General features: G+C 44.0%; 55 protein-coding genes (2 of these 55 cut by a window edge). 4 read left to right on the top strand and 51 right to left on the bottom strand.

Translation table 11 applies throughout. The features are described from left to right. The 6 genes from M3M37_RS02390 to parE form a co-directional block, all read right to left on the bottom strand. On the bottom strand, nucleotides 1–565 hold the start of the coding sequence (locus tag M3M37_RS02390; RefSeq protein WP_252795566.1) for an ABC transporter substrate-binding protein/permease. It extends 890 nt beyond the left edge of the window; the window shows 565 of its 1,455 coding nt (coding positions 1–565); the start codon lies at nucleotides 563–565; its stop codon lies beyond the left edge, outside the window. Nucleotides 566–1,039: 474 nt separating this feature from the next. Continuing rightward, nucleotides 1,040–1,561, bottom strand: coding sequence for a peptide-methionine (S)-S-oxide reductase MsrA (gene msrA / locus M3M37_RS02385; protein ID WP_252795565.1), 522 nt, complete (start codon nucleotides 1,559–1,561; stop codon nucleotides 1,040–1,042). After that, nucleotides 1,558–2,007: a peptide-methionine (R)-S-oxide reductase MsrB gene (gene msrB / locus M3M37_RS02380; protein ID WP_252767187.1), complete on the bottom strand. Its 450-nt coding sequence runs from the start codon at nucleotides 2,005–2,007 to the stop codon at nucleotides 1,558–1,560. The genes msrA and msrB overlap by 4 nt, the downstream gene beginning before the upstream one ends. A gap of 118 nt (nucleotides 2,008–2,125) precedes the next feature. Beyond that, nucleotides 2,126–3,067: a manganese-dependent inorganic pyrophosphatase gene (locus M3M37_RS02375; protein ID WP_252795564.1), complete on the bottom strand. Its 942-nt coding sequence runs from the start codon at nucleotides 3,065–3,067 to the stop codon at nucleotides 2,126–2,128. A gap of 73 nt (nucleotides 3,068–3,140) precedes the next feature. Further along, nucleotides 3,141–5,591, bottom strand: coding sequence for a DNA topoisomerase IV subunit A (gene parC / locus M3M37_RS02370; RefSeq protein ID WP_252795563.1), 2,451 nt, complete (start codon nucleotides 5,589–5,591; stop codon nucleotides 3,141–3,143). Nucleotides 5,592–5,602: 11 nt separating this feature from the next. Continuing rightward, nucleotides 5,603–7,564: a DNA topoisomerase IV subunit B gene (parE, locus tag M3M37_RS02365; protein ID WP_252795562.1), complete on the bottom strand. Its 1,962-nt coding sequence runs from the start codon at nucleotides 7,562–7,564 to the stop codon at nucleotides 5,603–5,605. A gap of 150 nt (nucleotides 7,565–7,714) precedes the next feature. Between parE and plsY the strand changes: the two genes are divergently transcribed. Beyond that, complete coding sequence (gene plsY / locus M3M37_RS02360) at nucleotides 7,715–8,350, top strand: glycerol-3-phosphate 1-O-acyltransferase PlsY (RefSeq protein WP_252795561.1); 636 nt, start codon at nucleotides 7,715–7,717, stop codon at nucleotides 8,348–8,350. Between the two features lie 90 nt (nucleotides 8,351–8,440). On the opposite strand, the gene M3M37_RS02355 is transcribed toward plsY, so the two are convergent. The 4 genes from M3M37_RS02355 to M3M37_RS02340 all read right to left on the bottom strand — a co-directional run bounded on the left by M3M37_RS02355 (nucleotide 8,441) and on the right by M3M37_RS02340 (nucleotide 13,006). Next, nucleotides 8,441–9,313: an aldose 1-epimerase family protein gene (locus M3M37_RS02355; RefSeq protein ID WP_252795560.1), complete on the bottom strand. Its 873-nt coding sequence runs from the start codon at nucleotides 9,311–9,313 to the stop codon at nucleotides 8,441–8,443. Between the two features lie 107 nt (nucleotides 9,314–9,420). Beyond that, nucleotides 9,421–10,341, bottom strand: coding sequence for a tyrosine recombinase XerC (locus M3M37_RS02350; protein ID WP_252795559.1), 921 nt, complete (start codon nucleotides 10,339–10,341; stop codon nucleotides 9,421–9,423). 53 nt (nucleotides 10,342–10,394) lie between these two features. Beyond that, nucleotides 10,395–12,512 (bottom strand): type I DNA topoisomerase, encoded by a 2,118-nt coding sequence (gene topA / locus M3M37_RS02345; protein WP_252795558.1) that lies wholly within the window; start codon nucleotides 12,510–12,512, stop codon nucleotides 10,395–10,397. A 179-nt stretch (nucleotides 12,513–12,691) separates the two neighbouring features. Beyond that, nucleotides 12,692–13,006, bottom strand: coding sequence for a hypothetical protein (locus M3M37_RS02340; RefSeq protein ID WP_252795557.1), 315 nt, complete (start codon nucleotides 13,004–13,006; stop codon nucleotides 12,692–12,694). A 196-nt stretch (nucleotides 13,007–13,202) separates the two neighbouring features. On the opposite strand from M3M37_RS02340, the gene M3M37_RS02335 reads away from it, so the two are divergent. Then, a complete protein-coding gene (locus tag M3M37_RS02335; protein WP_252795556.1) occupies nucleotides 13,203–14,117 on the top strand; it encodes a hypothetical protein in 915 nt (304 codons plus the stop codon). A gap of 59 nt (nucleotides 14,118–14,176) precedes the next feature. Here M3M37_RS02335 and dprA read toward each other — a convergent pair whose 3' ends face one another. The 25 genes from dprA to dnaE all read right to left on the bottom strand — a co-directional run bounded on the left by dprA (nucleotide 14,177) and on the right by dnaE (nucleotide 40,044). Beyond that, the gene (dprA, locus tag M3M37_RS02330; RefSeq protein ID WP_252795555.1) at nucleotides 14,177–15,055 is read right to left on the bottom strand and encodes a DNA-processing protein DprA; all 879 of its coding nucleotides are present in this window, start codon (nucleotides 15,053–15,055) and stop codon (nucleotides 14,177–14,179) included. A 32-nt stretch (nucleotides 15,056–15,087) separates the two neighbouring features. Next, nucleotides 15,088–15,849: a ribonuclease HII gene (locus M3M37_RS02325; protein ID WP_252795554.1), complete on the bottom strand. Its 762-nt coding sequence runs from the start codon at nucleotides 15,847–15,849 to the stop codon at nucleotides 15,088–15,090. Next, the gene (gene ylqF, locus M3M37_RS02320; protein WP_252795553.1) at nucleotides 15,839–16,702 is read right to left on the bottom strand and encodes a ribosome biogenesis GTPase YlqF; all 864 of its coding nucleotides are present in this window, start codon (nucleotides 16,700–16,702) and stop codon (nucleotides 15,839–15,841) included. The genes M3M37_RS02325 and ylqF overlap by 11 nt, the downstream gene beginning before the upstream one ends. Before the next feature lie 11 nt (nucleotides 16,703–16,713). Continuing rightward, a complete protein-coding gene (locus tag M3M37_RS02315; protein ID WP_252767174.1) occupies nucleotides 16,714–16,935 on the bottom strand; it encodes a YozE family protein in 222 nt (73 codons plus the stop codon). A 1-nt stretch (nucleotide 16,936) separates the two neighbouring features. After that, nucleotides 16,937–17,428: a dihydrofolate reductase gene (locus M3M37_RS02310; protein ID WP_252795552.1), complete on the bottom strand. Its 492-nt coding sequence runs from the start codon at nucleotides 17,426–17,428 to the stop codon at nucleotides 16,937–16,939. Nucleotides 17,429–17,440: 12 nt separating this feature from the next. Further along, nucleotides 17,441–18,391 carry a thymidylate synthase gene (locus tag M3M37_RS02305; RefSeq protein ID WP_252795551.1) on the bottom strand — a complete coding sequence of 317 codons (951 nt, stop codon included), beginning with the start codon at nucleotides 18,389–18,391 and terminating at the stop codon, nucleotides 17,441–17,443. A 13-nt stretch (nucleotides 18,392–18,404) separates the two neighbouring features. Then, complete coding sequence (locus M3M37_RS02300) at nucleotides 18,405–20,318, bottom strand: ABC-F family ATP-binding cassette domain-containing protein (RefSeq protein WP_252795550.1); 1,914 nt, start codon at nucleotides 20,316–20,318, stop codon at nucleotides 18,405–18,407. A 6-nt stretch (nucleotides 20,319–20,324) separates the two neighbouring features. Beyond that, nucleotides 20,325–21,533, bottom strand: coding sequence for a CCA tRNA nucleotidyltransferase (locus tag M3M37_RS02295; RefSeq protein WP_252795549.1), 1,209 nt, complete (start codon nucleotides 21,531–21,533; stop codon nucleotides 20,325–20,327). 113 nt (nucleotides 21,534–21,646) lie between these two features. Continuing rightward, complete coding sequence (locus tag M3M37_RS02290; protein ID WP_252795548.1) at nucleotides 21,647–22,909, bottom strand: tetratricopeptide repeat protein; 1,263 nt, start codon at nucleotides 22,907–22,909, stop codon at nucleotides 21,647–21,649. Nucleotides 22,910–22,977: 68 nt separating this feature from the next. Then, nucleotides 22,978–23,253: an HU family DNA-binding protein gene (locus tag M3M37_RS02285; protein WP_252795547.1), complete on the bottom strand. Its 276-nt coding sequence runs from the start codon at nucleotides 23,251–23,253 to the stop codon at nucleotides 22,978–22,980. A gap of 179 nt (nucleotides 23,254–23,432) precedes the next feature. Then, nucleotides 23,433–24,740 (bottom strand): ribosome biogenesis GTPase Der, encoded by a 1,308-nt coding sequence (der, locus tag M3M37_RS02280; RefSeq protein WP_252795546.1) that lies wholly within the window; start codon nucleotides 24,738–24,740, stop codon nucleotides 23,433–23,435. A gap of 64 nt (nucleotides 24,741–24,804) precedes the next feature. Continuing rightward, nucleotides 24,805–26,013 carry a 30S ribosomal protein S1 gene (gene rpsA / locus M3M37_RS02275; protein WP_252795545.1) on the bottom strand — a complete coding sequence of 403 codons (1,209 nt, stop codon included), beginning with the start codon at nucleotides 26,011–26,013 and terminating at the stop codon, nucleotides 24,805–24,807. A 79-nt stretch (nucleotides 26,014–26,092) separates the two neighbouring features. Continuing rightward, nucleotides 26,093–26,785: a (d)CMP kinase gene (gene cmk / locus M3M37_RS02270; protein ID WP_252795544.1), complete on the bottom strand. Its 693-nt coding sequence runs from the start codon at nucleotides 26,783–26,785 to the stop codon at nucleotides 26,093–26,095. A gap of 16 nt (nucleotides 26,786–26,801) precedes the next feature. Continuing rightward, nucleotides 26,802–27,503 (bottom strand): LysM peptidoglycan-binding domain-containing protein, encoded by a 702-nt coding sequence (locus M3M37_RS02265; RefSeq protein WP_252795543.1) that lies wholly within the window; start codon nucleotides 27,501–27,503, stop codon nucleotides 26,802–26,804. A gap of 30 nt (nucleotides 27,504–27,533) precedes the next feature. Beyond that, nucleotides 27,534–28,967, bottom strand: coding sequence for a RecQ family ATP-dependent DNA helicase (locus tag M3M37_RS02260; protein WP_252795542.1), 1,434 nt, complete (start codon nucleotides 28,965–28,967; stop codon nucleotides 27,534–27,536). Then, nucleotides 28,951–30,006: a helix-turn-helix domain-containing protein gene (locus M3M37_RS02255; RefSeq protein ID WP_252795541.1), complete on the bottom strand. Its 1,056-nt coding sequence runs from the start codon at nucleotides 30,004–30,006 to the stop codon at nucleotides 28,951–28,953. The genes M3M37_RS02260 and M3M37_RS02255 overlap by 17 nt, the downstream gene beginning before the upstream one ends. Further along, nucleotides 30,006–30,572: an ECF transporter S component gene (locus tag M3M37_RS02250; RefSeq protein WP_252795540.1), complete on the bottom strand. Its 567-nt coding sequence runs from the start codon at nucleotides 30,570–30,572 to the stop codon at nucleotides 30,006–30,008. The genes M3M37_RS02255 and M3M37_RS02250 overlap by 1 nt, the downstream gene beginning before the upstream one ends. Beyond that, nucleotides 30,559–31,311 carry a pseudouridine synthase gene (locus M3M37_RS02245; protein ID WP_252795539.1) on the bottom strand — a complete coding sequence of 251 codons (753 nt, stop codon included), beginning with the start codon at nucleotides 31,309–31,311 and terminating at the stop codon, nucleotides 30,559–30,561. The genes M3M37_RS02250 and M3M37_RS02245 overlap by 14 nt, the downstream gene beginning before the upstream one ends. Then, nucleotides 31,308–31,871 (bottom strand): SMC-Scp complex subunit ScpB, encoded by a 564-nt coding sequence (scpB, locus tag M3M37_RS02240; protein ID WP_252795538.1) that lies wholly within the window; start codon nucleotides 31,869–31,871, stop codon nucleotides 31,308–31,310. The genes M3M37_RS02245 and scpB overlap by 4 nt, the downstream gene beginning before the upstream one ends. After that, nucleotides 31,861–32,601 carry a segregation and condensation protein A gene (locus M3M37_RS02235; RefSeq protein WP_252795537.1) on the bottom strand — a complete coding sequence of 247 codons (741 nt, stop codon included), beginning with the start codon at nucleotides 32,599–32,601 and terminating at the stop codon, nucleotides 31,861–31,863. Before M3M37_RS02235 ends, scpB begins: the two co-directional genes overlap by 11 nt. Further along, nucleotides 32,594–32,950, bottom strand: a complete 357-nt coding sequence (locus tag M3M37_RS02230) for a riboflavin biosynthesis protein RibT (protein ID WP_252795536.1) — start codon at nucleotides 32,948–32,950, stop codon at nucleotides 32,594–32,596. Before M3M37_RS02230 ends, M3M37_RS02235 begins: the two co-directional genes overlap by 8 nt. Before the next feature lie 15 nt (nucleotides 32,951–32,965). Beyond that, nucleotides 32,966–33,853: a site-specific tyrosine recombinase XerD gene (xerD, locus tag M3M37_RS02225; RefSeq protein WP_252795535.1), complete on the bottom strand. Its 888-nt coding sequence runs from the start codon at nucleotides 33,851–33,853 to the stop codon at nucleotides 32,966–32,968. Continuing rightward, complete coding sequence (locus M3M37_RS02220) at nucleotides 33,846–34,721, bottom strand: CvfB family protein (protein ID WP_252795534.1); 876 nt, start codon at nucleotides 34,719–34,721, stop codon at nucleotides 33,846–33,848. Before M3M37_RS02220 ends, xerD begins: the two co-directional genes overlap by 8 nt. 116 nt (nucleotides 34,722–34,837) lie before the next feature. After that, a complete protein-coding gene (gene pyk, locus M3M37_RS02215; RefSeq protein ID WP_252795533.1) occupies nucleotides 34,838–36,598 on the bottom strand; it encodes a pyruvate kinase in 1,761 nt (586 codons plus the stop codon). A 113-nt stretch (nucleotides 36,599–36,711) separates the two neighbouring features. Next, complete coding sequence (dnaE, locus tag M3M37_RS02210) at nucleotides 36,712–40,044, bottom strand: DNA polymerase III subunit alpha (RefSeq protein ID WP_252795532.1); 3,333 nt, start codon at nucleotides 40,042–40,044, stop codon at nucleotides 36,712–36,714. 130 nt (nucleotides 40,045–40,174) lie between these two features. Between dnaE and M3M37_RS02205 the strand changes: the two genes are divergently transcribed. Further along, the gene (locus M3M37_RS02205) at nucleotides 40,175–40,363 is read left to right on the top strand and encodes a DUF2929 family protein (protein WP_252795531.1); all 189 of its coding nucleotides are present in this window, start codon (nucleotides 40,175–40,177) and stop codon (nucleotides 40,361–40,363) included. 44 nt (nucleotides 40,364–40,407) lie between these two features. Here the strand turns inward: M3M37_RS02205 and M3M37_RS02200 are convergent, their stop codons facing one another. The 12 genes from M3M37_RS02200 to rpsU form a co-directional block, all read right to left on the bottom strand. Next, nucleotides 40,408–41,202 carry a Nif3-like dinuclear metal center hexameric protein gene (locus M3M37_RS02200; protein ID WP_252795530.1) on the bottom strand — a complete coding sequence of 265 codons (795 nt, stop codon included), beginning with the start codon at nucleotides 41,200–41,202 and terminating at the stop codon, nucleotides 40,408–40,410. Next, a complete protein-coding gene (locus M3M37_RS02195) occupies nucleotides 41,189–41,893 on the bottom strand; it encodes a tRNA (adenine(22)-N(1))-methyltransferase (protein WP_252795529.1) in 705 nt (234 codons plus the stop codon). The genes M3M37_RS02200 and M3M37_RS02195 overlap by 14 nt, the downstream gene beginning before the upstream one ends. A gap of 56 nt (nucleotides 41,894–41,949) precedes the next feature. Beyond that, nucleotides 41,950–43,155 carry an RNA polymerase sigma factor RpoD gene (rpoD, locus tag M3M37_RS02190; RefSeq protein ID WP_252795528.1) on the bottom strand — a complete coding sequence of 402 codons (1,206 nt, stop codon included), beginning with the start codon at nucleotides 43,153–43,155 and terminating at the stop codon, nucleotides 41,950–41,952. Between the two features lie 16 nt (nucleotides 43,156–43,171). After that, a complete protein-coding gene (dnaG, locus tag M3M37_RS02185; RefSeq protein WP_252795527.1) occupies nucleotides 43,172–44,998 on the bottom strand; it encodes a DNA primase in 1,827 nt (608 codons plus the stop codon). A 27-nt stretch (nucleotides 44,999–45,025) separates the two neighbouring features. Further along, nucleotides 45,026–47,104 (bottom strand): glycine--tRNA ligase subunit beta, encoded by a 2,079-nt coding sequence (glyS, locus tag M3M37_RS02180; protein WP_252795526.1) that lies wholly within the window; start codon nucleotides 47,102–47,104, stop codon nucleotides 45,026–45,028. After that, nucleotides 47,104–48,075 (bottom strand): glycine--tRNA ligase subunit alpha, encoded by a 972-nt coding sequence (glyQ, locus tag M3M37_RS02175; RefSeq protein WP_252795525.1) that lies wholly within the window; start codon nucleotides 48,073–48,075, stop codon nucleotides 47,104–47,106. The genes glyS and glyQ overlap by 1 nt, the downstream gene beginning before the upstream one ends. Nucleotides 48,076–48,337: 262 nt before the next feature. Further along, on the bottom strand, nucleotides 48,338–49,117 hold the full coding sequence (recO, locus tag M3M37_RS02170; RefSeq protein WP_252795524.1) for a DNA repair protein RecO: 780 nt from the start codon (nucleotides 49,115–49,117) through the stop codon (nucleotides 48,338–48,340). 30 nt (nucleotides 49,118–49,147) lie between these two features. Further along, a complete protein-coding gene (gene era / locus M3M37_RS02165) occupies nucleotides 49,148–50,053 on the bottom strand; it encodes a GTPase Era (RefSeq protein ID WP_252795523.1) in 906 nt (301 codons plus the stop codon). A 16-nt stretch (nucleotides 50,054–50,069) separates the two neighbouring features. Continuing rightward, nucleotides 50,070–50,468 carry a diacylglycerol kinase family protein gene (locus M3M37_RS02160; protein WP_338028733.1) on the bottom strand — a complete coding sequence of 133 codons (399 nt, stop codon included), beginning with the start codon at nucleotides 50,466–50,468 and terminating at the stop codon, nucleotides 50,070–50,072. Beyond that, entirely contained in the window at nucleotides 50,452–50,934 is a 483-nt protein-coding gene (gene ybeY, locus M3M37_RS02155; protein ID WP_252795522.1) for an rRNA maturation RNase YbeY, read from the bottom strand. The genes M3M37_RS02160 and ybeY overlap by 17 nt, the downstream gene beginning before the upstream one ends. A 9-nt stretch (nucleotides 50,935–50,943) precedes the next feature. Beyond that, nucleotides 50,944–51,906, bottom strand: coding sequence for a PhoH family protein (locus M3M37_RS02150; RefSeq protein ID WP_252795521.1), 963 nt, complete (start codon nucleotides 51,904–51,906; stop codon nucleotides 50,944–50,946). Between the two features lie 149 nt (nucleotides 51,907–52,055). Further along, the gene (gene rpsU / locus M3M37_RS02145; protein WP_252750292.1) at nucleotides 52,056–52,256 is read right to left on the bottom strand and encodes a 30S ribosomal protein S21; all 201 of its coding nucleotides are present in this window, start codon (nucleotides 52,254–52,256) and stop codon (nucleotides 52,056–52,058) included. A 171-nt stretch (nucleotides 52,257–52,427) separates the two neighbouring features. Between rpsU and M3M37_RS02140 the strand changes: the two genes are divergently transcribed. Continuing rightward, nucleotides 52,428–53,243, top strand: coding sequence for a pyruvate, water dikinase regulatory protein (locus tag M3M37_RS02140; protein ID WP_252795520.1), 816 nt, complete (start codon nucleotides 52,428–52,430; stop codon nucleotides 53,241–53,243). Here M3M37_RS02140 and M3M37_RS02135 read toward each other — a convergent pair. The 4 genes from M3M37_RS02135 to aspS form a co-directional block, all read right to left on the bottom strand. Then, the gene (locus M3M37_RS02135) at nucleotides 53,230–54,141 is read right to left on the bottom strand and encodes a deoxyribonuclease IV (protein WP_420842972.1); all 912 of its coding nucleotides are present in this window, start codon (nucleotides 54,139–54,141) and stop codon (nucleotides 53,230–53,232) included. The genes M3M37_RS02140 and M3M37_RS02135 overlap by 14 nt on opposite strands. Continuing rightward, nucleotides 54,131–55,303: a CDP-glycerol glycerophosphotransferase family protein gene (locus M3M37_RS02130; RefSeq protein ID WP_252795518.1), complete on the bottom strand. Its 1,173-nt coding sequence runs from the start codon at nucleotides 55,301–55,303 to the stop codon at nucleotides 54,131–54,133. The genes M3M37_RS02135 and M3M37_RS02130 overlap by 11 nt, the downstream gene beginning before the upstream one ends. 41 nt (nucleotides 55,304–55,344) lie before the next feature. Continuing rightward, the gene (locus tag M3M37_RS02125; protein WP_252795517.1) at nucleotides 55,345–56,223 is read right to left on the bottom strand and encodes a YitT family protein; all 879 of its coding nucleotides are present in this window, start codon (nucleotides 56,221–56,223) and stop codon (nucleotides 55,345–55,347) included. A 97-nt stretch (nucleotides 56,224–56,320) separates the two neighbouring features. Continuing rightward, nucleotides 56,321–57,671, bottom strand: the 3' portion of a protein-coding gene (gene aspS, locus M3M37_RS02120; protein ID WP_252795516.1) for an aspartate--tRNA ligase. It continues 428 nt past the right edge of the window; the window shows 1,351 of its 1,779 coding nt (coding positions 429–1,779); the start codon falls outside the window, past its right edge — the gene reads right to left on this strand; the stop codon is at nucleotides 56,321–56,323.

Below are 57,671 nucleotides of genomic sequence, written 5' to 3'. Positions count from 1 at the left end.
TTTTTAAAGCCAGAATTAAATCGGTATTTTTATCCATGGTGACCACTTTGGTACCATTTAAATTCTTTTTGGCCAAACTTTGTTGCATGGATCCGGTTTGGGTTCCCACTTTTAATCCCTTTAGAGCAGCTTGATTTTTCAACTTTTCTGTATCTGCTTTATTGATTAAAAATGATTCACCCCCGTAGTAATAAATCTGGGAAAAATCCGCATTTTGTTTCCGTTCTGGAGAAGGATTAATTCCACCAATGGCCATGTCAGCCTTCCCGGTCTGAATGGCCACTAAGAGGGAGTTAAAATCCATATTCTTAATCTGAAGCTTCACTCCTAAATCCTTAGCAATTTGTTTGGCTAACTCAATGTCCATTCCAACGTCCTTGGAATGGCCGTGCTGGTTAACCTGAAACTCAAACGGAGGATAATCGGGCGAGGTTGCCACCGTTAATACTCCCTTATCCTTCACTTTTTGCAGTGAGTCATCCGCATGCACGCTGTTACCGGTAACGCTGATTCCCACAATCAGCATGATGGTCAGTAACAACCACTTCCACCATTTTTTCTGCATTTCCTTTACTCCTCCATCTTTTCAACTTATTACGCCAACAAAAAAAGCGCCCCTTAGTCAATTTACCTTGACTAAAGGACGCTTTGTACGCGGTACCACCTTTATTATGCTGACCCAAAAAATCAACATCTCTCACGATCCAGCTTCGAATCGTTGGCTCTGTAATGGGAGCACCCAGTATGGTTTGCAATCGCATACAACAATTAGGTGACGTTCATCGAAGCTTCCACATGATGTTTCGCACTAACCAACATCTCACTGCGGGCTTCCGCTTGGACTACTACTTCCTAACTAACGCTTTGCTTTTGTAATTTTTATTTATCATAGCATGGATTCGAGATAATGCAACCCTTTTTTTAAATTTAATTCGGATAAAATTTAGAAATTGGGTACCAAGAAATCATAATGTCCGGATTTAACCCGAAATAAGCTTAAAAAAACTCCCATCATCAGTAGATGACAGGAGTTTATCAATTATTTCCAGTGTTCTTTGATGAATTGTTCACGACCACCCATTTCTTCAATTTGAGCTCGTAATGGGTTCTTTTTGTAGAAATCTTGGTGGTAGTCTTCGGCTGGATAGAATGGTTGGGCAGGTTCAATCTTAGTTACAATGGGAGCATCAAACTGGCCTGATTCTTCCAAAGCTTGCTTCGAAGCTTCTGCCACTTTTCTTTGTTCCGGACTGTTCACAAAGATAACCGGCCGGTAACTGTCACCACGGTCCTGGAATTGACCCATGGCATCGGTTGGATCCGTTTGTCGCCAGTAAATCTCCACTAAATCCTTGTAAGAAATAACACTAGGGTCAAACGTAATCTTTACGGCTTCCGTATGACCGGTGGTATGGCTGCAAACCTGTTCGTAAGTTGGGTTCGGCACATGGCCACCGGTATACCCAGACACTACGGAAATGATTCCCGGAGTTTCTTCAAATGGTTTGACCATGCACCAGAAGCATCCTCCGGCAAAGATTGCTGTTTCTTCTTTTTTCATTCGTTAGGACCTCCATTTTCGTCAACTTGAGCCTTGTACTGACCGTAACCAGCAGCATCCATTTCGTCATACGGAATGAACTTCAAAGCGGCGGAGTTAATGCAATACCGGAGTCCACCCTTATCGGCAGGGCCATCTGGGAAAACGTGACCCAAGTGGGAACCGGCGTCAGAACTTTCAACTTCTTCTCTAATCATGCCAAAGGAAGTATCGGTTTTGCTCTTTAAGTTTTCTTTCTTAATTGGCTTAGTGAATGCAGGCCAACCACAACCAGAATCATACTTATCAGCGGAACTGAACAGTGGTTCTCCACTCACAACATCCACGTATATTCCCTTTTTAAAGAATTGGTCGTACTTACCAGTGAAGGCTGGTTCCGTAGCGGCCTCTTGAGTAACTGCGTATTCTTCTGGGGTTAATTTTTGCTTTAATTCATCTTTGTTCATCACAAATTCCTCCTTGACATTTACTAACCTTTATTCTAATGATATATCCATCAATTGCAAATATATTGCTCACAATTAAAAAATAGCCGAATCCAAACGATCCGGCTATTCGGGTAAATTAGTTATTTGCTTCTAATTGCGTGGTTAATGGCGGAACGACTTGTTTCTTTCTGGAAACAACGCCAGGTAAATTCATTACATCGTTTTCGTCAAATTGGTTGTTAAAGGCTTGGGCAACTACGTCCTTTGGTTCTCCTACCGTAATTAGTTCTGAATTACTGGTTAAGACGTTCGTAACCAAGACTAAGAATAAATCATAGTTTTCGCTTTGAGCTTCCACTTCCATCGCTTGCTTGATTTCAGATAAACGCTTATTAACGTCTTCTAAATCAACCACGTTAATTTGATCAATTCGAACGTTTTTACCACCCAGGGTGAAGGACTTCGCATCACTATCAATTAATTCTTCTGCTGATTTAGCATCCACGTTCGTTCCTGCTTTCAGCATTTGCACGCCGTAGTCTTCATAGTTATCAACTCCAGCAATTTCAGCCAATGCTTGTAAGGCATCGCGATCAACGTCAGTTGTGGTTGGTGACTTTAAGAGTAACGTATCAGAAATAATCGCTGACATCATTAATCCCGCAATTTCCTTAGGAATCGTAACCCCTTCTTCTGAAAACATTTGGGTAATGATTGTTGAACAACAACCGTAAGGTGCAGCTCTGTAGTAAAGGGGTTTGGAAGTATCAAATCCGTTAATCCGGTGGTGATCAACTACGTGAGTAACCGTTAAATCAGCGATATCTGCGATACTTTGTTGGGGTTCGTTGTGATCAACCAACATTACCAAATCTGTTTCTGGCTTGGCGTGTTCTACCACACGGGGGGCTTTAACGCCGAAGTAATCTAAGACAAACTGCGTTTCAGGGTTAACTGATCCCAATGCAACTGCTTCTGTATCATAGCCATCTTGTTTTTCTAAGTATGCTAATGCAATCGCCGCTGCAATTGCATCTGTATCTGGATTTTGATGGCCAAAAACTAATTCTTTTGTCATGAAAAAATCTCCTTTATTCACCTGCTACTTTTACTTTACCATATTTTGTTCCCTGAGGGTCGCTAAACTTACCCTACTCCTCGACAAACTGTGTTTCTGGAATATTCGCTAATAGGACCGGAGTTCCATCTTTAGTAACATCCAGGAGCTTCGACCCGTTCGACGTTCTCGGGGCTACTTGATAATCAGCCACGAATACATCTTGCGCATGGCGCGTGTCCGTATAAACTCGAATCATGGATTCGGCGGAATCTAAGCACATGAAGTCCGCCAGCAAATTTGGTTTAGTCTTTAAATCGCGGAGTACCTTAATTCCTTTTCGAGCCCTAGCAGTTTGTGGAATATCAACCACTTGCATTTTTTTGAAATTACCATTTTGAAAGACCATTGCTAAGTCATCAGTCTCTTGCACAAGCTGAGCATTGATTACATGATCGTCTGAACCTAAATTAATGGCTTTGACTCCTACGGTCCGCGGTCCGTTACTGGATACCTCATCCAGTGCATATCTTAACCCGAGCCCTTGTTCCGTCATGATTAAAACGTCCTGAGTTTCGTTTGGTTCTAAATAAGTTACGTTAACGACGGCATCTAACTCATCTTTTAACTTGGTAAACATCATTGCTCGACTGCGGTAGGTTCGTCCCGGCAGTAACTTGGCAAATTCAACCTGTTTAATGTGTCCAGCCCGCGTAGCAATCACAAAGTTTCCAGTTTGCTTCAGAGAGCCAAAGGCTTGGACCGTAATTACTTTTTCGGTTGGCTGCAATCCAGTTAACTGGGAAATATGTTCCCCAGTATCTTTCCATTTACTATCTTCAATTTCATGCACAGGCCGATAAATCAAGTTACCGCCGTCAGTGAAAATGTAAATCGAGTCCCGGGTACTAAGTTGCTGGATAAAAACTGGATGATCATCCTCTTTTAAACCATTATCCGTTAAATCAGTGGCGCCAAAGGAACGTAAACTGGTTCGTTTCAAATAACCATCACGCGAAACGAGCACCATTACTTGTTCATCCGGAACGGTTACCTGCTTACTAATGTTTAAGCTTTCAATCTCTGGTTGGATGGTCGACCGTCGTGGCGTTTTGTATTCTGCAGCAATTTCCTGTAATTCTTGTTTCAACACCCGATCTAGTTCACTTGGGTCTGCCAAAATGGTTTCATACTCTGCAATTTGCGCCGCTAAATCCGCATTTTCTTCATTTAACTTAGTCACATCAGTATTCGTTAACCGGTACAATTGTAAAGCAACGATGGCATCCGCCTGTTTCTCGGTAAAGTCATAGGTGGTAACTAGGTTATCGCGAGCGTTTTTTCGATTTTGACTAGCTCGAATCGTTTTAATAACTTGGTCTAAAATCGATAAGGCTTTAATCAGCCCTAAAACAATGTGTTGACGATCTTGCGCCTTTTTCAAATCAAACTGGGTTCGTTTGGTTAACACGGAACGCTGATAAGCCAAATAAGTGTCTAAAATGTCTTTTAACGATAACCGTTCGGGCCGCATGTCCTTGATGGCGACCACGTTAAAGTTATATGAAATTTGCAGGTCCGTATTTTTATACAGATAGTTTAAAATCCCACGTTCATCCACGTTTCGTTTTAATTCAATTGAAATCATTAAGCCGGAACGGTCTGAGTCATCTCGGACTTCGGCAATTCCTTCAATTTTTTTGTTTAACCGAATTTCGTCAATTTGCTTCACAAGTTGGGCTTTATTTACTTCGTACGGAATTTCTGTGACCTGTACTAGTTTCTTGCCACCACGCATCTCACTAATGGTAGAACGGGAACGAATCACAACCCGACCGTGCCCCGTTTCATAAGCCTGCTTAATGCCATCTAACCCTTGAACAATTCCACCAGTTGGGAAATCTGGGCCCTGAATGAACTGCATCAGTTGATCTAACGTCGCATCTGGATGCGCTTGTAAGTAAATCAAGGCATCCACGACTTCACTCAGATTGTGCGGCGGAATTTCCGTCGCGTATCCAGCCGAAATCCCGGTAGCTCCGTTTACCAGTAGGTTGGGAATCCGGGCTGGTAACACAGTCGGTTCGGATTCGGTATCGTCAAAGTTTAAAACCCAACTGACCGTATCTTTATCGATGTCACGCAGCATTTCGCCCGCAATCTTACTCAAACGTGCTTCTGTATACCGCATGGCTGCCGGCGGATCACCATCCATCGAACCATTATTTCCGTGCATATCAATTAAGGGCGCCCGCAGTTTCCAATCCTGACTCATCCGAACCATGGCATCATAGATGGAACTATCACCGTGGGGGTGAAAATTCCCCATGACGTTTCCGACTGATTTAGCCGACTTCCGAAAGCCCTTATCGTAAGTATTGCCATCCTTATTCATGGAATACAAAATCCGACGTTGGACCGGTTTTAACCCATCACGAACGTCTGGTAAGGCTCGTTCTTGAATGATGGCCTTGGAATAACGACTAAAGCGTTCATCCATGACAGATGCTAACGATAAGTCTTTAATTTCGGCATGCTTTGCCATTTGTTCACCTTCTAATCCAAAGTTTTATCTAAGATACTACCTTCATCTTCTAAGGTAAATTGAACGTTACTTTCAATCCAATTTCTCCGCGGTTCCACCTTAGTTCCCATTAAAGTCGAAACCTGTTTTTCGGCCATCGCCGCATCATCAATTTGGACCCGAATTAAGGTCCGGTGGTCTGGATCCATCGTAGTTTCCCACAACTGGTCCGCGTTCATTTCTCCGAGCCCTTTAAAGCGTTGCAATGTCATTCCCTTAGGAAAATCAGGACGTAAGCGTTCAAGTTCTTCATTGGTCCAGGCGTACTCAACCTTGGTCTGTTTGCCTTTACCAGCTTGCAACTTGTACAACGGCGGCAACGCCACGTAAACTCGACCAGCTTCAATCATCGGGCGCATGTACTTGTAAAAGAACGTCAGTAACAAGATTTGAATGTGGGCCCCATCATCATCCGCGTCCGTCATGATGATAATCTTATCGTAGTTGGCATCTGAAAGCGAAAAGTCACTCCCCATGCCAGCCCCAACCGTGTACATAATCGTACTGATTTCTTCGTTCTTTAAAATGTCCGTAACGCTGGCTTTTTCGGTATTCAAAACCTTCCCTCGTAACGGTAAAATCGCCTGGTGTTTCCGGTCTCGTCCCTGTTTAGCAGATCCACCCGCTGAATCCCCTTCGACAAGGAATAACTCGTTTTTACTGGCATCCTTAGACTGGGCTGGAGTTAACTTCCCGGATAACAACCGTTCACTTTTTTTCTTCTTTTTTCCGCGTCGGCTTTCATCACGAGCTTTTTTAGCGGCTTCTCGCGCTTTACGAGCTCGCAAGGCTTTTTGGACTAAGGTATTTGCAAAATCCCCGTTCTCCATCAAAAAATAGACCAGTTGTTCTGAAATCACGCTGTCTACAATTGACCGAGCCGCTGGGGTCCCTAGTTTACCTTTGGTTTGCCCTTCAAATTGTAAATCCTCTTCTGGAACCCGCAAAGAAATCACTGCTGTGAGACCTTCTCGCACATCAGATCCGTCCAGATTTTTATCTTTTTCCTTTAATAATCCGACCTTACGCGCGTATTCGTTCATCGCCTTCGTCCAACCACTCCGAAACCCAGCTTCATGGGTTCCCCCGTCATTAGTCCGTACGTTGTTAACAAAGGAAATCATCGTTTCTGTGTAACCATCGTTGTATTGTGCGGCAACTTCCACTTCGATTCCATCCTTAGTGGTATCAAAATCCATCACTGGACCTAAAGTGCTCTTGCTTTCATTTAAATACGTAACAAACTCTTTAATTCCTTCATCAAATTGATAAACTTCTTGACGTTCTTGTCCCGCTCGTTTATCAGTAAGGGTAATTTTAACCCCCTTTAATAAAAAGGCAGCCTCCCTTAAGCGGGTTGCTAACGTATCGAAGTTATAAACCACCGTGGTAAAAATCGTCGGATCCGGTTTAAATGTAATTGTGGTTCCCGTGGGCTTCGTGGTCTTTCCCAGTTTCTTCAAAGTTCCCACCGGTTGACCACCATCCACGAATTGTTCTTCGTACAACTGATGGTCCCGGACGATTTGAACCGTGAGCTTAGTTGATAAAGCGTTCACAACACTCGAACCAACCCCATGCAGTCCTCCAGAAGTTTTATAGCCACCCTGGCCAAATTTACCCCCAGCGTGCAGGACCGTCAGAATTACTTCTGGAGTCGGTTTACCAGATGCGTGCATCTCAACCGGCATCCCCCGACCGTGGTCTTCAACGGTAATACTATTATCAGCATTAATTGTGACATTAATGGCATCACCGTAACCGGCAATAGCCTCATCAACGGCATTATCAACAATTTCATAAACTAAATGATGGAGTCCCCGGCTATCGGTCGAGCCGATGTACATTCCGGGCCGTTTGCGGACGGCTTCTAAACCATGTAAAACTTGAATTGAGGAAGCATCATAAGCTTGGGTTTCCTTTTTTTTCGTCATCGTTCATTACTCCTTTTTTTGCCATTCTCATCATACCCGATTTAACTGGGATTGCAACAATCGAGGTCAGCTGTTAATCAGTGGTGCTGTTTTCTTGTTAGAATAAATGCTAAAATAACGGTTGTTGGTTTTTTCAAAGCAGGAGGAAAAATGGTTAAAATAGTGCTACTTTTAATTATTGCCTATTTGTTAGGCTCCATTCCCAATGGAATTTGGATTGGGAAGCTTTTTTTTCACGTTGATATCCGGCGGCACGGCTCTAAAAACATTGGGGCCACCAATACCCTGCGAGTTTTGGGGCCCGTGGCTGGAACCATTGTGATGCTATTAGACATCGGAAAGGGATGGCTAGCGACCTGGTTACCAATGCAACTGGGAATTCATTCCTGGTACCCTTTGATTTTTGGCATCATGGCTGTCTTGGGCCATACCTTTTCCATTTTTGACCACTTTAAGGGGGGCAAGGCTGTGGCTACTAGTGCTGGAATGTTGATGGCCTACAACTTTGGGTTCTTCTTAATCGCAGTGGTAACGGCCTTCACTTCGGTCTTTGTTACCAGCATGATGAGTTTAGGGAGTATTCTGGGGTTCATCATTATTTTCCTGGTCTCGTTAACTACTTCTGACGTAGCGCTCCAAATTGTAGCATTGGTCCTGACCATCTTTACCATTTATCGCCACCGCAATAACATCAAAAAAATCATGAACGGAACCGAAAATATTCTCCCATTTGGATTATACTACTGGTATTTACAATCCAAAAAAGCAAGACAACAGAAAAAATAACATAATAAAAAAGGACCGAGTCCGCAAGTCCAGCAAATCAGAACTAAACTGATATTCCGCTGTGACTTCCACTTCGAAGTCCTTTTTTAGTTAGAAAAATTTCAACTGAAATTCAAACGTCTTTTTAGCCCCTGGCCGTAACTTACGAATGTCAGGCTTATCCGCTAAATTACCAGAAACCGTTTCAGAATCAGCAACTCCCCACCACGGTTCCAAGCAGACAAAGTTGGAAACCGGTGGATACGTGGACCAAATCCCTAGGTAGTCATTGTGAATCCCAGTTAAGGTGACCCCCCACTTATGATCAGTGGCAGCAATGGTAACTTCCGTCTTTGGATTCATTTTCACGTTAAGAATTTGGGCGTCATCCTGAAATAGTGAATGTTGTAATGAAACCGGTTGTTGAAATAAATCGGTTGTTTGTTCCGTTTTAGTTAAACCGTCCGTACCTAGTTTAATTCGCTGGTATGCAGTCGCTGGTGTAACCGTCAACGTTGCCGGTGTGACGTCTTTTTCTAAGGGAACCCGAAAGCCTGGATGAGCCCCGATTGCGTACAGTAGCTCGTCTGACTCACTCGCATTGAGAACCGTCATTTGCACCTCCACGTGAGCATGGCGCAGAGTATAACTAACCACTAATTCAAAGTCGAAGGGATACATTTCCTTGGTTTCATCATTTGGTTCTAGTAAAAAGACCGCTTGATCAGCCGTTTTACTAATCACTTGAAACTGCTGATCTCTAGCAAAACCGTGCTGAAACATCCGATAGGTTTGTCCCTGATATTGATACTGATTATTTTTTAGTTTTCCCACAATCGGAAATAAAATTGGAGCATGGCGTTTCCAGTGAGCCGGATCAGCATTCCAAATGTACTCGTGACCAGCACGAACCACGGAGGTCAATTCTGCCCCGAGTTCATCGATCTTAATGGTCAATTGGTCATTACGTAATTCAACAGTCATGATTCTCGCTCCAATTTAATTTATTTTATCCCTTTGAGTCGTTCTTGGGTCTACTTAGTTCAATTCTATAATAATTGGAGCGAATAAAAAAGAATTATCTTTGCCGATTAATCCCGCTTAAAGAACTGTTGATAGTTTTGGAGTAATTTTTCCTTAGTAACGTGCGTATAAATTTGAGTCGTAGCTAGGTTACTGTGCCCTAACAATTCCTGAACCGTTCGTAAATCAGCCCCGTTATTTAGCATTTGGGTAGCAAAGGAGTGCCGCAACATATGGGGATGGATGCTGCTGTGTAAACCACTTCGTTTCATAACCTGGTTTAACGCATATTCAATCCCCCGATCCGTTAACGGCAACCCCCGATAATCGACCATCAGATAATCATGATTCTGGTGCGTTTTTTGCATTAACGTCTGACGACCCCGGTGTACAAAGGTTTCAATTGCTTCATGGGCATACCTACCAAAGGGTAAATAACGATCCTTATTTCCCTTTCCGTGGACTAACATCATATTATTGTCTAAATCAATTTGGCGTAAAGTGAGCTTAGCACATTCACTCACTCGAATTCCGGTGCCATACAAAACTTCTAATAACACCGTATCCCGCTCGGCTAATTCTGGCTTTGGATTTTGTTTAGCCGTCGCAAACAATTTATTCAGTTCCTGATCGTAGAAAAACCGAGGTAAGCGGGGTTGCTGCCGTTTGATTTGGACGTAGCGAAACGGATTTTCTGCGGTTAACCGATTATTGACCAAAAAATTATAGAATGAACTTAGCGCTGAAACCTTGCGAGCCACCGTATTGGTTCCGTCTCCTTGATCATGTAACTCACTCAAATAGACCTCCACATCGAATGGTTCAACCTTGGTAAAGGAAATGCTCTTCCCCGTTGTCTGTAAGAAATTCTCAAATTGGTCCAAGTCATCGCGATAAGCGCGGATGGTCAAATGAGAATACTGTCGTTCACCATCTAGATAGCGTTCAAACAACACGATTAATTCTTGATTCGTTTTCTTGGGTTGCATGGCGCACCTCCATTACAAAAAAGGCTGGTTCGCGAGGAACCGCCTTTGTTAGTTTATTTAATGATACTTTCTTCATAATCGCCATTGGGGCACAGAATTTGCCAACCACCGCGGACCTTTTTGTTGACCAGGAAGTGGTGACACTTGGGACAATCACGACCCACCGGTTTATCCCATGAAACAAAGTCACAATCAGGATAACGGGAACAACCATAAAAGGTCCGTTTTTTCTTAGTCTTGCGCTCAATTACCTGGCCCTGATGACACTTAGGACAAGTAACCCCAATTTCTTTCACAATGGTTTGGGTATTGCGACAATCTGGGAAACGGGAACAAGCAAAGAATTTTCCATACTTCCCCATTTTTTCGACCATCGGAGCCCCACAGATTTCACAGTTAAAGCCAGCCAGTGGCTCTTTAATTTGGACGTCTTCCATTTCCTTTTCAGCATGACTAACTTCTTTGGAAAATGGTTGGTAAAATTCGTTCACTACCGCCACCCATTTCCGCTTGGCCTCTTCAATTTCATCTAGTTGGCCTTCAATGTCAGCCGTAAAATCTACGTTCACAATGTCTGGGAAGTACTCTTCAATCAGTTTATCGACAATTTCTCCCAATTCAGTTGGCACAAAGCGGCGAGCTTCCAGCTTAACGTAATAACGTTTTTGAATCGTCATTAACGTTGGTGCGTATGTAGAAGGCCGACCCACACCGTTTTCTTCTAACGTTTTAATCAAAGCTGCTTCTGTATAGCGAGCTGGCGGCTGGGTAAAATGCTGATCCGGTTGATTGTTAACTAAGCGAACGCTGTCATTCGGTTTTAAATCCGGTAAAACGTTATCCTTTTCTTTGCCGGCGGCATAAACCTTTAGATATCCTTCAAACTTGAGCTTTGATCCATTAGCGCGATAGTTCACACCATTTTGGTCAATGGTAACCGTTTCGGTATCCACGATTGCCGGGGTCATCTGACTCGCCACAAACCGGCTCCAAATCAAATTGTATAACTTGTACTGATCCTTAGTTAGATACTTTTCAATCGATTTGGGCGTCCGCAACACGGACGTTGGTCGAACCGCTTCGTGTGCATCCTGCGCTCCTTCGGGTAATTTACCCTTACGCGGATGGTTAGCTGCATACTCTGCTCCATAATTTTCGTGTAAGAAGGTGGCCGCCTCGTGCTTAGCTCCGGCAGAAATTCGGGTGGAATCCGTCCGCATGTAAGTGATTAATCCTTGGCTACCCTCTTTACCAATGTTAATTCCTTCATAAAGTTGTTGCGCTGCCATCATGGTTCGACCGGTCCGAAACCGGAGCTTTTTGTTGGCATCCTGCTGTAACGTACTGGTGGTAAAGGGGCGAGGTGGTTGTCGTTTCTTTTCCCGTTTTTTTACGTCAGTGATGGTAAAGTCATCCTTCGGATCAATCCGGCTCAAGACTGCCTGAACCGCGTCATTGTTTTTCAACGCCGTTTTTTTTCCGTCTAACCCGTAGAAGCTCGCCTTGAATTGAGAACGTCCCTTTTTAAAGACCCCATCAATGGTCCAGTATTCTTCTGGTTGGAATTTTTGAATTTCTCGCTCTCGTTGAATGATAATCCACAGAGCAACCGATTGTACTCGTCCAGCACTTAGCCCCTTCTTCACCTTTTTCCATAAAATGGGGGAAATTGAGTAACCCACGAGGCGGTCAATGATCCGACGTGCTTGTTGGGCATTCACCAGATTCATATCAATCGTACGGGGATGTTTAAACGCATCCTTGACGGTTTCCTTCGTAATTTCATTAAAGGTTACGCGGTTATGGTCGTTAACATCCAGGTTGAGGATATGCGCCACGTGCCAAGCAATCGCTTCTCCTTCCCGGTCCGGGTCAGATGCCAGAAAGACTTCCTTCGCCTTTTTGGCTTCGGCTTTCAAAGTTTTAATGGTATCACCCTTACCCCGAATGGAAATGTAATCAGGCGTAAAATCATTATCAATTTCAATTCCCATCCGACTTTTCGGTAAATCCCGGATGTGACCTTTACTAGCGATGACGCTGTAAGTCCGGCCGAGATACTTGCTAATCGTTTTTGCCTTAGCTGGAGACTCCACGATGACTAATTTCTTTTTAGTGGTACTCCGTTTTCGTTTGGTTGTTTTCTTTTTTGTCGTTGTTTTAGTGGCCATTCAATTTATCCCTCGTCACTTTTCTACTATATATAAGCTTTCATCACAACCAACGTGCAATGAAATTCTAACAAAGCATATTGCAATTTTTTCTAAGTGTCAAATTAAATACAGCAAGCAAAAAACCTTCCAACTTTAATTGGAAGGCAAACGCATGAACTATCGTCGGTTAAATTAGACTATTTATTCAAAAATTTCCAGATTACTCCACCCATAAAGGCGGCAACCAAAACAAAAATGGAAATTAACAATAAAATTACGTCGGGAACGGATAATCCTAACGTCAAGATAATTCCATAGAACCAAATACTGAAAATCAGAATCACAGTGTCAATGAAACATAAGATTTGCCCACAATCAGCCCAGGCCAGCTTATGGGCCGGCTTCTTTATAAGGCGGTCAATCCCCCATAACAGAGCAGTAATGATCCACAATAAGATGTTCGTAACCGCTAAAAATTCTAATGAATTAACACTAATAAGAAAATTAAACATACTACTTCCCCTTTGCCATTAAAATACTTGCTATTCTCATTATACACATAATTAACGGCTGCTTGGGCTTCTAAGTCTTATTGATAAAAACTGGCCAGTGGTTTATCCGAAAAGATAAGTGTAAAATTATTAATTAACGTCAATTAATGACAAATGACTGACTAGTAATCATTGTAATTCTGTAAGGAGGATTGGTATGTTTTCGAACATCCGTAAACCCAAATTAAATAATCACTTTGCCATCTATTTCATGTTGTACAATTTAATTATGATTTTGCTCATGATTGTTCCCTACATCATCATTATTTATGGATTTGCTAGTGGCAAATATATTCCCGTCGATCCGTTAAGCGTAATTAAAGCTAACTTAGTGAATCTCGTTAAAGTCGTTTTCAATAATTCATTTACTATTTTTTCAATTTTTGCCATTCTGACACCGGTAATCTCAGTCCTGAAATTTTACAACAACTATAAAAATTCAGAAACGCATAATGTGTCACTAAGCAATCCCATCAAACTCATTAATGTTCTTTACCATAAACAAGATGTGACCTTTTTGTTTGTCTTAGCCATTTCGATTGTTTTGATTCCCCTACTAAATTACTTTTATTCCTATTATTTGCTCCGTTTGTTTTTCTTGATTCTGATTTCGTGTCTTCCCATTTTTCTCCGTTTACCCACGGTAATTGGAATTGTACTAATTAGTATTATTTGTCTTTGTTTACTGCTAATCGTGCTCGTCTTATTCCTAGCCTCGTTTCACCTGCTGTTTAAACTAATTGTCCCTTTCATGAAACGTCTCTTTTTCCCCAATACTTATTTGCCCCTGCTAGAAATTAACGAAAAAAAATATTGTATTGTTGGAAACGATCAGGAGTATTTTTTCTTAATTAAGCTAAACGAGCGATACATGGAAGCCACTAAAAATAACCAAATTCCTAATCCTGACCTTAGTAACTTCACAGACACCAATCAAATATACCTGTTTCCACGCGAAAAATTTACCGATAAACGGATTAAATACTTTAAGATTCAAATTCATTTCTTGCGTCCCTACATTAAAAATTTTAAAAACGGACAATTAGAAGTCAAGGTGTTAACTTCTCTTTAAATTATTTTCGGTTGTCTAAAAAAGATGCTAGCCAATGGTTAGCATCTTTTTTTCATGATTTAAAGCATAATTCGTCCTAACAAATCCTGCGTATCAATGCACGGTTGCGCACCCGCCGCAATTAATTCATTGGCACCTAAAGATAGTTGACTGTTGATGTTACCTGGAATGGCTAGTACATCTCGATTCGACTGTAACGCTAGGCTCGCCGTGATCAAACTTCCTGATTTCTTGCGGGCTTCCACGACTAGCAGTTTTTGGCAGAGACCGGCAATAATTCGATTCCGTTCCACAAACTGGTACCGGCGGGGACCGGCTCCTTTGGGATATTCCGTAATCACCAGTTGGTGCTGGGCTAAGTCACGTTGTAGATTTCGATTAGTAGCTGGATAGTAGTGATCTAAACCCGTTCCTAAAACGGCCACGGTTTTCCCGTGATACGCCAAAGCTAACTGATGCCCGAGTGTATCAACTCCCGCCGCTAGTCCAGAAACAATTAAGTAGCGGCTTACCACCTCACTTGTAACCGTGCGCTTTAAGGATTTCACCGCGTATGCTGAACAGTTCCGGGAGCCTACAATCCCTAATACCGGAGTATTCGTTAGGCACTGCCAATTGCCCGCGTAAAATAAGACAATCGGTGGCAAAAAAATTTCTTTAAGTTGTTCTGGATATTCAGCATCTAAAATCGTCAGCCACCCACCTTGTTGATTGGCACGGACCCGTTCGGTTAGTTCGGGAGTCAAAAAATGGTGAATGAAAGGACTAGTTTTCAGCCGGTGTTTTCGCAGTAAAGCCGCCAATGGTTGTAATAAGCCGGCTAGTGAATAACGGCTAAAATGCTGTTCTTGTAGTAACCATTCATAAATTAAACTTTCACCCTTTAATCCCACACCGGGACATAGTTTAACCCGTAGTAAAAATTCTCGTTTATCCATCGTCGTTCTCCCCTTTTAGAAGAGATACGTAGTTAACGGCCCAAATCACGCACGGGTGCAAAACTTTTTCGATGAATCGGCGTCGCGCCAAATTGCCGTAACGCCTGTAAATGTTCCTTAGTCCCATAGCCATCGTTATGGTCAAAACCGTACTCTGGATATTGGGCTGCGTACTTAATCATGAGATCATCCCGTGCAACCTTAGCCAGGATGCTGGCTGCAGCGATACTAGCTGATTTAGCGTCTCCCTTGATTAACTTGGTTTGGGGTAAATCGGTATTAATGACCATGGCATCGACCAAGAGGTGTTCGGAAGTCGGTTGCAATTGTTCAACCGCTTGCTTCATTCCCAGGCGACTGGCTTCGTAAATATTAATTTGATCAATCGTTTGGGGACTAATGCTCACTAATTGGTAAGCAACAGCTGCTTGCTTAATTAATGGTGCCAGGATGCGCCGTTCGTGGTCAGTGAGTTGCTTGGAATCGTTAACGTTCACTAACGCAAAATCATGGGGTAAAATCACGGCTCCGATAACAACCGGACCAGCTAACGGTCCTCGGCCTACTTCATCCACGCCCGCAACGGATTGAATTCCTTGCTGCCACAGTTCTTTTTCAAAGTGTAACCGTTGTTCAAAAGCAGCTTTTGCTTCTCGTTGCTTGGTTAACCGACGTTTGGTTTGCTGCACTAAGCGCTGGACTCCCTTGCGTGGATCAGCTTCATAAGCTACTAATTGAGGATCCGTTTCCGTCGTTACTTGAGCCAGTACTTCCTTAACTTCACTAATTTTCATCGGAATCTAAATCCTGAGGGTCATCCAGCGTAAAGCGCCCGAGTTTGCCCTTGCGGACGTCATTAATAATTCGATCGGAGGCTCGTTCGTAGTCATCACGCATTCCTAAGTTAGCGGTAATGGTCAGCAATAGATCAGGATCCGGAAGAGTTAAATCAGCATCAGTAAGCCGATACCGCTTCATTAGTTCCGCGCGGTGATGAGCTTTAAAAAAGCGAAGGGCGTATAATGCCACATCATCACTATGATAGGAACTTTCCCGAATTGCCCCCGTCAAAGCTAATTTTTCGGCTACCGTCTGATTTTGAAATTTCGGCCACAAAATTCCCGGAGTATCCAACAGTTCTAAGTGACCGTTACCGGTTAACCACTGTTGCCCCTTCGTTACTCCCGGTCGGTTACCCACCGGAGCCGAACGCCGTTTAACCAGCTGATTTAAGAGAGTAGATTTACCCACGTTAGGCACACCCACGCAAATGGCCTTCAAACTCTTTCGCTCTAACCCCCGTTCACTCTGGGCCGTTAGTTTACTGGTTAACTGATCCTGAGCAGCTTTTTCAATTTTTTTTGCCACCCCACTGACCTTCGAATCCACCGCTAGCGCCGCAAACCCCTGCTGGCGAAAGTAAGCTAACCATTGCTGCGTCAGATTAGGATTGGCCAAGTCCGCCTTGGTTAAAATCATGAGCCGGGGCTTACCCTGACTAATCCGACTAACTTCGGGATTGATGGAAGTAAATGGAATTCGCGCATCGACTAATTCAAACACAATGTCAACCAGTTTGATGTTTTCTTCAAACTGGCGAATGGCCTTCGCCATGTGGCCGGGGAACCATTGAATGTTACTCTGCATAACCTGCCTCCTTAATTTAGATAAGCGAGGTACTTCTGCCAAGCATCGTCAAAGATGGTGAGGCTTGGCAAATAACCTGCATTTTCCTCTAAGTATTTCGAGATTTCGTCGAAATTATCAGTGTGTTTGGGAAAGCTTTGGTCAAAAAAGGCATTGTTGGCAAACTCCGCAATTTCATCATGACTGTTGGGATTACGTTCGGTCATTAAATATTCGTAAAAACTTTTTCGCATACTATGCTTCCTTTCGACGCCAAATTTCAAAATGGTGCGGATATTGAGAGTCGGTTGCTCCCGGCCGTTCTTGGATCAGTTCAAACTGAGAATAATCAATTTGGGGCATCCAGGTATCGCCAGCCACATCGGCATCAATGACTGTACGATACAACTGATCGACATTTGGGAGCAATGCCTTAAAAACTTGACTCCCCCCGACTACGAAAATAAGCTCGTCCTGATGCTCATTTGCATATTGCAAGAAACTACTTGTAGTTGGAAAGACCTCCACTCCCGTTGGGAAACAATCCGCTGGTTGCCGGGTTAATATCATGTTTTTGCGATGAGGAAGCGGGCGACCGAAGCTCGCAAACGTCCGGCTTCCCGCTAAAATCGGATGACCAGTGGTTTGCTCTTTAAAAAAGTGCATATCATCAGGAAGGTGCCATGGTAACGTTCCGTCTTTACCAATCACGTGCTGGTGCGCTTCTGCCCAAATAAATGCTAACATTACTAATCCCTCCTAAACGGCCACTGCCCCTTTGATGCGCGGATGGTGGTGATAATTTTCGATTTTAATATCATCAATGTCATAATCAAAAATACTTTGTTTCTCCGGATTTAACCATAGTTGAGGAGCTGGATATGGAGTTCGCGTTAGTTGCTCTTGGACTTGGACCACGTGATTTTGGTAAATATGAGCGTCACCCAAGGTATGGATGAATTCGCCTGGTACTAAGCCACACTCCTTGGCAATTAAACTAGTTAACAATGCATAACTAGCAATGTTAAACGGCACGCCTAGGAAAATATCTCCACTCCTTTGGTACAGTTGACAACTTAACTTGCCATCATTTACATAAAATTGAAACAGCGTATGACACGGCGGTAAAGCCACGTCATCAACGTCTCCCGGATTCCAAGCAGAAACAATCAAACGCCGGGAATCTGGATTAGTTTTAATCTGTTCAATTACCTTTTGAATTTGATCCACCGTTTGGCCGTCAGCAGTTTGCCAACTACGCCACTGACTTCCATAGACCAAGCCTAGATCACCATAACGAGCGGCAAAATCTGCATCAGCCAGAATTTGTTGACAGAACCACTCTTTTTGCTTCAGATACTCTGCTTTAAACTCCGGATCAGTTTGGGACCGTAAGCCAAAGTCAGTCATATCAGGTCCTTGGTATTCATCAGATTCAACCCAGTTTTTAAAGGCCCATTCGTCCCAGATGTGGTTATTGTTTTGAAGCAGATACCGGATGTTAGTATCACCCCGTAAGAACCAGAGTAATTCGCTCTTAATTAACCGAAACGGAACGCTTTTAGTTGTGAGTAAAGGAAATCCTTCTGCCAGGTTAAAACGCATTTGATAACCAAAGCAACTAATGGTCCCGGTCCCCGTCCGATCACCCTTGGCTTGGCCGTTTTCAAGCACAAACCGGGCTAAGTTTAGATACTGTTCTTCTAGCATTCGTTCCTCCGTCCTAGTCCTGATCCACGTACTGACTTAAATAGTCCCAGCGTTCGACTAACTGATCACCCTGGGCATTTAAATCGTCTAGTTGTCGTTGTAGTTCTGCTAACTTGTTATAATCCGCGGCATTTTGCTGCATTTCCGTTTGCACCTTGGTCACGGCTGCTTCGTTATCGGCCAGTTTTTGGTCCATTTGCTCCCACTCTAATTTTTCCGCGTAGGTTAACTTGGTTTTAGACTGGGATTTCTTATCCGAAGCGCCTGGTTTTTGTTTTGCAGCTGTTTGTCGTTTGACCGCGCTCTCTTCCGCTTTCGTTTGTTGTTGCTGTTCTGCTAGGTAGCCAGACAATGATCCTGTATAGCGATTAATTTGCGCGTCACCCTTAAACATCAACAGGTGATCGGCAACCTTATCCAAAAAATAACGATCATGAGACACCGTAATCGTCGTTCCGTTAAAGTTTTCAATGTAGTTTTCTAAAACGGTCAACGTACTAATGTCCAAGTTATTGGTTGGTTCATCTAGTAACAAGACATTCGGTTGTTCCATTAGCAATTTGAGCAAATAGAGGCGTCGTTTTTCACCACCAGAAAGCTTGCGAATCAAAGTTCCATGGGTCGATTTGGGAAACAGGAACTGTTCCAGCAAATTCGTAACGCTAATCTGATTGCCATCCTTGTCCACAACTTTTTGACCCACATCCGTTAAGTAACTAATGACTCGCTTATCCTCTGGGATTGGTTCCATTTGCTGGGTGTAGTATCCCAATTTCACCGTTTCACCAAGTTCAATGGTTCCGGAATCTAGGGGTAACTTCCCGGCAATCGCATTTAAAAAACTGGATTTCCCGGTCCCATTTTCCCCACTAATCCCCAGACGTTGGCCGTTTTGGACGATTAAATTAAAGTCCCGCAAAATCGGATGATCGGCCACGGTAAGGTTGACGTCCTTCATTTCAATTACCTTTTTACCTAAGCGTTGCTGCCCCATGCTGATGTTTACGTCTTCTTCAACGGGGGTTCCTTGATCAACCTCTTGTTTGAGTTCCTGGAACCGTTCAATTCGAGCATTTTGCTTGGTAGATCGCGCCTTTGCACCGGCTTTCATCCATTGTAATTCTTGTTTATATAGTTGTTGCTGTTTATGTCCCGCTGCGATTTCTTGATCCACCCGTTCGGCCTTTTTGGCTACGTAGGTTTGATAGTTCCCCTCGTATTCGTGTAACTTTCCAAACGAGAGTTCCCAAATGTGGTTGGTAACCTGGTCTAAGAAGTAGCGATCATGGGTAACTACCAGTAACGAACCGTGATAACGACTCAGGTATTGCTCTAACCAGGCAATCGAATCAAAGTCCAAGTGGTTGGTCGGTTCATCCAGTAATAACAGGTTGGGTGCTTGAATTAAAACCTGGGCTAGGCCCACCCGCTTTTGCATTCCCCCAGACATCGTTTTAATCGTTTGGTTCAAGTCCGTGATTTTAAGCTGGGTTAAAATTGTTTTAACTTGGCTCTCAGCCGTCCAAGCATCCATCTCGTTCATCTTGGCCTCAGCTGCGAGGTAGGCTCGTTCCGCATCGGCAGATTCAGGATGAGCGGAGTAAGCGGCCAATGTATCTTCATACCACCGAATCACCCGAAAGATGGCCTGATTACCAGCAAACACGGCTTCTAACACCGTTTTATCTGCTGGTAATTCCGGATGCTGTTTTAAATAACCAATGGTATAGATTTTGGAAGTAATAATTTCGCCGGTCACGTCATGATCTAACTGGGCAATAGCATTTAAAAGCGAGGATTTCCCACTTCCGTTGGTCCCAATCAGACCAATTCGATCGTGCTCGTTAATGATAAAATTTAAATCATGGAAAAGCGTTTTTTCTCCATAGGTTTTCGTTAAATGTTCGGCTCGTAACGTTTCTACCATCCTTTTTTATGCCTCACTTTGAGTTTGTGCGGCTGTCAACAATTGATTTTGCTCGTTTGCAATTGTTCCAGCCACTACTTGTTGTTCTAATTGATTTAAGAGTTGTCCTAAATGGGGACCGGGCTTAATTCCAGCTTGAATGAGTTGCTTCCCGTTAATGGCCAGCTCATGCTTATTGTGAATCGGAAGTTGCTTGTAGCGCTGTTGTAACGATTGATTTTCATCAGCATGTCCCAATACCACGGCTACTTGCGCGGCCGTAGCCAAGTTCTGAGCTCCAGTTTCATACAACTGCCAATTCGTTAGCTGGTGGTCTAACAGTGACCGTACAGCCATTGTCACACTGGTAACCGCCGCCATGAGTTGCTTAGAACTCTTCCAAGCCTGGAGCGTTTTGCGAATCTGCGGAGCATCCCAGCCTAAACTAAATGCCAACCAACTCCAAACTTGCGTTTCGTCTACCAATTGCTGGGCTAACGGGCGCTTAACCAATGCGGTAACTGAATCAATCTCATCCTTTAAAACCGGGACATACCGAAGTAAATCAGTCGTCAGCATCTGTTGCAGGCCACGTAAGGGTGCAATGCCTAATAACATTTTGACAAATTCCACGTGAATCCGTTCCACCGCAATCCTTTCTAACAGCGGACTATTGGTCTGAATGGCCGCCATCGTGGCTGCTTCAATTGTAAAATCTAGTTGACTGCCAAAGCGAACCGCCCGCATCATTCGTAGGGCATCCTCATGAAACCGTTCGGTAGGATTCCCCACTGCCCGAATGATGTGGTGGTGTAAATCAGAGATTCCAGAAAAGAGGTCAATAACCTCCCCGTTTTCACGCATGGCCAAGGCATTCACCGTAAAATCCCGGCGCATCAGGTCTTCCTTTAAAGAACGCACAAAGGTCACCTGGTCCGGTCGGCGGTAGTCCTGATAACCAGATTCAGTTCGAAAGGTCGTAATCTCGTAGCTGTGCTTGTGATGTAACACGGTCACGGTACCGTGTTCAATTCCGGTATCAATCGTCCGCGGAAAGATTTGTTTGATTTCGGCCGGATATGCCGACGTCGCTAAATCCACGTCATGAATCGGGAGGTTTAATAAGGTATCACGAACGCTGCCCCCGACAAAATAGGCTTCATAACCATGTTCTTCAATCACTTGTAATACTTGCTGAGCCCCAATGAAGGCGGCTGGTAATTTTTCGATGCGCAACCACTGCCACTTCTTTCTCGTCTTTTTGTTAATTATACCAAGAAACTAGCTTAATTTGTCCCTTGACAATGAAAGCCGCACTGCGAACGGCAATGCGGCTTTCATTTTGGGGCTTATTGTTCCTCTAAATCCTCTAACATGTAAATCATTTCGTCATCATTAGGCGCTAACTTAACGTACCGACGTAACAGCGGTAAGGTTGCCTGAACTTCGCCTGTTTCTCTGAGGAATAAAATGTATTCCTTTAAAAACTCTGGATCGTCTTTGAAGCTCGGATAGGCCTGCTCATAATCACTAGCAGCCGCATCCCAATTTTCTAACCGGGCGTTGGCAACCGCTAAATCCCAGTCTAACTGACCATCGGTTTCGTGGTCCTGACGATAAGGATCTAAAAGATCTACGACCGCTTGATTTTGCTGGTTACGTAAATAAGCAGCGGCTAGTTGCGTAATCACCGCTAAATTATCTGGATTAGCCTCGTGTCCACGTTGTAAGTAATCGATGGCTAATGCAGAATCGCCCTGTTGTTCGGCTAATTTCGCCGTTAACAGGTACAGGGCCACATTATACTCATCAACGCCAATTCCCTCCTGATAGACGCGTAAGGCTGCCTCAAGCTGATGATCCGCCTCTAACGCCTGCCCTAAATAGGGGTATAACGAACTGTACTGCGGATCAGTATCCCGTAACGTCTCAAACATGGCAATGGCCTTTTTAAAGTCGCCAAGCTGGAAATAGGTAAAGCCCGTTTCAAATTGCACGTCAGGAGACATTTCGCTGGGCTGAATCTGTTCTAAATAACCAATTGCGTTCTCAAAGTTGCCCACGTTGGCATAGGCCACCCCAATCCGTTCCACGAGGTTCACGTTTGAAATGTTTAACTGCCCACTCTTAATTAAATCAAGGTATAAGGGAATGACTTCGGCATATTTTCCCTCCGAAAAGTAAAGTTCGGCTAACGCAAATTTTACCACCGGTTCATCCGGAGCAATTCGAGTGGCTTCCTTCAGTTTTTGTTCACTAACGACCGTTAGTCCCTGAGTTTGGTATAAATCCGCTTGTCCTAACAGGGAATTTAGGTAGAACTCTGAATCGGGTTGAATCTGGTGGAGATAATCCAAAGCTTCATCGGTTTCATCCTGGGCAATCAAAATATCCGCAATGTAAGTCCGCAGCTGGTCCTCATCTGGATATTGCTTTAATAGTTGCCGGTACAGCTGCAAAGCGTCGTCAGCAAACCCTAACGAGTAGATTTCTTCTGCCAACGAAAACAAGAGATCGCTTTCATCATTTTCTTCTGCTAATTCTAAGTTTTTTTGGTATCCCTCTAAATCATGATTTTGAAGCGCATCTAGCGCTTGTTCTGAATAACTCATTGTCAACCTCTCTTTTCTAACAAAAAAAGCCAGTTCGCACATGCGAACCGACTTCTGCTAAATAGAGTTTATTTAACAGCATCCTTTAAAGCTTTACCAGGTTTAAAGGCAGGTACTTTACTTGCAGGGATTTCAATTTCCTTACCAGTTTGTGGGTTACGTCCTTTACGTGCAGCACGTTCACGAACTTCAAAACTACCAAAACCGATTAATTGAACACGTTCACCTTTTGCAAGTTGTGCTTGGATTGCATCAAAAACAGCGTCCATCGCTGCCGTAGCATCCTTTTTAGTTAAACCAGTTGCTTGTGCAACATCGTCTACTAATTCTGCTTTGTTGGCCATGAGTGATTCACCTCCTGAAAAGATGTTTGAAATTCAAACATCGACTTCTAAGTGTTCTCATATAATCAGAACACTAGATGACACAATACAAGCATCATCTCGTATTTAAAGATAGCACACGGAAACCGTGATTGCAACGGCATTTTAACACAATCTTAAGGGATTATAGTTAACAAGCCCTATTTTCGGCTTCGAGCAATAATATGAATGGGGGTCCCAGTGAAGTCAAAGTTTTTTCGAATTTGGTTTTCCAAGTACCGTTTGTACGAGAAGTGGAGTAACTCCGGATCATTGACAAACACCACGATGGTGGGCGGCGCGGTGGCTACTTGAGTTGCGTAGTAAATCCGCAGTTTCCGAGTTTTAATCGTTGGAGTCGGTGTCATGGCCACGGCATCCATGATAACTTCATTCAAAGTTGACGAACTAATTCTTTTATCATGGTTGGCATTAACTCGTTCAATTAATTCTGGCAGTTGTTGTAACCGCTGCTTCGTTTTAGCGGACACAAAAATAATCGGCGCATAATCCAAATACTTAAATTCCAGCCGAATTTGAGCCTCAAACTGTTTCTGCGTGTGATTATCCTTCTTTAAGGTATCCCACTTGTTAACTACAATAATGATCCCCTTACCGGCTTCATGGGCATAGCCGGCCACTCGCTTATCTTGTTCGCGAATTCCTTCTTCAGCGTTTAACACGACCAACACAACGTTACTCTCGTCAATCGCCTTCATGGCTCGCATCACGCTATATTTTTCGGTTTTTTCGTAAACCTTCCCGCGCTTTCTAATTCCCGCGGTATCGACAATGGTGAATTCCTGACCATCGTGAACAAACTTGGTGTCAATCGCATCTCGAGTGGTTCCAGCCACTTCAGATACAATTACCCGTTGGTCACCTAAAATGGCGTTAACCAGGGATGACTTGCCCACGTTGGGTCGGCCAATCAGGCTAAAGCGAATACTATCATCTGGTGCTGGATCTGGGACTTCAGGGAAATTCTTAATTACTTCATCGAGTAAATCACCCAATCCGAGTCCATGGGCCCCTGAAATCGGATTCGGATCCCCAAAACCGAGGGCGTAAAAATCATAAATGTTCGCTCGACTCTCGAAGTTATCAATTTTGTTAACCGCAAGCACAACTGGCTTATCAGCACGATACAACAATTGTGCGACCCGTTCGTCCGCATCTGTGATTCCTTGGCGCCCGTTCACCATAAAGATGATGACGTCTGCTTCATCGATGGCAACTTCAGCTTGTGCTGTAATTTGTTGCATAAACGGTTGGTCAAAAACTTCAATTCCTCCGGTATCAATCAAATTAAAATTATGGCCGAGCCATTCGCCGTGCGCGTAAATTCGATCTCGAGTTACCCCTGGAGTATCCTCGACAATCGAAATTCGTTCTCCGGCAATGCGGTTAAAGATGGTGGATTTCCCCACGTTCGGTCGTCCCACGATTGCAACGGTTGGATTTGCCATTTTGTTACCTCCTTTTTAAAATAAAAAAATCCTTCATTTTGCAATGAAGGACTTTTTTAATTAATTAGTTTTGCGAATTAATGTCTCCACCTAAGATATCACCTAAAGTAAAGCCACTTTCTTCTTCAGGAGCGTTTGCAGTTGAGTTATCGTCAACGTTGTGCTTAGGAGCTTGTTTGTGCTCTTCAGCAGGAGCTTCTTCTAATGCTTTCATTGACAATGCTAACCGGTGTTCTTCTGGATCAATTGAAAGAACCTTCACTTTGATATCTTCGCCAGACTTCAATGCATCACTTGGCTTGTCAATGTGTTTGTGAGAAATTTGGGAGATGTGAACTAATCCTTCCACACCAGGGAAGACTTCCACGAAAGCTCCAAAGTCAACTAAACGTTTTACTTTTCCGTCTAAGACACTACCAACTGGTGCTTTTTCTTCGATGTCATCCCAAGGACCTGGTTGTAATTGTTTGATGGAAAGTGAAATCCGGTCGCGGTCTGGATCAACAGAAAGCACCTTAACCTTAACTTTTTCGCCAACTTCTAAGACGTCAGCAGCTTTGCTAACGTGATCATAGGAAATTTCAGAAATGTGAACTAATCCGTCCATTCCGCCTAAATCAATGAAAGCTCCAAAGTTAGTTAAACGAGCAACTGTTCCTTCAATAACGTCACCCGGCTTAATTGAGCTCATAATCTTTTCACGAGCCGCAGCACGATCCTTTTCAGCAATGGCACGATGAGAAAGAATTAACCGGTTTTCTTCCGGAACAACCTCGATAATTTTAACTTCTAATTCTTGACCCTTGTATTGGTTCAAATCACTAACAAAGTGGTCAGTAATCATTGAAGCAGGAATAAAACCACGTACACCATCAGCATTAACTACTAATCCACCCTTAACTGGACGGGTTACTTTAACAGTAATGGTTTCATCTTTTTCAGCTTTTTCCTTGATTTCATCCCAAACCTTCAAAGCTTCTAAGCGACGAATTGAAAGTAAGTAACTACCGTTTTCCTTGTCGTCACCAATTTTGGAAACAACGACAACCTTAACTTGGTCACCTACTTTATAGTTATCAGCAATGTTTTCGTCTGGATCTCCGGAAACTTCGCGACGCGGAATCACACCTTCGACACCGGCCCCTTCGATTCCGACCATTAATTGTTGATCATTATCAACGGCTAAAATCTCACCGTCCACAACGTCCCCAACGTTTACCTGCTTGATATTATCAAGCGCATCTAATAATTGTTTGTTTTCATTTTCACTCATCAAACATTTCCTCCTTGAAACTACTCTACGACCATTTTATCCTACTTGATTGTAGAATACCAGTAAAATATCACGAACCTTAATTATTTTTTACTTCCGCGAGCTTTTCTTGGATTAATTCAGCAATTTGATTAACTACCTGCTCAATGGAAAGAGTAGTCGTGTCAATTTCAACTGCATCTGCAGCCCTTTGTAAAGGAGAAACGGCTCGATGAGAATCCTTGTAATCACGTTCAGCGATTTCTGCCTGCAAATCAACTAAGCTGGTCGTAATGCCCTTGGCCTGATTTTCTAGATAACGCCGCTCCGCTCGTTGCTTCACGCTGGCAACCAAGAAAATTTTAACCTCTGCATCCGGAAGGACAGTCGTGCCAATGTCACGACCATCCATCACCACTCCACCGGCTCGGGCAATTTCTTGCTGTCGATCTACGAGTGCTTCTCTAATCTTCGGCAGCGCCGCAACCGTTGAAACGTTATTGGTCACTAACTCAGAACGAATGGCCTCTGTCACTTCATGCTGATTGGCAAACACATGCTGCACCGGTTCTCCTGGTTGAAACGTGATTTGGGTTTGTTCTAATAGTTGTAAAACTCGTTCTTCATCAGTTAAGTCCACTCCTGCCTGTAACGCTACCAGCGTAACAGTCCGATACATGGCACCCGTATCAACATATACATACGAAAATCGTTGCGCCACAATCTTAGCCACGGTACTTTTACCGGCCGAAGCTGGTCCATCAATGGCAACTTGTAATCCTTTTTGGTGCATCCTCATCCATCCTCAACTATCTAATTCTTAATTTTTGTCCTGGCATAATTACACTTTGTGATGTAAGGCCGTTGAGTTGTTCCAATTTTTGCATACTAATCCCAGCATTTTGGGCAACCCGGTATAACCCTTCGTGACTTTGAACCACAATGTAATCCTTTGAATTCGAATTGGAGTTCGGATTTGTATCAGAAGTAGTCTGTTGCTTGGTCGTGTTATCTTGATTCGTTTGGGCGGTAGTCGTTCCAGTTTGGTTAGTCGTTGTTTGCTTGGCTGGTGCTACTGCAGAACTAGTCGTTGCTGTTTGATTAGTCGTATCTGCCTGGCTCCCCTCTGCTTCTGGTTGCGTAGCATCATTCGAATTAGCACTATCAGTGGTTTTAGTCGTAGTTGCTTTCTTCTTTTCTGTGGTCTTTTTCGCTTTTTGCTTGGATGCTTTCTTAGTAGTTTTAGGTTCCGTTTGTTTGGGGTTGTTTAAACTATTTTGCTGCGACATCCCAAAGGCCAATGCAAATAGTGCAATTAAGACCACCATAGAAATCAGAATCGTCACAATGACTTTAACGTTGCCCCGACGTTTTCTCCGCGCCATTCGTGATGAATTCTTATCTGGCTTTTTCCCCTTTAATTCTGAATTATCTGCTGCCGCCGTTGGTTTTTCGTCAAACGACTGTTCCCACGGCTGACCAGCTTGCTCTGGCTTCTCTCGTTTATCCATTTTTCAGCCTCCCTGTTATTAATGGTTTAATTATAGCATGTTCCCATCCACTTCAAATAATTCGTTAATAATTTGGTGCCAATCTTTCGTTAAAATTGGTTTCCGACGCTGTGGGGCTGCTAACTTTAACGCCGCTACAGTCCAATCCGGTTGATCAAAATCACAACACCAATGTGGTTTGGTCTGAAGCGAACTAGCAAAATTATTCAATAATTGCTCACGTCGACAACTAGGAGCTAATACATACTGCACTACTTTTAGGAGAGCTGCTTCCTTCCGTTTTCGTTCCGCTTGAAAAAGGGCTAGCATCTGGTCGTGTCCTACCTGGTGCCGCTCATAATATTGAATTAATTTTCGTGTTTGCTCACCCAGTTGCTGTGGATGTTGCTTATACATGGACAGCGTGACTTCTGTGGGCAACGAATGATCAATGAGATTCGACGCTAGAGTTTCATCTCCTGGCGTATAGAGCAATAGCGCTAAACTCTGTTTACCATCGCGACCAGCCCGCCCGATTTCTTGCAGATAACTTTCCAAGTCTTGCGGGAGATGGTAATGAATGATAACGCGCACGTTGGCTTTGTCGATTCCCATCCCAAAGGCCGAGGTCGCACAAATTATCTGAAGTTGATCGTCCATGAACTGGTGCTGAACTTTAAACCGGGTTTCGGTATCTAAGTCAGCATGATAAGCGGCTACATTTAAATTCGTTTCTTCCTGTAACGTAGCGGCCGTTTGATTCGCCATTTTTTTACTGGAAAAATAAATAATCGCTGGTCCCGCCGCGTGTTGGAAAAAATCCACCAAAAATGCTTGCTTGTCAGTATCTGTCGCCAGGGTCTGTTCCGTCAAAAAGATGTTAGGTCGATCCACATCCAAAATGACCCGCGCTACGTCATGAACTTGTAATTTTTGCAAAATATCCGTTTGAATCTGCGGTGAGGCGGTTGCCGTCAGCAATAAGAGTTGGGGCTGTCCCAACGTCTGCCAGTGCTGACCAAGACCTAAATAATCCGGGCGAAAATCAACGGCCCACTGCGAAATGCAATGGGCCTCGTCAATTACGAATAAACCCGGGTTAATCTGAGATAATTGCCGCACCAAATCTGGATTAGCCAAACTTTCGGGAGACACAAAAATAAACCGATATTGTGCTAACTGTTCTAGCGCTCGTTGTCGTTCCGCCCAATTTTGTTGGGAATTAAAAGCGACGACCCGTTTTTCCCCTCCCGCTTGCATTCGTTCCACTTGGTCCATCATCAACGACAGCAAGGGTGAGACAATAATGACGGGCCGGTTAGTAACCGTCCCGTACATTTGATAAATTAACGTTTTACCAGCTCCCGTAGGCAAAACTGCTAGTACAGATTCCTGGGCTAACAGGTGCTTTAAAGCTGCTTCTTGTCCCGGACGAAAGCTTTGAAAGCCAAAGCGCGTTTGCAATAACTTAGTGAGGTTCTCCATCGTGATGACCTCCCTGTTGTTCTTTAGTTAACCAAATTTGGATTAAGCGAAATTGAAAAAAAGTTAAATTCTCATCTGGACGAGTTTGAAATTGCCATGCATCCACATCTGTACCAGATCGACTGATTAATTGATTTAATTGATCCTTGCTAACAAAATCTTCATACGGAAACTGAGTAAGCGGCAGGTAAATCGCCACTTCTGAAAGATGTTCTTGGACCGTTGATAGTCGGATTCTTTGGGTATGTGCCACTGTATCTAGGGATCCAGTTGCTTGATACAAATGCAACGTACGAACTGCATTTTTACTAATTAATGATCGTGATAATCCCTGGCATAACGGAGCCAAAACGGATTGGGGATGTTGCTGACACCAACCCACTAACTTACCTAATGCACTTAACTCAACAAAAGCCACTGCTAAGGGGCTTCGTTGCAAAGCAACTGCAATTTGGTCTCTAGTTAATCCATTGTTTTGATACCCTACCAGCTCTTGCACTAACACTTGAGCTGTTTGATCAGGTAAAGTTTCTAGATAAGCAGTTAGTTCCGGTCCCACTAGTCGATCACGTTGGGACTTTCGCAGCTGTCTAAAGTAACTTTTAATCCATCGTTGCTCTCGTAACGAAGTCCGCACCACAAAATAATGTAACTGTTGATGTTGAAATTCAGAAATCACCTGCACTAACAATAGCAACCGTTGCTTCAACCGAACTAAATCAACGGTCTGAAAGCACGCCTGCCAGTCGAACACCAGTTGCATTTGTAAGTGTTGTTGCTGGGTTTGTCCTTGTTCCGTTAAACGATACCGTTCATTTCTCAGTTCACATAAGTGGCGTTTGTGTAAAGATTTAAAATCCAGCTGAGCTATATCTAAATAACGAGCAATTCCTAGATCCCCCAATTGCTGATGTCGTAAACCCCAGTATAAGGTGGCAACCGTGCGCTTGCCCTTCGCTAAACTAGCCAAAGAACGAGGACGCCGCCATTGTTTACCATCCAGCAACAGAAGCGGTAGCTCCTGATCTAAACTTGTCATCAACGTCGTGCCATCCAACTCTTCAGTCGGCCATAAATTAAGACCAACAACGCTCCGTCTACTACCCCCTTAATCAAATTGAAAGGAAGAACTCCAATTAAAATTAATTTTGGTAGGGAAATGTAGAGTTTAAAGCCGGCCACGCTCATGTAAACGGGCATTAAAATGAAGTAGTTTAAAAAACTCATTCCAATGGCTAACACAACGGCAGCAATCCCAATGGCTAACACCATTTGTCCCTTGCCGGATAACAACCATTTCTTGAGAGCCCAAAAACTGATAATTAAAAGTAGCGATGCAACCAGTGAGCCAAGTAACCCGACCAATTCAATCACTGAAAAACCCATCGTCATCCAGTAAAGAAATAATTTCAAAACGGTGATTTCAATTGCTCCTACAGGACCCAGCATCAAAAGTCCTAGCAAAATGGGAACATCAGCGAAATCCAGTTTTAAAAAGGGAACGTACGGTAAGATGGGAAACGAAACAAACATTAATAGATAGGCAATCGCACTTAACATCGCAATAATTACCATTCGTTTCAGTTCTTGATTATTTGTTTTCATAAGGCAGTTCTCCTTTCGCTAGTTCTAATAAATCACGGACTTCTCGTTTATTGAGTGGCCGCCACTGGCCGGGCTCTAAGTCAGCAAGTTTCAGTCCAGCAAAGGCGGTTCGCTTTAATTTTTCCACCGGATGCCCTACCGCTTGGAGCATCTTTTTCACTTCATGATTCCGACCTTCATGAATGGTTAGTTCCATTAACGCATTCTGCCCGTCAGCCCCCATTTTTTTAACTAAGCGCACCTCGGCAGGAGCACTGGTATGGCGACCGTCTAATTTAACTCCCGTTTGCAAGCGTTGAAAATCCGTGGCATCCGGAATGCCAGTCACCTTAGCCAGGTAGGTTTTGGGAATCTCATGTTTAGGGTGGGTTAACAGGTAATCCAATTTCCCATCGTTCGTTACTAATAACGCCCCGGTCGTATCGTAATCTAGCCGACCAACCGGATAAATTCGTTCTGAAACTTGGTGCTTAAAATAATCTAAAACGGTTTTGCGATGTTTTTCATCAGCTGCAGAAGTAATCACGCCCCGCGGTTTATTGAACAGAAAATAGACTAGTGTTTCTCTGTGTATCGGTTTATGGTCAACCTCAATTTCGTCGGCATCCGCAACCGTCGTGCCTAACGTCGTCACTACCTTACCATTTACTCGTACATGTCCGGTTTCAATTAATTTTTCACTAGCCCGGCGCGATGCAACTCCCGCATGGGCCATTACTTTTTGTAATCTTTCACTCATTCTGTTTCTCCTTTATCATCGTTTCTGGCTGGATACATTGCTCCATCACTAAGTGGCTGTTCTGCTGGTAATGGTGGCAACTGCTGTAAATCACTTAATCCAAAGGCTCGTAAGAATAAATCAGTGGTCTGGTACAGATTGGGCCTCCCTGGTTCATCCGCCTGCCCCGCAATGATAATTAAACCCAGACTTTGTAAATTCTTGAGCGAAACGGAACTATTAACTCCCCGAACTTCATCAACCTGCAAGCGGGTTAACGGTTGTTGGTAAGCAACGATGGTTAGCGTTTCCAGCATGGCCGGAGTTAATAAGGAATCATCATCGTTAATTACCGCGCGCACCGTCTGATCATACTCCGATTTAGTGCTCATGGTAACTAACTCGCCATTTTGTTGGATTGAAATTCCCCGCTCATCAGAAGCACTAGCTTCAACCAATTTAACCACATTTTCCCGCACCACAGCCATGGATAACTGGCTAATTTGCGCCAGTTGCTTAATTTCAATCCCGTGAGCTCCGGCTGCATAAATTAAGGCTTCTAATTGTGCACTAATTGTCATTGCTATTTTCCCCACCTTCAATGATAAAATCGGGTTTCCCCCGAGATTGCCTAATCCGAACTACCCGTTGTTTAGTAAGGGTTAACACTGCCAGAAAGTCCGTTACAATCTCTTCTGGCTCTGCCTGCGGTCTGAATAAATGGGAAAAAAAAAGGGGCTGATTGGAATTTTGTTGCACCCGGTCAATGATAAAAGTTGCTTGGTCGGAAAGATTAAACCGCCATTCCTCAATCTGATTCAATGGGCCTATGGTCGTTTGTCGGTTCCGCCGAATAATCCGTTGCCAGGCATTTTGGAGTAAAATTACCTCAAACTCATGTGTGGCAATTTCTATGTCTTGTTCTCGGCGTAACGGTGCAATGGAATGCAACTTTTGTTGTTGGCGCTCTCGTTTCTGGAGGCTCTGTGCTGCTTGCTGGTAGCGCTTATACTCCAATAATTGCTCCACCAAATCAGCACGTGGATCTTCTTCCTCTTGGTCATCATCAATTTCTTCTGCCAACAGCCATTGCGACTTAATGTGCATCAGGTTAGCTGCCATCACGAAGAATTCACCGGCTACTTCCAGCTGGGTTTCTTTCATTTCCTGGAGGTACCTAAAATACTGGTCCGTAATTTCCTTAATGTTAATGTCATAGATATCCATCTCAGCCTCTTTAATGAGGTGGAGCAACAATTCTAGCGGACCATCAAAATCAGTTAAATGAATCTTCAAAGATGCATTACTCATTATTTCGCTCCCAGCGCGTAATAACTTCTTGATTGCGTAGCGTTCCCAAAATGGGTTGGTTGGGGTACAAAGTCTTCAAATTATCGAGCACCCGAAAGGCATTGAAATAGGTATCAGCATCCGGCGCTAAAATCATTTTACGAACTAACAACCACTGCGGATTTTCTTCAATTCCAATGACCCCGGCCCAGTTATTAAATTGGTCCTTCCAGAGGTATAAGCTCCGATTAGCGCCGTCTTCATACCACTGGATTTCTTCTTGCAAGAATTCAATCTGATGAGAGCGCTGCGACATCGTCAAAATCCCTAAAACGACCTTTTCATTGCCTGGTTGGTATTTGTATAACATGACTTCCTCCTGTCGTTACGCACGCGGATGGTACTTTTGGTATTCGCGCGTTAAATGCTCGTGCGAAACGTGCGTATAGATTTGAGTCGTAGAGATATCGGCGTGCCCCAGTAATTCCTGAACGGTTCGTAAGTCGGCTCCGTTTTCCAACAAATGCGTGGCAAAGGTATGGCGTAACGTATGGGGCGTAATGTTTTTTTGAATCCCAGCCGCCGTTGCTGTTTGTTTTAGCATCTTCCACACACTTTGCCGACTCAATTGGTGGCCGTGGGCGTTTAAGAAGACATACGCATTAGTGCTCTGTTTTAATAATTCTGACCGAGCGGTATCTAAATAACGCGTTAGCCAATCAATCGCCACTACGTCAATGGGCACAATCCGTTCCTTGTTCCCCTTTCCCAGGGTTTGAATCAAGTTCATTTCCAAGTGTAAATCCTGGAGTTTCAAGTTCACGAGCTCAGAAACCCGTAAACCAGTTGCATATAAAACTTCCAAGCTGGCTCGATCCCGCAGACCTAATTTTTTCTGTACGTCTGGCACTGCTAATAAACGTCGCACTTCCTGATCGGTTAAAACAGACGGTAAATGTGTTCCTCGTTTGGGCGTCGCAATTTTTTGCATCGGATCAACCGTAATCACTTTCATCCGCATCAAATACTGGAAAAATTTCCGTAACGAAGAAACGCTGTGAATAACTGAATTACGAGCTTTCCCGTCCTTTTTCTCCCGCTCTAAATAACTGAGAATCATAAACTGGTCGATTGTTCCCCAACTGGTCAAATGCTGTTGTTTTAGATAATCAACAAACTGGGTTAGATCCTGACGATAACTCTGGACGGAATTAGCAGCCAAGCCTCGCTCCACCACTAAATAGTGCAGGTAGTTTTCTAAATCATCATTCATGATCCGTTTCCACCAGTTGAATTCCGTCTGTAGTAATGCTAATTCGTTTAGCCTTAAAAAGGTGCCCAAGGGCCCGTTTGAACTGCCCCTTGCTAATTCCAAAGTAGGCTTTGATGGCATCCGGATCACTGTGATCGTTGTAAGGCAAGAAGTGATCAGCACGCATGGTCAGTGTCCGATAAATCATTTCAGCATCATCATTAATTGCTTCGTAAGCACGGGGACGCATTGACAGGTACAACGTTTTATTGGGTCGTAAGCCAATCACCCGGGCAGAAACTAATTCCCCTAACCGCGGTTCTTGTTCCTCTTCTGACTTATCAATAAAACCTAAATGATACTGATCAGTCAAAACCTGCGTTCCCATTTTCTTCGGATTAATCACCCGCGCCTGCAACGTTCGGTTCTTTAATTTCGGGTTCCCGGCAGGTTGCGAAATGGCTTTAAAGATTTCGTCGTCCGCTAATTCACCCCACAAACGTCCCTTGCGATCTCTCTTTAAGGTTACTAATAACTGATCGCCAACGTCCGGCCATAAAGCGCGCATGGCGGGCAGCTCATCCATGGAAACGGCCAAATCTTTATCGGGGAGACCCATATCCACAAACACACCCAGCCCAAATTTTTTCGTAACAACCTTTCCCCAGCCGTAACGATCAAAACCAATGGAAGGAACTTCCCGCGTAATCCGCAAGGCATGGTTTTCATTTTCATAGGCAAATCCTCGAAAGTTACTGCCTAACTTCAACGGCTTTTTAATCTCTGCTTTTGCTAAAGAATAGGTCAACCCATCCTTTTGCACAAAGTATTCTTTTTCATTTTCATCGGTTACCGTAGTGGTAATCATGGTTCCAATTGCATCATTCATGAACTTCTCCAATTTCACTATGCTGGCTAATTAGGTTACGCTTAATTTTCTTCATTATACCAAAGAAAAAGGCATCCGGAAAAAACCGGATGCCTTTTGGTTTAGAAAATATTTAATTAATCGTTTTTAGCTTGATTACCTTGGTAAACAACCCCACGCCGAGCGTCCACCGTTACTACTTCACCATCAGTAATCGTAGAAGTAGCATTGTGAGCAGCCACAATCACAGGAACATCCAAAGAAATTCCGATTACGGCAGCGTAAGAAGTTAAACCACCCGTTTCAACCACGATAGCACTAGCTTTCTTCATGGCCGGTAAGTAGTCTTTGTTAGTATCCTTAACTACCAAGACACTTCCGTCAACGGCTTTAGCGTTTGCTTCATCAGCGTCAGCAGCAACCACTGCCTTACCAATCACCGTTTCGTCGCCAATTCCTTGGCCTTGAGCCAACTTGGTTCCAATTAATTGAACGCGAATCGTGTTAGTAGTTCCTTCGTCACCTAACGGAACACCGGTTGTAACGATGATTTCTTCGCCTTCTTTAGCTAAACCAGTTTCAACGGCTTTAGCAACGGCTAAGTTAACCATTGCTTCAGCTGATTCTGGTTTTTCAACTAACACTGGGTTAACTGCCCAGTTAACCGTCAATCCACGACGAACCCGGTCGTCAAAAGTTAACGCCAAGATGTTAGCATCTGGGTGATACTTTGAAAGCATCCGAGCAGTGTACCCAGAACCAGTGGCCACGACAATCGTGTGAATTCCCATGTCTTTGGCAATCCGCGCTACAGATTCACCCAAGGCTTCCGTAACGTCACCATCGTTAAATTTAGGACGTGGAGTTCCAAATTCTTCAAAGTGACCGTCAGAAACTTCATCAATCCGAGCCATCATCGAAACAGCAGCAACTGGGTAATCACCGTTGGCACTTTCACCAGAAAGCATCGTAGCATCAGTTCCATCATAAACGGCATTCGCAACGTCAGAAACTTCGGCCCGTGTTGGACGAGGTTCTTCTTGCATTGAGTCTAACATTTGGGTAGCCGTAATCACTGGCTTACCCGCTTCGTTACACATCTTAATTAAGCTTTTTTGCACGGCTGGTACGTTTTCAGGTGGAATTTCCACACCCATGTCTCCACGAGCAACCATTAATCCATCAGAAACCTTTAAAATTTCAGGGAAGTTGTCAATTCCTTCTTGAGATTCAATCTTAGGAAAGATTTGAACGTCTTGCATATTCTTTTCTTCCAATAATGCCCGAATGTCCAGAATGTCTTGAGTCTTCCGTACAAATGAAGCAGCAATGTAGTTAATGCCCTGTTCACAACCAAAGCGGATGTCATCAGAATCCTTTTCAGTGATTCCAGGTAGGTTGATAGAAACTCCCGGAGCGTTAACCCCTTTCCGGGAACCAAGGACACCGTTGTTAGTAACTTCCACTACTAATTCACGGTTTTTGTCGTCCTTTTCCAAAATCTTAGTTCCAACCAAACCATCATCAAAGAGAACCTGGCCACCAACTTTAACATCATCGTAAAGTCCTGGGTAAGTTACGGCAATCTTGTCTTTGGTACCTTTAATGCTATCATCCATGGAAATGCGGAACTTGTCACCGGTCTTAAATTCAATCTTACCATCGACCTGTTCGGTCGTCCGGATTTCAGCACCCTTAGTATCCAAGAGAATCCCAGCAATCTTACCAGTTCTCTTTTCCGCTTCTTTTACCATGTTCATCCGTGATAAGTGTTCTTCATGATCCCCATGGGAAAAGTTAAAACGAAAAACATTTGCACCACTGTTCAATAACGTAGTAATGGTATCTACATCATTTGAAGCAGGTCCAAGTGTACTTACGATTTTTGTTCTCTTCATAAGTAAAAGCTCTCCTTTTTTGTAAGCAAACTGTCTCCAGTTTAACTTGCCTTTATTAGATTTCGTCTTCATTGTATCACTTTTCACAGCTAGTGTCTGTATTGAACTAGAAATCATTTTAAAACCACGTTTTTCGGACCCAATAATGTCTGTAGTTGTAACATTAACTCCTCACTCGGATCTACGTTAAAAATGGGAGCTAGTTGTTGGCGCTTCTTGGTTCGCGCCCAATATAAGATTACGGGTACGGAGCCCTCATGGTCCTTCAACAAACTCTGTAGTTGTTGCAACAACTCTGGTTGTTCCTGACTAGCTAAAATTTGCACAAATAGGCGTTGCCGACTCGTTTTTTGCTGGTGCACTACGTTAGCTGCTAACTGAAGTCGATTAGCGACTACTTGCAATCCGCGGCGTTCTTCGACATCACCAGTCACTAAAATCACCCGATTCGGCTGTAACCACTCACTCACATCACGGTATAAGTTGGGAAACAAAGTTAGGTTGACTTCTCCCACTTGATCAGAAGCGGTAACAAACGCCATCTGTTGTCCTTTTTTGGTCCGAATTGTTTTCACCCGATTAACCAAGAGGACCAGCGTAACGTTTTTCTGGTTAGCCACTAATTCGTCACTACGTAAGGCCCGACGGGTTTGCTTTAATTCGTCATACCGTTCTACCGGATGACCGGATAAAAAGGTTCCCAGGTATTCACTTTCGTAGTTAATTTTTTGCCATTCCGGCCAATCGGACTTCGGTGCCACTTCAACTTCCATTCCTGGAATGGAGGCCAACAGTGAACCAGATAAATCAGCAGCACTAATGAATTTAGGAATTGCATCACTAATTTCACGCCGGTTATACCCAAATTGATCAAATGCCCCGACCGCCGCCAGGGTTTGTAACGGCTCCACTTTGCGAAAGTTAGGTGGAAGTCGTTGAATCAGATCGTCTAAATTTTGAAAGGGACCATCGTTATTACGAGCCTGCAACAAGGCGCGGATGAAGTCTGAACGCAAGCCCTTGATGGCTCGAAATCCAAAACGAATCGCTCCATCCTGGTAGGTGAAATCTAACTGACTCAGATTAATGTCTGGTGCCAAAACATTAATCTGATCATCTTTGGCTTCCTGAATGTAACTTCTAATCTTCACTTGATTCCCCACCACGGAGTTAAGCAATGCCGTAAAAAAGGGACCGGGAAAATGAACTTTTAAGTACGCCAATTCTACCGCCATTTTGCTATAAGCAACGGCATGGGATTTATTAAATCCGTAACTTGCAAACTGTTCAATGTAGGCAAAGGTTTGTTCTGCCGTTTGTTGCGAGTAACCATTTTGCACGGACCCCGACACAAACCGAACTCGCATTGATTCCATTTCTTGATGATGCTTCTTACTCATCGCCCGCCGTAACACATCGGCCTGACCGAGCGAGAAGCCCGCCATGGTAGAAGCTAGTTGCATAACCTGCTCTTGATAAACAATAATTCCGTAGGTTGAACCTAAAATAGCCTTAATTGCATCGTTTTGATAGTGATATTCTTCTTCACCGTTCTTCCTTTTAATGAAAGAATCAATGTTTTCCATCGGTCCAGGTCGATACAGTGCGTTTACGGCTGCAATTAATTCAAACCGATCCGGATGCATGCGCCGCAATACGTTTTTAATCCCGCTGGATTCAAATTGGAAAACCCCATTGGTTCGCCCGGCTTGAAACAATTCCATTGTTTTTTCGTCATTCAGATCGATTTTAGTCACATCAAACGCTGGATCAAGCTGTTCATGAACCATCTTTAAAATATTAGCCATGATGGATAGGTTCCGGAGGCCCAAAAAGTCGATTTTTAACAAACCCACGTCTTCAACGTAGTACTTAGAATACTGGGTCATCAGTAACCCTTCATTTCCAGTTTGCACCGGAGACTTTTGCACAATTGGTTGGTCACTCAGAATAACCCCCGCTGCGTGGGTGGAATAATGACGTGGTAACCCTTCTAGTTGCCGAGCCGTTTGAAACAGGGTTTCATTTAACGGTTGATCCGCAATTAAATTTTGTAGTTTCTTGGATTCTTGAACGGCATGATCAAGCGTCTGATTCAAATGATTGGGAATAGCCGTGCTCCACTGATTCATCTGTTCTGGACGCATGCCAAACACCCGACCCACGTCACGAATCGCTTGTTTAGCGCCAAGGGTTCCAAAGGTAATAATTTGAGCTACGTGGGTATCACCGTAGCGGTCATGCACATAGCGTAAGATCTCATCGCGTTGATCATCAGGAATATCCATGTCAATATCAGGCATTTGGGCCCGTTCTTCGTTTAAGAACCGTTCAAACAAGAGATCGTAGCGAATCGGATCCACATCAGTAATCCGGAGGGCATAAGCAACTAGTGAACCAGCAGCTGATCCCCGTCCTGGCCCCGTAATGATGTGGTGCTGGTGGGCAAAATTAATGACGTCCCACACAATCAAAAAATAGTCACTAAAGCCCATCCGGTCAATGACGTCCAGTTCATGTTGCAACCGTTGCTGATATTTGGAAGAAACATTATCAGCCAACCGTTCTGCCAACCCTTGCTCACACAGTTCTTGAAGATAGTTAATGGCGGCTTGATGATTAGGTGTTTGAAATTGGGGTAAATGAGGCACTTGCTTGGGAATTTCTACGTTGCACTCATCCACCACCTGCTGGTTGACCTGCACCGCTGCTTGTAAGGTCGTGGTTTGATAGTGAGCTTCCAATTCTGCTTGCGACCGTAACCATTCTTCTCCCACAATGACTTGTTGTTCTGGAATTGATCCCAGGGAATTTCCGGTTTCAATGGAACGTAACACCCGGACGTCAAAGTAATCAGTTGCTTTCAGATAATTAACTGGATTTAGAGCCATTAATTCGGCATTGGTTTGAGTGGCAAGTTGTTGGCGAGCTTCTAACTCAGTCGGTTGCAAATCCATGGGAAGTCCGATTTTAACTGCTCCCGGATCAGCGAACTGCTGCAACTGTTGCACTGCTTTGCCGGCATCATCTGGCCGCTCATACTCTAAGAGTGATAGTGCTTCACTTTGTTCCGGTAACAACACAAATAAATCGGAAAGCCATCCGCTCACTTGCGCTAACGTGGGAACGTCTGTCTGAGTCATCGCCCGTGAGGAAATTTCCATTAAATGTTGGTAACCCCGTTGGTTTTTAGCTAGTAAGACCAATTCAAATTGATGTTCCGTTAGTTGTTCGCCCTGTAAAGTTAAGGTTAAGCCGATGATGGGTTTAATTCCCTGACGGCGGGCCTCTTTTTCAAAGGCCACCGCGCCATACATGACGTTATGGTCGGTTAAAGCGACCGCTTGGTACCCCTGATCTTGCGCTGCCTTTACCAATCCTGGAACTGTAGTGGTACTTTGCAGTAAGCTGTAGGAACTGATGTTTTGTAACGGTGAATAAGCCATTAACGCCCCTCCCTTCTAATCCTATTATCGCTATTATAGCAGACCACCCATTTCCTTTTTTAGCTAGTTCTTGAATTGCAATTATCTCAATTAGTGATAAACTACTAATGAATAAAAAGGGGTGGAAATTATGCGCACAATTGCTACAAATTTAACAACTATCTTCTGGGGAATCCTATATGGCGAAGTGATTGGTTACATCGGCTCGGCACTGCTCCAGACTCCGTTTAATGCCACGATTGCGCTAGACGTAGCCATTGTCGGTGCCATTGTGGCCCTCGTGGGTGTGAATGCCTTAAAAATTGTAATGAAACCATAAATCTGAATGCAAAAACGGTTGGAAGTCAAACTTCCAACCGTTTTTTATTGAAAGCGGAAGGGATCAGTGTTGAGGTCTGATTCTAACACCTCAATCTCCCATTGATCTTCTGCCTTCCATTGGTTAAATAACATCCGTAACCGGGGTTTACAAATACTTTCGATGTGGTGACCCGGATCAATCGCTTGTAAGCCCGCAGCCAGTAAATCCTGGGCGGTGTGATAAAAAAAGTCACCCGTAATGTACACGTCAGCTTGCTTCTTTAATGCAGCAGGATAAAATTTACCCCCGCTTCCCCCTAAAATGGCTACCCGGTGGACCAGTTGATCGGGGTTAAAGCTGACCACTCGGAGTCCCGCGAGGTTAAAGCGAGTTTTACAAAGTTCCGCTAACTCGGTCGTGGTCATCGGTTGTGGTAAATCACCCACCCGTCCCATTGCAGATCCATTAGTATGATCAAGTAAGCCCGTTGTTTGTTCTAACCCCAGCGCATCCGCCAACCAGTCGTTCATGCCGCCCTCAGCATTGTCCAAATTGGTGTGCGCAGCATAGACGGTAATGTCATGTTTCAAAAGTTGCGCATACATGGCATTTTGTGGGTTAGCTAAGTCTAGGTTCCGCGCCGGCCGAAACATCACCGGATGATGAGCAAAGATAAAGTCTACGTGGCGCTGAACCGCTTCGTCCACCACTTCAGGTCGCACGTCCAAAGTTGTCATCATTCTATGCACGGGAGCATCCCGCCGCCCGATTTGAAATCCTGTGGGATCGCCTTCTTCTTTAAGAGATAAGGGTGCGAAACGTTCAAAACGCGTAATAATTTCATCAACGGTTGTCATTAAGAACCTCCTGAATGGCTGTTACTTTCTGCCGCATGGCTGTAATTTTAGCCTGCGGGTGGCTCTGTGATGCTTCTAACTGCCTTAAAATGGCTTGGCTTTTCTGCAACCGGGAGTGCCATTTTTGCTGAAAGGTCGAGCTTTTAACAGCTAACAAGTAAGGACCAAAGTTAATTTCCATCGTACTTAACGTCACTGGTTCCGGAGTAAATTCGGCCCGCATCATTTCGTAAAAATGACCACTATCTTCTACCAGTTGTTCCGCGGTAATTTGATACTGATGTTGCATTAACCACAGTCGTACCGTGTTTTCGTCCACGTTTGGTTGTAACACGAGCACCGGGTGGTTTGCTAACTTAGCTTGCCCATCCGTTAGAATGTCAGTAATCAGTTCCCCGCCCATCCCAGCGATTACAATCACATCAACCTGGTCGTCCGGCTCAATCACCGCCAAACCATCCCCGAGCCGAGCTTGCATTACTGATTGTAGTTCTAGCTTTGTAATCTCGCGCTGGGCATTCGCTAAAGGACCCGGCCGAACTTCACCAGCGATGGCTGCTTGAATCACCTGCTGTTGCAGTAAATAAGCCGGTAAATACGCATGATCCGAGCCAATGTCCGCTAGTATAGCTGCCCGAGGCACTAATTCCGCCACCGCCTGTAACCGTCTTGATAAATGCTGTTCTGTCATGCTTCCTCCCGTGGTAAAAAAACAGGGATCCAACTGGATCTCTGTTTTTTTCTTTGTTAATCTAAAAAGTCCTTTAGTTGCTTGCTCCGTGACGGATGGCGCAACTTTCTGAGCGCTTTAGCTTCAATTTGCCGAATTCGTTCTCGGGTAACACCAAAAACCTTTCCGACTTCTTCCAAAGTTCGGGTCCGGCCATCATCAAGGCCAAACCGTAACCGCAGTACGTTTTCTTCCCGATCAGTCAACGTATCCAGGACGCCTTCCAATTGTTCCTTTAGCAACTCGTAAGAAGCATGATCTTCTGGACTAGTAGCTTCCTTATCTTCGATGAAGTCGCCTAGATGCGAATCATCCTCTTCCCCAATCGGCGTTTCTAGTGAAACTGGTTCTTGCGAAATCTTCAAAATGTTTCTAACTTTCGAAGTTGGCATGTCCATTTCCGCCCCAATTTCAATTGGAAGTGGTTCCCGACCTAAGTCTTGCAGGAGTTGCCGTTGGACCCGGATTAACTTGTTAATCGTTTCCACCATGTGAACCGGAATTCGAATGGTCCGTGCTTGATCGGCGATTGCTCGGGTAATTGCCTGCCGAATCCACCAAGTGGCGTACGTCGAGAATTTGAATCCCTTGCGGTAATCAAACTTTTCAACGGCCTTCATCAGTCCCATGTTTCCTTCTTGAATCAGATCCAGGAACTGCATCCCCCGCCCTACGTAGCGTTTAGCAATCGAAACTACCAATCGCAAGTTAGCTTCGGCCAACTCTTGTTTGGCTTCTTCATCTCCAGCTTCAATCCGTAAAGCCAATTGTACTTCTTCATCTGCCGTTAGCAACGGTACCCGTCCAATTTCCTTCAGGTACATCCGCACGGGATCGTTAATCTTTACTCCTTGCGAACTAGAAGCGTTTTTCAGCTCCTTTTGGGTCACTTTTTTAGCCGCATCTAATGCCCGCGGATCTGGTTCCCCATTTTCGTCAACGATGCTAATCCCATCGTCTTCGACATTTTCCATCAGCTCGTCCATTTGCTTTTTCTTCAAGTCAAACGGAACCTGCATTTCTTCTTCCAGAACCGTGTAGGTAATGTGGCCAATTTTTTTGTATTTTTTCACCAAGGCCTGGTAAACCTTGTGGTAGCCGTCCTTATCAAAATCTTTTTTTAGTTCTTGCTTCAGTTCGGCTTGTTTAGCAGCGTGTTTACTTTTTGCTTCGGGAGTGGATTTTTTGAGTTCTGCTTTTTTCTGTGCTTTTCGTTCTGCCATGTGGATTCCTCCCATTTTAATCATTAGTTGACTTTAACTGATCTAATTGCTGTTGTAGTTTGATTAAATCAGTGGCCAACTTTAGTTGTTGCAATTCGTTGCCAGTCTGTTGGGCCACTTCAAATTCGTGCTTAATTGCTTTAATTTGCGCGGTTAACGGGGCATCTTGTTGTATTATTTTAACACAATCCAACACTGCTTGATTGCTAGAGTGATCGTAGGCTGCCGTCATTTCTAATTCGGCTAAAACCACCTGTAAATGGGCTTCACCCACAAAATTGCTAAATTCAGCGGACTGGTAGTTTTGATGCTTACGAAAGAATTCCTGAGCAAATAAATATAACTGTTGGTAGTCATCGTGGACAAAGTTAAAATCTGGTTGGTTAATCACTCGGGCCCAGACGTCAGAATCATGCAACATTGCCGTCAACAACTGACGTTCAGCATTTTCCACTCGGGAATAATGCGGTTGTTCTCGTTGCAACGGCTCAGAATCTGGTACTGAATGTTCAACCCTTTGAGGGGTTCGCTGTTGCCGTTTCCGATCCTGTTCACACTGTTCCTGCAGACTTGCTTGGTCAAAGTCCAAATCGGTCGCTAAGTCCTTGAGATAAACCCCTCGTTCCACGGAACTATCTAAAGTTGCAATCAGTTTCGTGGCCTGCTTGGCGTACTCAATTTTGTCCGTTTCTTGTTCGAGGTTAAATTGCGAACGCAAGTAGCGCAGTCGGAACTTAATCACCGGTTCGCGTCCTGTTTTCACAATTTTTTGGAGCCCGGCAGCGCCGTATTTTCTCCGGTATTCGTCCGGATCCATGCCTCCAGGAATTTGAATTACGCCGATGTTAAACTGGGTTGTTTGTTCTAACAAACTTACAGCCCGATTAATCGCTTTTTGCCCCGGCACGTCCCCGTCATAACAAATATCCACGTTACTAGTGACGCGCTTTAAATCGTAAATTTGTTCCTCAGTCAGACTCGTTCCCATGGAGGCCACGCCAAAATCAATCCCCGCTTGCATTGCCGAAATGACGTCCATGAACCCTTCCAACAAAAGCAATCGTTGCGACTTACGAGCGGCTTTTCGGGCTACGTCGTAGTTATAGAGTACCCGGCGTTTATTGAACAACTCCGTTTCCGGACTGTTTAGGTACTTAGGTAAACTATCACTTGCTTGTAACAACCGACCGGAAAAGCCCACGACCGCTCCATTCGCATTTTTAATGGGAAACATCAATCGGTTCGCAAACCGATCCTTGAGGTTACCATCCTGGTCTTCGATAAACAACCCGGTCTTTCGTAACGTTTGGTAGTCCGTTTTTCGTTCTGCAAAAAAAGACTGTAAGACTTGTTCTCCAGGAGCAAATCCCAAGTTAAATTGCTCAATCATATCAGCACTAACCTGGCGCTCAGCCAGATAGTTCCGCGCTGCTTCCCCTAGTTTGGTATTCAATAGGATGTGATGATACAGTTGAGCGGCTGCTTGATGAGCTTCAATTAACGGTTGTTGTTTTTGTTGGTGGGCACTAACCCCCACATTGGTAACTGCCGTGGGTAGTTCGATGCCATCATCTTGAGCAACCGCTTCCACGGCCTCTGGAAATGACATCCCCTTCAAATCCATCAAAAAGGTAAAAACGTTGCCACCCCGACCACAACTAAAACAGTGAAAGATTTGTTTCTCTTCGTTCACCGAAAAGGAGGGCGTCCGTTCCTCGTGAAAGGGACAAAGCCCAAAGAGGTTCTTGCCGGCCTTTTTTAGCTGGACGTATTTACTAACTTCATCAGTAATATTAGTGCTCGTTCGCACTTTTTCCACAAATTCTTCTGGAAGCTTAGGCACGCCATTCACCATCCTTTAAAATGATGGTTATTTCACCATCACCGCTTCTACATCAGCAAAGTGCATGATTAGAGCTGATAGCTGCGTTAATTGTGCTAATCGATTATCCCGCACCACGGTGTTTTCGCTCATAACCATCGTCGCGTCAAAGTAAGTGGCAATCAGCGGTTGCAACTTTGCTAATTCTGCATAGGCTTGTTCTGCTGACCGACTCACAAAATCAGCCTGTAATTTTTGTACTGCATCGTATAATTGCTGCTCTGAGTCGTTTTCAAAGAGACTTGGATCTACGGTTTGGGCATCAACGTCGCTATCTGCTTTCGTGGCAATTCGCGTTACCCGGGTTAAGGATTCAATTACTGCCTTAAAATCAGCTTGATCCGCATTTGTTTGCAAAACATGCGCGCTCTGTTCGTTATAATTAATGTCCGTATTAGTGGCCTCTACGGCTGCATTGACGAGGTCATATCGAACGTCCGCATCCTTTAGCTCTTTCTTAATCCGATCCTTTAAAAAGTCGACCACTGGCTTAAACACCAGAGCTTGATCAACCTTGGGCAGCACGTCGGCGGCTTGTTCTTCTTGCACAATCATTTGGAGCAACGGCAAAATTGGTAAGGTCCATTGTTCCTTAGTTACAATCCGCACGATTCCAGTTGCTTGACGCCGTAAGGCATACGGGTCATTGGAACCACTCGGAATCATTCCGGCTGCAAAGAAGGTTAAGATACTGTCCAATTTATCGGCAACGGCTAAAACGGCCCCCACCTTTGAAGCTGGTAATTCACCGTCGGCAGCAATTGGTTCGTAGTGTTCCTGAATTGCTTGGGCCACTTCTGAATCTTCTCCTTGCAAAAGGGCGTACTTTTCGCCCATGATTCCTTGCAATTCGGCAAATTCGCCGACCATTCCGGTCACTAGGTCAAATTTGTAAATTTCAGCAGCACGTTGCAGGTGAGCTAATTGGGTCGCGTTTAGGCCGACTTGTTCTCCAATCAGTTTGGCAATCACTTGGACCCGTTGCATCTTATCGTACATTGAAGAAATTTGATCGTGGAAAGTAACGTCCTTTAACTTGTTCACAAAATAATCAATGTCGTGTTGTTGATCTTCTTGATAGAAGAACTCGGCATCATACAAGCGAGCCGCTAGAACCTTTTCGTTTCCGGCAATCACATTGTCTAGGTAATCTGCGTTCCCGTTTCGAACCGAAACAAAGTGGGGTAACAAGTTTCCCGCTTGATCTTCGACGAAGAAGAAGCGTTGGTGGTCCCGCATCGAAGTAATCAATACTTCCCTAGGAATCGCTAAGAACCGTTCGTCAAAGTCACCGGCAAAGCTGGTCGGCCATTCAACTAAGTTATTAACTTCTTCCAAGAGTTCGTCGTCAACTGGAATTTGCCAATCGTGTTCCTTCGCAATTGCCGCAATTTGTTCTTTAATCCGTTGCTTGCGTTCCTTAGCATCAACTAGAACAAATTGTTCTTTTAAGCGTGGCTCGTAATCAGCGACAGTTTTTAGTTCGACCGGTTGACCTAAGAAACGGTGTCCCTGCGTGGTCCGACCAGCCTTTACATCCACGATTTCTAGTGGCAGCACTTCATCATCTAATAGTGCGACCATCCACTTAATGGGCCGCACAAATTGGAAGTGATGAGCTCCCCACTTCATCATGGTGGGAAAATTCATGGATTTAATCACATCTACCAAGCCCAACAATACTTCGCTAGCGGGCTTACCGGCAACGTGTTTATTAACAAAGACGTAGTCGGTTCCTTTGACGTTTTTAAAGGTAATGTCGTCAGTGGTTACCCCTTGTCCCTTGGTAAAACCAATGGCCGCCTTACTCCATTGTCCGTCTTCTGTTTGAGCAATCTTTTTGGCTGGACCTTTGACCTCTTCGTCAATGTCTGGCTGTTTAGAAGCTAGACCATCAATTTCTAACGCCAACCGCCGGGGAGTGGAAAATGGTTTGATCCGGTCATAACTAATTCGTTCGGCCTTTAAAAATTGAGCAACCTTGGCTTGTAATTCCTCAATGCTGGGGGTTACAACGTGCGCCGGCATTTCTTCTAAACCAATTTCTAGTAGAAAATCACGTGTCATTATTTGATATCCCCCTTTTGTTTTGCTTGGCGTTTCAAGTTTTCTGCTCTTTTTTGCGTATATTTAGCTAGAACAGCTTCTCGAGTCTGTTCATCTTTGATTAACGGGAAACCTAGTTTACGACGTTCTTCTACAAAGGCCTGGGCAATGCCGTGTGCCATCTTCCGAATCCGCGCTAAGTAACCGGCCCGTTCGGTAACAGAAACCGCGCCCCGGGCATCCAACTGGTTGAAGGTATGACTACACTTTAAAACGTAATCGTAGGCTGGGTGAACCAGTCCCAGTTTGATGAGGCGTTGAGCTTCTTTTTCATAAGCATCAAACAAGTTGTGCAACATGGCCTGATCACTTTCTTCAAAGCTGTACTTAGAGTGTTCGTATTCTGGTTCTTTAAAAATATCACCATACTTCACCCCATCAGACCACTCCAAATCAAAGACGTTGTTAACGTCTTGAATGTAAGAAGCTAGACGCTCCATTCCGTAGGTAATTTCAACGGCCACGGGATCCATTTGTAAACCACCCACTACTTGGAAATAAGTAAACTGGGTAACTTCCATTCCATCCAGCCAAACTTCCCAACCAACTCCGGCACAACCCATGGATGGGTTTTCCCAGTTGTCTTCCACGAACCGAATGTCATGTTCTAACGGATTAATCCCTAATTCTTCTAACGAATGAATGTAGAGGTCTTGAATGTTGTCAGGAGATGGTTTCATCAGCACTTGAAATTGGTGGTGTTGGTAAAGCCGGTTCGGGTTTTCCCCGTAACGACCATCGGCTGGTCGTCTGGACGGTTCTACGTAACAAACGTTCCATGGTTCCGGTCCAATTGCCCGCAAAAAAGTGAAGGGACTCATGGTTCCGGCCCCTTTTTCCGTGTCGTAGGCATCCATAATCATGCAACCCTGCTTACCCCAATATTCCTTTAATTTTGTTCCAATTGCTTGCATTGACAACTTTTTGGTCATGCTGACTCCTCCTATTCACAAACAAATAAAAAAGCCTATGTAAAAGTAAAAACTTTTACATAGGGACGATATCGTCGCGGTTCCACCCTACTTCTGAACTTAATCAGCAACTCGAAACGCATTGACTCGAAAAGCGCCAGCTTCTGGGGTCAATCGCCATCTCACACTATCATGGCTTCGCTGCCTTGAAAATCCCAGTCACTCTCTTTTGTCTGTGTCAAATATTTAGTTAACTATATTATAGATGGCAACGGCGTAAACGTCAACGAGAACCACTCGTTCCCACGGACCAGTGCTTCATCTGCCGCAAAAACCTTTTGCTCTTTAAGTTTAAACCCACTTCATTATCATAAACCTGGTCTAAAACTTGTTGCAGTTGCTGTTTGGTCCGTTGGTTTACGTTAATTTTGCCAATTTTTTGTAAGTCAACCACCGAAAACAACTGTAAATAGTAGATAGTCCGGGGTTCCAAGTGCAACCGGTGGGGATCATCTGCAAAATGGCGCTCACAAATTAGTCCTCCCAGCTGTTCAGAATAATCGTAGGTCACAGCCTTTCGCCCACAAACCGCACACCGTTTAAGTTGCGGAGCAATTCCCAACACGGGGAGTAACTGCACTTCCATGATGTTAGTAATAATCGCGGGATCAAATCCGTTATTAATTAGATTTAATGCGTAAAACAATTGATCAAACCAGTGCGGTGCAGCAACGCCATCGCTAAAGGCAGCATCGATCAGCCCCATTACGTAAGTTGCATACGCATTCAACAGCAAATCATCACTAATTTGGGTAAAATGTTTCACCTGCTTGGCAGCCGAAATGTAGGATAATCCCTGCTTTTTTAAGGTACCATCGTAAGTTCCGTAGCTAAAGGGAAGAATGTCAGCCGTCATTTTAAACTTAGGTCGCCGCGCTCCCCTGACAAAAAACATCTTTTTACCAGCTTCAGCCGTAAAAAACTTCACCAGCATATCATTTTCTCGATAATTTTGGCGGTACAACAAAATCCCATGGAAGGGACGACTTCTGGTATTAACCATCACTAAGCTCCCTTAAGCGCCGGAAACCGATTAATAGTCATTTTTAGAGATGTAGCCCAGGTTGTTTAAGGCCGTCGCTTTATCACGCCAACCCGACTGCACGTGGACCCAGAGCTTTAAATTAACCTTGGTCCCCAGTAACTTTTCAATTTCACGGCGTGCGCCTACGCTAATGTACTTCAGGCGTTGACCACCTTTGCCAACAATAATTCCCTTTTGTCCGTCTCGTTCCACGATGATGGAAGCTTCAATTTGCAGTTTGCCAGCATCATTGGGCCGCATCCATTCAACGTATACGGCCACTGAGTGCGGAATTTCCTGGCGGGTATTCTCTAAAATCTTTTCTCGGATAATCTCTTGAACAATAAAACGTTCGGGATGATCAGTTATCTGATCATCCGGATAGTACTGGGGTCCCTCAGGGAGAATTTTAACGAGGGAATCTAATAGTTGATCCACGTTATTTCCCTTTAAGGCAGAAATCGGAAAGACCTCAGCCCATGGATAGGCCTTCTTGTAAGTATCCATAATGGGTAAGAGTTGATTGGGATCCACTTCATCAATCTTATTAATGATTAAGTACACCGGAGTTTTCACTTTTTTCAATTGGTCGATAATGTAATTATCCCCAGCGCCCCGGGTTTCCGTAGCACTAACCATGAATAACACGGCTTCTACTTCTTGAAGCGAAGACAACGCCGCCTGATCCATATATTCATCCAATTTATTTTGCGGTTTATGAATTCCTGGTGTGTCCAAAAATACAACCTGACTATCATCCGTAGTATAAATCCCCTGAATTTTATTCCGCGTCGTTTGGGCCTTATCGCTCATAATGGCCACCTTTTGCCCCACCACGCGGTTTAAAAAGGTCGACTTGCCGACGTTGGGACGACCTACAATGGCCACAAATCCGGACTTAAACGCTGTACTCATATCATTTCCTCATCTCTCAAACTGGTAACAGGGACCCCAAATAGGGCCACAAAACAATGACGCCAATCACCGCCGCCGTTCCAGCGGTAAAGAGCACGCCACCGGCTGCGATATCCTTAATTTTTTTAGCGGTCGGATCAAAGTGTGGTCCCACCATTAAATCCACCAGGTATTCCACCAAGGTATTTAAAATTTCAGCACTTAAAACCAAAAAACAAGCCAATAATAACCATAACCAAGCGGTTCGATTCACCCCTAAAATTAACCCGGCAATGATTACCAGTGTCATGGCTACAAGATGAATGCGAAAATTCCGTTCCCGAAAGAAAATTAAGTAAAAACCGTCCCACGCATGTCCCAAGGCTTGTGCAAAATTTTTATTTTTAGTAATTTGGCGCTTATTTTTTGAGTCCATAGTTATCTAAAATCTTTCGTTGGAGGGGGAACATCACTGCTTCATCTTCTGGTTGCATATGATCATAACCGTTCAAATGCAAAAAGCCATGCACTACCAAAAAACCGAGTTCCCGATCCTCTGAATGACCCAAAAAGTCTGCCTGCTCTTTAACCTTGTCCATGCTGACAAAAATATCACCCAGGTTTTCAGGAATCTCTGCCCGCAACTCATCATCCATGATCACCGGAAACTCATCGTTCGTGTTGTCTTCAATTGCAAAACTAATCACGTCAGTAGCGCGATCAACGTTGCGGTATTCCCGGTTAATTTCCTGAATTCGATCGTTGTTAACTAAAGTCACTGACATTTCCGTATTGTCAGCCAAGTCCAACGTCTGAGCCGCATAATCCAACAAATTTTTAATTAGTTCAATCTGCGTCGCTGGCACCTGGTCTTTGGTCTCATCGTAAATTTCTAAATCCATCTGTACTCCTTATTCGGCTTCATAAGCGGTAATGATTTTAGCAACCACTGGATTTCGCACCACATCGGCTGCTGTCATTCGAACCACCGCAATGTCATCAATGTTAGCTAGGATGTGGGGAGCGGTTACCAACCCACTCGCAACGTTTCCCTTCAGATCAATTTGTTGAATATCACCATTGACAATCATTTTAGAGTTAAAGCCCAGCCGGGTTAAAAACATTTTCATCTGGGGATTCGTGGTATTTTGCGCTTCATCCAAAATCACAAAGGCATTCTCCAGCGTTCGCCCCCGCATGTAAGCCAACGGCGCAATTTCAATCACACCTCGCTCAATCAAGCGATCCGTATGATCTTTCCCTAAAATGGCATACAGAGAATCATACAACGGCCGCAGGTACGGATCGACCTTTTCCTTCAAGTCCCCCGGTAAGAAACCGAGGCTTTCCCCAGCTTCCACTGCAGGTCTAGTCAAAACAATCTTATCGACTTTTCCCTTTTTAAGGGCAGCCACTGCCATCACCACGGCGAGATAGGTTTTCCCCGTTCCGGCAGGACCAATTCCAAAGGTAATGTCATGTTGATTAATTGCTTGAATATATTGACGCTGTCCAAAGTTCTTGACCCGTACCGGCTTACCCTTGTTATCTTTAATCAAGACCTGGTTATAAAGATCCGGCAGAGAACTAATTCGTCCTTGGCGCCCAAGGTTCACGGCCGAAACGTAATCGCTTTCGGTCGGATGAATGCCAGCGTGAATCAATTTCAAAAGGTTAAACAAAATATCATGCGTCAACTGCACGTCTGCTTCATCATGACCTTCGATTTTCACGATTCCATTGGCATAGCGAATCGAAGTTTGCAATTCATCCTCAATAATTTTAACTAACGCATCTTGAGTTCCAAAAAGCACTGCTTGATCATTAGGATTGTTCAGCGGTAATTGTTTTTGATATTCAAAATTTTCAATCAATCAAATATATCTCCTTAAATCAGTTTTCATAAATTTGTTTTAGTTAAATTTTAGCATATCCGGAAGGCTTTCCAAAACAAAAACAAAACCACCCCAATAAAAAGCACCCCAAAGATCATCTTTGGGGTGCTTTTTATGCTGCAACTTGCTTAGAAGTTGTTACGACGCTTTTTCTTTTTATTGTTACGTTTTCTTGCTGCTTCTGATTTTAATTTACGTTTAACGCTAGGCTTTTCGTAAAATTCACGTTTACGAAATTCCTGGAGAGTTCCGCTTTTTGAAACAGTCCGTTTAAAGCGACGAAGAGCATCTTCAAGAGATTCGTTCTTACGAACAACGGTTTTTGACATGTAAAATCCCTCCCTCCGAGCTTAAATAGTGCCAGCGTCTATCTGACAAGCTTAATTATACATTATGAAAAATTTAACGTCAACGGGCTAATTTAAGATTTTGTTCTGATCCATTTAAAAGCAAAAAGAAGTTTATAATAAAAGAAATTCACTTTTTAAAGGAGTTGCTTTATGAAAACTACATACAACGTGTTTGTCATTTCTGATTCTAGCGGTCAAACCGGGACCGCCCTTGCAAAAACGGCGGCCGCTCAATTCCCTGAAGCATACGCTAACATTAGCCAGTATCCCTTCATTCAAACTAAATCAATTTTAACTGGAATTTTAAAGTTAGCGAAGGAAAATCAAGCTATCATCTTTCATACCCTTGTCGATTCGGAATTAAGCGATATGGTAACGCAATTTGCCGAGGAAAATCAGCTTTTTAGCTTTGATTGCATTCAAAAACCGATTGACATCATTTCACAACGCCTCCACGAATCATCAGCAGCGGTTCCTGGTTTAGTTCATGACCTCAACGCCGCCTACTTCAAACGAATTGATGCCATCGAATTCACGGTAGCTAACGATGACGGTCGGCATCCGGAAAACTTAGCCAGAGCTGATATCGTTATCCTTGGTGTTTCGCGGACTTCCAAAACGCCGCTATCTTTGTATTTAGCCAACAAGAGTTATAAGGTTGCTAACGTCCCAATTGGTCCCAACCTGCAATTACCCCAAGAGGTTTGGGACCTAAACCCCAAGAAAGTTTTTGGACTGACTAATTCAATTGAGAAATTACAGGAAATTCGCGCCCAACGAATGAAGGAATACGGGATTGAAAACGACACCCGTTATTCTAACGCTGACAATATTAAAAAGGAGTTGGACTACGCCCACCACCTTTATCAAAAAATTGGTTGTTTGTGTATTAAAGTGGCCGATAAATCAATTGAGGAAACAGCTTCCATTATCACAGAAAGCCTACCTAAATTTACTCAGCCGTAGCAATAAGTTTTTCAATCATTTCGGGGTCAAATTCTTGCCGACGAAGCATGGCAACTTCTGCCCCGTGGGGATCAATTTTAACTTTATCATTTACCTTAATGGCGGGCGTTTCCATAATTTTGGGAACGGTCGCCAATTTTGGATCATGAGCAATGGCGTTTAGAGCAGTAAACCCAATCGTGCCAAACCCAATGTTTTCATGACGGTCCTTATGACTACCAAGGGGATTTTTGTCATCGTTCAGATGAATCACCTTGAGCCGGTCTAACCCGATTACCTGGTCAAATTCGGCTAGTACTCCGGCAAAATCATCCTTGACGTCATATCCTGCATCATACATATGGCAAGTGTCAAAGGTTACTGACAGTTTTTCATCATGGTCAACCCCAGCAATGATAGTCTGCAATTGTTCAAACGTCGTTCCAACCTCCGTGCCCTTGCCAGCCATCGTTTCAAGCGCGATTTGGATCTTTTGCTCTGGAGTAATCACCTGGTTTAAACCCTTGATAATTTGTTGTAAGCCTGCATCAATTCCCGCCCCCACGTGCGAGCCCGGGTGCAACACAATCTGCGTAGCTCCGAGTGCTTCCGAACGTTCAATTTCCTTGCGCAAAAAATCAACCGCAAAATCAAAACTATGGGGCTTTTTCGTGTTGGCTAAGTTAATGATATAAGGAGCATGCACAACGACTTCCTGTAAATTGTGACTGTGCATGTATTCCTTACCCGCCGGAATTTGGAGCTCGTCTAACGGCTTGCGGCGTGAATTTTGCGGGGCCCCGGTATACACCATAAAAGCCGTTTCATCATTGCCTGCCGCTTCTTCAGCAGATCCCAAAAACATTTTCGGAGCTTTTAAGCCCACGTGCGATCCTAGTAATAATTCATCACTCATCATAATCCTCCGCAGCGTCCTCACGACCAATGACATACTTGTCAATCACTCGTTTATACGCTTTTCCATCGTTATAGGTGTTCCATTGGTCATTAAAGGTAGCAAAGTTCACGGGTTGATCCGCCAAGACCGCCTGTTTTAAATCAGCAACCGTTCTAACTGGGGTAGTGGGCAACCACTTCTCAAACCCCTTTTGCACCCCTGGTTGTTGTTCATAGTGTTTCAAGTCATACATAAAGAAAATGGCCGAGCGAGCTTGAGGCATTAAACTAAAGTCAAAGATAAACGAAGAATAATCCGTCACTAACGTGTCTGCTAACGTCATTAAGTCGGTAGTGGTAAATTCATCGTAAATTTTCACATTGGCATGCTTAAACTGTTCCATTTCTAGTTTTTCACGATTAACTTCTTGGTACAATTTTACTGCCACTACGGCATTTGGATCTGCGGCCAGAGCTTCAATGGTCCCTACCGGGGGATTAACGTGTTCGGCACTCCGATAGGTTGGCGCGTATAAAATGACTCGTTTGTCTTTCAATTCCGGAGCAGCGGTTAAAACTCGTTGCCGGACCGTTTGCAACCAGTTGTCACTAAACAAGCGATCCGACCGCGGGGTTCCTAGGTACTGCATTTTACTAGCAGACTGTTTAAAGCTCCGTTGAAAAACGTCACCCATTGCTTGAGATGCCACCACGTAGTCATCAAACTTGTCATAAACTAACTGGTGACGCCGCCGCTTAAACCAACTATTTTGTCGTTGACCTGGATCTTCCCAGCCAAAACATTTAATGGTGCCATCGGCATGCCAAAGTTGAATGATTTTAGTCTTGTCTTTGGGACGAATTAAGCCTGCTAGTAGGGCGTAATAATTGTCACAAAAAATCAAGCGTGCTGTCATTAGCTGGGGAATCCGATGGAATAAGAAAGAAATACTCATCCGCAGCTGAATTGTTTTTAGTCCAAAGGCCCGTAAGTCATAAGCCGCAGCCAACGTCCGGGGATTATAGATGACCACTAACTTTTGCCCCGCTGGTAGTTCCGCTGCAATCCGCTTAATCATATGCAGATTATTACTGTAACTCATTAAATAATAAACATTTTTCTTCGGTCTTAAATAGAATAATAAGGAAAGGAACCGCACTACCCAAACATAAAATGTTTTCATCTGCTCTTCATTCCGTCACTTTCTAAGTTACTGTCCAGTTTTTATTTCGGCTTGGTCTCGTAGAAATGACCAAACACTTCATCTACATCCAACGCCACCGCAAAAGCATTAGGATCAGCTTCCTGCAGGGCTTCATCTAATTCATTTTTCTCGTACCGGGAAATAACCGTAAAGAGAATTGCTTTCTTATCATGATGATAGGCCCCTTCCGCGTTGTGCACGATGGTAATTCCGCGCCGGAGGTGATTTTGCACACTATCAACAACCGTTTTAGGAAAGTCCGTCACAATCATGACTTCCATCCGTTGTTGTCTAGTATAGGTTAAATCCATGACCTTCGCATTCACAAACAACCCAATTGCAGAGTAAAACGCATACGGCCACCCGTACATAAATCCAGCTGAAATGATGATAATTGAATTAAAGAGAATGTTAATGTTTCCAATTGAACGCCCCGTTTTTCGTTGAATCACGATTCCCAGGATGTCTAACCCTCCCGTTGAAATCTGATTCTTTAACGCAAGCCCCGTTCCAAAACCATTCACAGCCCCCCCAAAGAGCGCACAGATTAACGGATCGGATGTTAACGTTAACGGGTGTAAAATCTTAATCATAAAACTGGCTAATAGGACCGAAATAAACGTAAAAATCGCAAACTGATGACCAATTTGTTTCCATGCTAATAGTAGTAGCGGCACGTTTAGTAACAGCAATGCCAGCGCCGTTGATAACGTAAACGGCATGTACCGTTGGGAAACGGTGTTTAATAACTGTGCGAATCCGGTAATTCCAGACGAATAAATATGTCCAGGCGTCCAGAAAAAATTCATGGCAATTGAAACTAACGTCGCATAGATAAATGCGGTTGATAGTTTCGTAATAATTTGGTGCCGGCGAATGACCTTGTGAACATCGTCCATAAGCAACCCTCTACTTCAAGTTATTGTGATTATCACGTAGTAGTATAACACGAAAAAAAGAAGTTACGAACCATTCGCAACGTTCTTTTTCACAATGTTAATCAGTTGGTTTTTCGACTTCAATCCCTAGTTCGTCCAGTTGCTTGGATGAAACTGGCGTCGGAGCATTAGTCAATGGATCAACGGCCTTCGAGTTCTTTGGAAAGGCAATGACATCCCGGATGTTACCCCGTTTTGCCAATAACCGAGCAAACCGGTCTAAGCCAATGGCTAACCCACCATGAGGAGGAAAACCGTAGTCTAAAGCCCGTAGGAAGTAGCCAAATTGAGCTTCGGCACTTTCTGTAGTAAAACCTAAGGCCCGAAACATTTTTTCTTGTAATTCGCGCGTGTGAATCCGGATGGATCCTCCTCCAAGTTCAAGACCGTTTAAAATAATGTCATAACTCTGGGCATGAGCTTGATGCGGGTCTTCCCCTTCATCTAAGTAGTGCTCATCCCCTTCGTTAGGCATCGTAAACGGATGGTGTGCAGCCGTCCAGCGTTGGGCTCCTTCATCGTATTCAAAGAGCGGCCAGTCAACGACCCACAGGAAGTTGTACTTGTCGGCTGGAATCATGTTTTGTTCCTTAGCAATTGCCACCCGCAAGTAACCTAAGGTATCGGCAACCACTTTAGCCCGGTCAGCCGCAAATAACAGTAAATCTCCGCTCTTAGCTCCCGTTTGCTCTTTCAAAGCAGCGGCTTGATCCGCATCCTTGAAGAACTTCGCAATTGGTCCGGAGAAACCGTCGTCGGTTACCTTCAACCAGGCTAATCCTTTGGCTCCAAAGCGTTTAACGTAGTCTGTGTATTGATCAATGTCTTTGCGAGAGTAGGCAGCAGCCCCACCAGGAACGGCAATGGCTTTGACCTGTCCCCCGTTTTCAATCGTAGCACTAAAAACCTTAAAGTCAGAACCAGCCACAATTGCTGAAACGTCCTTTAATTCCATGCCAAAGCGGGTATCTGGTTGGTCAGTCCCAAATCGATCCATTGATTCTTGCCAGGTGATCCGTTCAAACGGCAGTTGAACGTCGTAATCCACGGCATCCTTCATCACTTCTTTAATTAAACCTTCGGTGATGTCTTGAATGTCTTTGGCACTCATAAACGAAGTTTCTAAATCAATTTGCGTAAATTCTGGTTGGCGATCACCTCGCAAATCCTCGTCCCGGAAACAACGAGCAATTTGGTAATAACGGTCAAAGCCAGCCCCCATCAACATTTGCTTAAATTGTTGGGGTGATTGCGGCAAAGCATAGAATGAACCCGGGTAAACTCGAGATGGCACCAGGTAATCCCGTGCTCCTTCTGGTGTGGAAGCCGTTAAATCTGGCGTTTCAATGTCAATGAAGCCCTGTTGATCTAAATAGCGGTGGGTTGCCTGTAAAATCCGGTTCCGGATT

This window comes from Fructilactobacillus carniphilus, from assembly GCF_024029675.1.
Lineage (GTDB): Bacteria > Bacillota > Bacilli > Lactobacillales > Lactobacillaceae > Fructilactobacillus > Fructilactobacillus carniphilus.
Note: the sequence above shows the minus strand (reverse complement) of the source record. Positions and strands in the feature narration are given on the sequence as shown.

Bases quoted from the DNA above. Each gene is read 5' to 3' on its own strand.
- scpB (WP_252795538.1), bottom strand. From the start codon at position 31,871: ATGACAATTAGTGCACAATTAGAAGCCTTAATTTATGCAGCCGGAGCT.
- topA (WP_252795558.1), bottom strand. From the start codon at position 12,512: ATGGCCACTAAAACAACGACAAAAAAGAAAACAACCAAACGAAAACGG.
- dnaE (WP_252795532.1), bottom strand. From the start codon at position 40,044: ATGGCTTATTCACCGTTACAAAACATCAGTTCCTACAGCTTACTGCAA.
- msrB (WP_252767187.1), bottom strand. From the start codon at position 2,007: ATGAACAAAGATGAATTAAAGCAAAAATTAACCCCAGAAGAATACGCA.
- cmk (WP_252795544.1), bottom strand. From the start codon at position 26,785: ATGCACCAAAAAGGATTACAAGTTGCCATTGATGGACCAGCTTCGGCC.
- recO (WP_252795524.1), bottom strand. From the start codon at position 49,117: ATGGTTAATACCAGAAGTCGTCCCTTCCATGGGATTTTGTTGTACCGC.
- M3M37_RS02335 (WP_252795556.1), top strand. From the start codon at position 13,203: ATGTTTTCGAACATCCGTAAACCCAAATTAAATAATCACTTTGCCATC.
- M3M37_RS02140 (WP_252795520.1), top strand. From the start codon at position 52,428: ATGAAAACTACATACAACGTGTTTGTCATTTCTGATTCTAGCGGTCAA.
- glyS (WP_252795526.1), bottom strand. From the start codon at position 47,104: ATGACACGTGATTTTCTACTAGAAATTGGTTTAGAAGAAATGCCGGCG.
- M3M37_RS02285 (WP_252795547.1), bottom strand. From the start codon at position 23,253: ATGGCCAACAAAGCAGAATTAGTAGACGATGTTGCACAAGCAACTGGT.
- msrA (WP_252795565.1), bottom strand. From the start codon at position 1,561: ATGAAAAAAGAAGAAACAGCAATCTTTGCCGGAGGATGCTTCTGGTGC.
- M3M37_RS02355 (WP_252795560.1), bottom strand. From the start codon at position 9,313: ATGACTGTTGAATTACGTAATGACCAATTGACCATTAAGATCGATGAA.
- ybeY (WP_252795522.1), bottom strand. From the start codon at position 50,934: ATGGATTTAGAAATTTACGATGAGACCAAAGACCAGGTGCCAGCGACG.
- M3M37_RS02340 (WP_252795557.1), bottom strand. From the start codon at position 13,006: ATGTTTAATTTTCTTATTAGTGTTAATTCATTAGAATTTTTAGCGGTT.
- M3M37_RS02245 (WP_252795539.1), bottom strand. From the start codon at position 31,311: ATGAGTGAAAGATTACAAAAAGTAATGGCCCATGCGGGAGTTGCATCG.
- M3M37_RS02130 (WP_252795518.1), bottom strand. From the start codon at position 55,303: ATGAAAACATTTTATGTTTGGGTAGTGCGGTTCCTTTCCTTATTATTC.
- era (WP_252795523.1), bottom strand. From the start codon at position 50,053: ATGAGTACAGCGTTTAAGTCCGGATTTGTGGCCATTGTAGGTCGTCCC.
- M3M37_RS02305 (WP_252795551.1), bottom strand. From the start codon at position 18,391: ATGCTAGAAGAACAGTATCTAAACTTAGCCCGGTTTGTGCTTGAAAAC.
- M3M37_RS02350 (WP_252795559.1), bottom strand. From the start codon at position 10,341: ATGCAACCCAAGAAAACGAATCAAGAATTAATCGTGTTGTTTGAACGC.
- M3M37_RS02300 (WP_252795550.1), bottom strand. From the start codon at position 20,318: ATGGTAGAAACGTTACGAGCCGAACATTTAACGAAAACCTATGGAGAA.
- pyk (WP_252795533.1), bottom strand. From the start codon at position 36,598: ATGAAGAGAACAAAAATCGTAAGTACACTTGGACCTGCTTCAAATGAT.
- M3M37_RS02205 (WP_252795531.1), top strand. From the start codon at position 40,175: ATGCGCACAATTGCTACAAATTTAACAACTATCTTCTGGGGAATCCTA.
- M3M37_RS02260 (WP_252795542.1), bottom strand. From the start codon at position 28,967: ATGGAGAACCTCACTAAGTTATTGCAAACGCGCTTTGGCTTTCAAAGC.
- M3M37_RS02325 (WP_252795554.1), bottom strand. From the start codon at position 15,849: ATGAAAATTAGTGAAGTTAAGGAAGTACTGGCTCAAGTAACGACGGAA.
- M3M37_RS02310 (WP_252795552.1), bottom strand. From the start codon at position 17,428: ATGTTAGCATTTATTTGGGCAGAAGCGCACCAGCACGTGATTGGTAAA.
- M3M37_RS02375 (WP_252795564.1), bottom strand. From the start codon at position 3,067: ATGACAAAAGAATTAGTTTTTGGCCATCAAAATCCAGATACAGATGCA.
- parE (WP_252795562.1), bottom strand. From the start codon at position 7,564: ATGACGAAAAAAAAGGAAACCCAAGCTTATGATGCTTCCTCAATTCAA.
- rpoD (WP_252795528.1), bottom strand. From the start codon at position 43,155: ATGGCAGAACGAAAAGCACAGAAAAAAGCAGAACTCAAAAAATCCACT.
- der (WP_252795546.1), bottom strand. From the start codon at position 24,740: ATGGCAAATCCAACCGTTGCAATCGTGGGACGACCGAACGTGGGGAAA.
- M3M37_RS02265 (WP_252795543.1), bottom strand. From the start codon at position 27,503: ATGGATAAACGAGAGAAGCCAGAGCAAGCTGGTCAGCCGTGGGAACAG.
- xerD (WP_252795535.1), bottom strand. From the start codon at position 33,853: ATGAATGATGATTTAGAAAACTACCTGCACTATTTAGTGGTGGAGCGA.
- ylqF (WP_252795553.1), bottom strand. From the start codon at position 16,702: ATGCAGAGTAACATTCAATGGTTCCCCGGCCACATGGCGAAGGCCATT.
- M3M37_RS02195 (WP_252795529.1), bottom strand. From the start codon at position 41,893: ATGACAGAACAGCATTTATCAAGACGGTTACAGGCGGTGGCGGAATTA.
- M3M37_RS02235 (WP_252795537.1), bottom strand. From the start codon at position 32,601: ATGAGTAATGCATCTTTGAAGATTCATTTAACTGATTTTGATGGTCCG.
- plsY (WP_252795561.1), top strand. From the start codon at position 7,715: ATGGTTAAAATAGTGCTACTTTTAATTATTGCCTATTTGTTAGGCTCC.
- M3M37_RS02290 (WP_252795548.1), bottom strand. From the start codon at position 22,909: ATGAGTTATTCAGAACAAGCGCTAGATGCGCTTCAAAATCATGATTTA.
- M3M37_RS02255 (WP_252795541.1), bottom strand. From the start codon at position 30,006: ATGACAAGTTTAGATCAGGAGCTACCGCTTCTGTTGCTGGATGGTAAA.
- M3M37_RS02250 (WP_252795540.1), bottom strand. From the start codon at position 30,572: ATGAAAACAAATAATCAAGAACTGAAACGAATGGTAATTATTGCGATG.
- dprA (WP_252795555.1), bottom strand. From the start codon at position 15,055: ATGGATAAACGAGAATTTTTACTACGGGTTAAACTATGTCCCGGTGTG.
- M3M37_RS02315 (WP_252767174.1), bottom strand. From the start codon at position 16,935: ATGCGAAAAAGTTTTTACGAATATTTAATGACCGAACGTAATCCCAAC.
- M3M37_RS02230 (WP_252795536.1), bottom strand. From the start codon at position 32,950: ATGTTATACAAATACCAACCAGGCAATGAAAAGGTCGTTTTAGGGATT.
- M3M37_RS02135 (WP_420842972.1), bottom strand. From the start codon at position 54,141: ATGATGAGTGATGAATTATTACTAGGATCGCACGTGGGCTTAAAAGCT.
- glyQ (WP_252795525.1), bottom strand. From the start codon at position 48,075: ATGACCAAAAAGTTGTCAATGCAAGCAATTGGAACAAAATTAAAGGAA.
- parC (WP_252795563.1), bottom strand. From the start codon at position 5,591: ATGGCAAAGCATGCCGAAATTAAAGACTTATCGTTAGCATCTGTCATG.
- M3M37_RS02125 (WP_252795517.1), bottom strand. From the start codon at position 56,223: ATGGACGATGTTCACAAGGTCATTCGCCGGCACCAAATTATTACGAAA.
- M3M37_RS02160 (WP_338028733.1), bottom strand. From the start codon at position 50,468: ATGGACTCAAAAAATAAGCGCCAAATTACTAAAAATAAAAATTTTGCA.
- M3M37_RS02220 (WP_252795534.1), bottom strand. From the start codon at position 34,721: ATGAATGATGCAATTGGAACCATGATTACCACTACGGTAACCGATGAA.
- rpsA (WP_252795545.1), bottom strand. From the start codon at position 26,013: ATGAGTGAAAATGAAAACAAACAATTATTAGATGCGCTTGATAATATC.
- rpsU (WP_252750292.1), bottom strand. From the start codon at position 52,256: ATGTCAAAAACCGTTGTTCGTAAGAACGAATCTCTTGAAGATGCTCTT.
- M3M37_RS02200 (WP_252795530.1), bottom strand. From the start codon at position 41,202: ATGACAACCGTTGATGAAATTATTACGCGTTTTGAACGTTTCGCACCC.